This window comes from Haliscomenobacter sp., from assembly GCF_033763495.1.
Taxonomy (GTDB): Bacteria; Bacteroidota; Bacteroidia; order Chitinophagales; family Saprospiraceae; genus Haliscomenobacter.
In genome coordinates this window covers 1-53,181 of the sequence record NZ_JANRKL010000154.1, presented here as the reverse complement: position 1 = coordinate 53,181, position 53,181 = coordinate 1, and the positions used below count along the sequence as shown (strand labels likewise).

Genomic DNA, 53,181 nt, shown 5'->3' with positions numbered 1-53,181 from the left:
GCGCATCATCATGTGAATACGTTTTTTGAGTTGAGATGTAGAAAAATGGTTTACGAGGGCAATCGAAGGTCCGGACAAGGATTGCCTGATCAAAAGGTGGCCGTATTGTTTGCGGTTGGCGTTTTGAAGCACCGCCGCGTCGGCCAAATATTCGTGCACGTCTCTTAATGCCTGGGAATAGCGGTAAGCCAATGGGTTGAACCAACAAATGGCTTTGATGATTTCGCTGAACAACACGTCCAGCGTATGGTATTGCAGGATATGGGTTTCCTCGTGGCGCAGCATGTACTCGCGTTCAAGGTTTTCATCTTCAAGTCCGGCGGGCCAAAACAGGCAGCGCATAAAGGAAAACGGCGCTTTCACCTCCTCGCTGTACACCAGGGTATACTTGCCCATCGCTTGTTTGTTGCCACGGCGGTAAATGTTGTACAGTTGGAAAAGGCCTACTAAAAAGCGCAATAAACAGTAAGCTACTCCCCCCCAATACAACCAGGGCCAGATGTCCCAGGCCGCGCTGCTCGGCACCTGGATGGTGATTTCTGGCAGGGTATAGGGTTGATTGACCAGGTTGTTGGCCCGAACCACCACTTCGGGTAGCCAGTTGCTGCCCTCGCTTGGGTCGGCTGGGGCACCCAGGGAAATGCGTACCATGGGCACCACCAACCCCAACAGCAGGGTGATCAATAAATAGGCTCGATTGAGTTTGAAAAAGGTCGTTTTTTCCAAAATCAAACGGTACAACACATAAAATACCAGCCAACAAATGGCGACTTTGAGTAGGTAGTTCATCGCGATGATCTATGGATGATGAACAAAAAGGTTCCTAAAGGGCATAGTTATCCAGGGCTTGCAATCGCAGCCAAATGAATAGACTTTGTGAACAGAAGGTGCTTGAGGCAGAGCCGAGGGTTTTTTGGTCTGATTGAGGCTCATTTTTGAGAGCGTAGCAGCGCTACGGACGAAAAAATAGCCGAAAAGCAGGCCAAAAAGACCCGGTTCTGGCCGAGCAACCTTTTGTTCATAAAGTCTAAAAGATGCACAAGGCATGTATTTTGGTGTACGCTTATTCTTCGCTATCCAATACCTCCATCAAGTCGGATAAATCTTTGATGCCCAGGTTTTTTTCTTTGACCAAAAACGAAACGAGATCCCGTGTTGAACCAGCGAAATAGTCATTGACCAACTTGTTCAAGCTTTGTTTGCCGTATTGATCTTTGGAAATCAGGGGGAAGTACTCATACGTACGACCATAAGCCTTGTGGCCCACAAATCCTTTTTTTTCCAAAATAATCACTATGGTTGATACGGTGCTGTGGGGAGGTTTTTCCTGGCCTTGTTGCGCAGCGATGTGGTCACGCATAGCGGCTACGGTACATGGGCCTAATTCCCATATGATTTGCATCAATTCTTCTTCGGCTTTGGTCAACTGTTTCATATCGATCGATAAACTTGTTGAACCAAATGTATAACGTATTTTTTAGTTAAACAACTATTAGAGCTATTTTTTTGACGTATTTTTTAGTTATAGCTTAAAACACACTATTTAATCGCCCGGCTGACCAATATACCGACAGCAAATCTTTTGCGAACTCCCCTTGCAATTTATTGAATTTCAGCTGAGTTTCAATCAATTTCTGCTCGCGGCTATTGATCAAAAAAATGGAGGACTCCCCTACTTCAAATTTGCGTTGTTCGGCTTGAAGCAAGGTTTGCAAATTGCTCAACAATACCTGATAGCGGAGAATTTGGTTGCGGCTGTTCTCCAGGTCGTTGTAATACCCACGGACCTTGTTTTCAATTTCGATCCGTTTTTGCTCCAATTTATTGTTGGTTTGTTGCTGTTTGATTTGTACCAATTCCATTTTACCCCGCTCCTTGCGCAGGAAAAGAGGGAAGGAAAAATTGAGTCCCCATTTGAAGTTTGTCCCCAATGCTTCTGTAAGGGTAAGGGAGGGATCTTCTTTGGTAGGGGCAGTAAAGTCAAAACCCCTACCGAGGAAATTGTAACTCACATCCAGGCGCGGCTTGAATTGCTCGGCGGCCAGGCGGCGGTCGACCTCCAGTTGGCGCCAATCCACCTGGAGAACCCGCAAGTCCGGGTGTTGAAGGGCCAGTTGTTGGGTAAATGAATCAAGTGGCAGACTGGGCAATTGCACCACATTCTGCAAGGGAACGGGCTGCCAATTCCAGTTTTCTCCAATCGCAGGCGCTCGCCCCTGGTTCCACTGCAAAGCCTGCATGCTCAAGGTCGCATTGCGGTAGGCCACCAGTGCATCGTTGAGTTCCAGCTGCCAGTTTTGCACTTGGGTAAAGGTTTCGATGGTATCCACTCCGGGTTTGTCCCCCATAAAATAACTCGCACGAATTCCTCTGAAGCGAGTGAGTGACAATTGGTAAGCCTGCTCGGTGACGCGCCACTGGTTGTAGGCAATGGCCCAATTGATGTAGGTAATGCCCGCTTGCAGAAGCAAGTCGTTGAACAAACCCTGCCGCTCGGCGGCCAAACCCTCCCGATCCAACTGCGCATTTTGCAGGCCAGCCCGATTGCCATCAAACAAGAGGCCATTGAGCAGGGGGACGGTGAGCCCCAACACCGCCTGACCAGGGTCAGGGAGTCGATTTTCAGCATTCAAATAAGTGCCCCCGGCGCTGTTAAAAGCCCCTTTGAATTCCATGCCCCATTGGGTGGTAACTTTGGCTCCCACCTCACCAATGCGGTAGTATCGGGTTCCATCAAAGGATTTTTGCTGCCAGTCAGAAAACAGCTTGGGGTCAAAAGCTCCGCGCGCCTGCCGCACTTGTGCCTCGGCTTGGCGAAGCAATAAGTCTGCATTCCGGGCGATGGGGTGCTCTTGTTTGATATTGCCCAGAAATTGACTAAAGGGCAATACAGGAACCGTATCATTTTGAGCTCCGTACAATGGTCCCATAACCACCAGCAAAACACACAAAGTCAAATAAGGTCTCATTTTATTTCAAACTCTTAACGGGTGCTTTCAATTTGGGTTCTTCCGATTTTCCTTCTTCCTTTTGGTAATAATTGGGAGGGAAACCATTGAGCTGACGCCACAATTCGTACCACAATGGCACATTTTGCAAAAGCGCAATCCCTTGAGCACCCGAACCTGGGCGCAAGGCTGTGGGCCATTTTTTTCCATCCTTTTCGTCGGGAGCGATTAAAATGCGGTACTTGCCATTGTCGCTGATGATGTTGTCGATGGCAACGACCTTACCTTTAAAGGTCCCGAAAGAAAAGCCCGGCCAGCCGGAAAACACAATGGCGGGCCAACCATCAAACAGAAAGCGTACTTCCTGGTTCAAATTGACCAAGGGGTAATCCAAGGGTTTGACATACATTTCCACCGCCAAGGTATACTGTTTGGGTAAAATACTGAGGATGGCCTCTCCTTCCTTGATGTTTTCGCCAATCCCGGCCTGCATTGCTTTGGCCACCACCCCATCCTGAGGTGCCAGCACATAGTAAAAGGCATTGCGCTGACGGTAGTTTTCTACCTGGATGGACAGTTTGCTGACATCTGCTTCGGTTGAGAATTGTTCGGATAATGCGCTGGCGATATCTGATTCCGCTTTGGCGATTTTTTGGGCCGTTTCTGCCATCACCTGGCGCAGTTCAGTACGCACGATTTGTAGTTCCTGGCGGGCAATGTTCACCTTGTTGCGGGCATCAACCACTTTGGCCTCGGTTTCCTGTACTTTGAAGCGTTTGTCTTCTACCTCGGTGCGGGGCTTGATGCCCTCTTTGTACAGGGATTCGGTACGGGCGAGTTGCACCCTTGCGATGGAATCATCGAGCACAGCCCGCTTGAAGGCGATGCTGTCCGTAATGATTTTGAGCCGGGATTGCTGCACCTTGTTTTGCAGCTGATTGCGCTTTTGGGCCAACTCTTCTTGATAAGCGCTGATTTGTTCGCTCAGGGCGTTGGCTTTGCGTTGGTAGGCACCAATAGAGCCCGTTTTGGCATTGACCTGCTTTTGGGTGCGTTCCACAATTTGTGGGTCGAAATAGTCGGATTTGATTTCCGTTAAGTGCAAGATAGTATCCCCTTTGCTGATGGTATCTCCCTCTCGCACATACCAGCGTTCAATTTGCCCAGCTATGGTAGATTGAACGGTTTGAGGACGGTGCTCTGGCCGCAGGGTTGTGACCTTTCCCTTGGATTGGATGTTCTGCGTCCAGGGCAAGAACATAAAAATAAGCGCCAGCAAAAACAATCCCCCCATCCAGCGCGCAAACATGACGTTGGCACTGGAGAGGGAAGTCTTCTCAAATGACTTGTATTTCTCCTGCTGAATTTGTGCCGTGATCGAGTCTGTTGATATGTTGAGCATGGTTGTTAAGTTGAGAGGGTTGAGGAGGTTGAGGCAGCGGCAGGAATCCTTGCACTTCGACTTCGCTCAGTGACCGGATTCTTGCCGCCGCCTCAACCTCCTCAACCCAATAATTCAATTTCTTTACTGCGAAACACTGCATTAAAAACCGGATGATCCTGTAAAGTTTGCCAGGTCCCCTCCGCAATGATTTGCCCATTTTCCATGAGCAACAAGCGGTCACATTGGGCTGCCAAAACCGGGTCGCTCGAAACAGCGACCAAAGTCCAGGGGGCATCGCGACGGGTAATAAAATTGGCAATGAAATCCCGGTCTTTTGACTCCAGGCTTTTGAAAAAATCTTCCGCAAGGAGCAGTTTCGGTTTGGTAACAATGGCACGCAACAGAATCAATTTGGTGCGAATGGTCCTTGGAATATTCCGGCCTTCGGGCAGCAAAATGGTATTGTAGCCATTCGGCAAATTGCGGATATAACTGGCGATACCCAATTCTTCGGCTAGATCCACAATGGCCTCCAAGGGCGTATCGGGATTGCCCAGGGTAATGTTTTCGAGAATGGTCCCCGTAAAAATATTCGCTTCGTGGATGTAATCGCCGATGTTGCCGCGCAGGCTACACAAATCGAGGCTTTTTAAAGGAAACCCATTGTAAGCAATACTGCCCTCAAAATCAGCGTAAATCCCGGCGATGAGTTGCAAGAGCGTGCTTTTACCAGAGCTTTGGCTGCCCGCAATACATACTCGTTCGCCGGGTTTGATTTCCAGCGAAACATCATTTAAGGTGGTGCGGTCTGAATCTTCAAACCGGAAATTCAAGTTTTCGACCTGCAAATGCATTGGTTTATCCCGGTCAATTTGATCAAACCGCAAGCCATCACTTTTTTCAATTGGGAGGTCTGTCAAAAAACCCAGTTTGTCCAAAGCCGTCAATACATCATAAATAACCTCCATGGTCAGGATCAACTTCTCCACGTTGCCAATCACGAGGATCACGACAATTTCTGCTGCTACAAACTGCCCGATGGTCATTTGGTTGTTGATGACCAAATAACTACCCAAAGCCAATAAGGCAAAGGTGATCAGTACTTTGAAGCCCACAATCACCCCATATTGAAACTTGAGGACTTTGAAATGTTCGGCCCGATTGTCGAGGTATTTGGACACCAGGCCATCGGTACGGCGCAAGGGGTAGGGTGTGTAACCCGCCATTTTGAAGGTACTCAGGGATCTGGCCATTTCTTCCAGCCAATAGACGACCTCGTACTTGTATTTGGACTCGCTCAAGCTGGTTGATAAACCACGTGGGCCCGTAAAACGATACACCAAAAAAAGCAAAAGGGCCAAAAACACCCCAAAGAAGGCGAAAAAAGAATGGTAAAAGGCCATCAGAATGACCCCAAACGCAATGTTAAGTATAGCCTCCGAAAAGTCAATCAGGATTTTTGGCAACCCCTTTTGCAAATTAAGGGTGTCGAAAAAACGGTTGACCAATTCTGGCGGATAAAACCGCGTCAGGGAATCCAGTTTCAAGCGGGGCAAACGGTACGAAAAATCAAAAGAACTGCGCACAAAAACCCGCCGCTGGAGGGTCTCCGTGATGGTGATCTGCATGATTTTGATGATGCCTGTTAAGGCAGTACCGATGGTTACAACACCTATCAATAACCAAAGTGAGGCAGAAAAATCTCCGCCACTGATCAAGCCAATGATGGCTTGTACCCCCAAAGGTAAAATCAATCCAATCAGACCAGCAAAGATGGAATTGAGGTAGATATAGGTGATGTCTTTGCGATCTAGCCTCAACAATTGGAAAAAACGCCTTAGAGGATGAATATTGGAGTTACCAGCCATTCACATTTAAGTTTTTAGATTAAAAGCCTGTCTAAGCTAAGCTTATGGGTGATTCAAATGAAAAAGCTTAATAGATATCCTCTTAACCCAAAATATCCTCAATTTGTTTAGCGGTATACAATTTCCGCATTTGTGCCTGTAATTTTTGGCGGGCAAAGAAAATTCTACTTTTGATGGTACCCAGCGGCACATCCAGTTCGTCGGCAATTTCTTCGTACTTGAAACCTTGAAAATGCATCAGGAAAGGAATGCGTACCCAGTCCTCCAGGGTGTTTACCACCTTGATGATTTCCTCCTGCATGACGGTAGATTCCCCCTGATTGCTCACGGATTGATGACCAGAATCCAGGAGATAATCGTTGGAAGTATTGTCGTTGAGTGTTTGGCGGCGCTTGCGCTTGCGGTACTCGTTGATGAAAGAATTGCGCATAATCGTCATTAGCCAGGCGCGCAAATTGGTCTGGGGTTCGTAACGATCCCGGTATTTAAAAGCTTTAAATGCAGTTTCTTGCACCAAATCACGGGCGGATTCTTCGTCTTTGGTCAGGTTAAGAGCAAAGGAGAACAACGTTCTGCGCAAACGGTCAAACTGAGTTGAAAATTCGATCGTGGACATGGCTTGAGTTTTTACTACTTGAGATAATAGTATTACTATCAACAAAGGTAGTGCACCCTTGTTTTCCATGCAAGCCTTTGTTGAACTTTTTTTTAGAAAAAATTCAACAAAAAATCAAATAAAATTCCAAGTAATTGATTTTGAGTTAAATAAAAATAAATACCCAGGCGTTTATTTTTAACTGCTCGGCTTATCTTTATCCCAATGGAAAATAAATTATGGTCTCCCTGGATTCGTGGCTTTGAAGCTTTTTTGCTGTTGGAACGAAGTTTATCCCCCAACACCATTGAGGCCTATAAACGCGACCTGGGAAAATTGGCGGAATATTTGCTTTTGCAGGATCGGAAGCTGCCTCCCAGCGAAATACAAACAGAGGACTTGTTCCAGTTCCTGATGTCGCTGAACGAACTGGGCCTCAGTGCCCCCTCACAGGCGCGCCTGATTTCGGCGCTCAAAACTTTTTACAAATACCTGCTGCTGGAAGGGGGCGTTCAAAATGACCCTACCGCCTTATTGGAAGGCCCTCGACTGCAACGCGCGATTCCATCAGTGTTGAGTTATGAAGAAATTCAGGCCATGTTGGCCACCATTGATTTGAGTACCCCCTTGGGCTTGCGCAATCGTGCCATCCTGGAACTGCTGTACGCCTGCGGACTGCGGGTGAGCGAGTTGTGTGATTTGCGCCTGTCCAACCTGTTTCTGGATATTGAGTTCATTCGCATCATCGGCAAAGGCAACAAGGAACGGATCATTCCCATAGGCGCCGATGCCATCAAACACCTGCGCTTTTACCTGGATAGTGTGCGCCTGCAAATGCCCAGCATTAAAAAAGGGCACGAAAACTACGTTTTCCTCAATCGGCGCGGAGCCAGACTAAGTCGGGTGATGGTTTTTTTGATTGTCAAAGAAGCGGCAGCTATGGCAGAAATTGCTCAGGAAGTAAGTCCACATACTTTTCGGCATTCTTTTGCGACGCATTTATTGGAAGGCGGGGCGGATTTAAAGGCGATTCAAGACATGCTGGGGCATGAGTCGATTTTGACGACGGAGATTTATACGCATTTGGATACGGATTATTTGAGGGAGACGGTGTTGAGGTTTCATCCGAGGAACAAACAACATTAAAACTCTCCATCATTGGTAATTTAGAGAATTCTATTATCTTGAAGCACAATTCTGTTCCTGGATTTCATTCACCAAAAAACCAATTCCTTATGACCCTCATTTACCTTCTCATCATCGGTGCCATCTCCGGCTGGCTGGCTGGCCAAATCATGAAAGGCGGCGGCTATGGCCTACTTGGCAATATTATTCTGGGCATCGTCGGCTCCTTTGTGGGCGGCTGGCTGCTCGGTGTTTTGAACATTTCGCTCAACATTGGTAGTGCCACCGTGAGTACCATCATCCAGGCGGTGATTGGCGCAATTGTGGTGATTTTTGTGGCGGGTTTGTTCAAAGGCCGATAATGTATGGGCGGCCCTATGTGGCCGCCCCCGATGGAAATGGGCGATCACTTAGGATCGCCCCTACAGTTTTTTCGCGTGTATCTCCTCAAAAAAGATATCCTCATTCGGCACATCAAATTCAATGCCGATCACCTTTCGGTTGTTGTCCGTCACAAATTGCAGCGTGCCAAAGTCATACCAGGCGTGGTTTTCCTTCCACTGAATTTCATACGTATCATAATGCCAGTGTTTGAGCGTGGCATCCAATTGGGGGCCATGCGGGAAGTGTAGTTCCAGCTGATTGTTAGCCCCAATTTTCACCTCCAGTGTCCCGTATAGGGGGTCATGGTATTTGCCTACCAAAGCACTGGGAGCCAAGCTTGGGCTGGTGTTTTTCACTTGTGCTATTTTGCGTGTTTCCACAATTTTACGGCGTTCGGCCTGATGCTCCAGTTCGCCGCTGAGGCCCTCCTTGCTCCAGTCTTTGAGGGGGAGTTTCAGGTAACGGTCTACGGTGTATTGGCACAGGTTGGGGCTGATGCCTGTCATACTGTTGGTCAGTACCACGATGCCCAGCTTTTCTTCCGGTACCAGCATGACCTGGGAGTACATCCCATCGTACCCACCGCTGTGCGAAATGACGACGCGACCAGCATAGTCCGCAATGCCCCAGCCCAGAGCGTACCCCGAAAAATGCCGCTGGATATAGCGTTGTTTTTGCGCAGCCGAAACCCGATTGCTGTTGTGCATGGTCCAGAAGATTTCCTGCGTTTGGGCGCTGAAGATGGTTTTACCTTCGAATTTCCCTTGATTGAGTTGCAGGTTCATCCATTTGGCCATATCACTCACGCTAGAGATGATGCCTCCTGCGGCGCCCATGTTGTCCCATCCCGCATAGGGAATGGGTTCGGAAGGGCCGTAAATGCTCTTGTGTGGGATGGCCACGTTACTCAGATTGCCCAGGGCGCTAGTACTGGTTTGGCTGCGCTCCATGCCCAATGGTTTGAAGATCCGTTCTTTCACAAACACATCCCAAGGCTGGCCACTCGCTGCTCGAATCACCTCACCCGCAGCAATAAACATCAGGTTGGTATACCCGTATCCTGCCCGAAACTCATAAGCTTGGGGCAGGTATTTGACCCGTTTGGCTACCTCCTCGGCGCTGTAATTCGTTTTGTACCACAGCGCATCCCCACTGAAAGTGCCCAAACCAACCCGGTGGCAAAGCAGATCTCGTACTGTAGTGTGTTTGCTCACATAAGGGTCATAGAGTTCAAAATAGGGCAGGTATTTTTGCACGGGGTCATCCCAATGGAGTTTCCCCTCTTCCACCAGGATGCCAATGGAGGCTGAAACAAAAGCTTTGGTATTGGAAGCAATGGCATACAGGCTGTTTTCGTCGGCTTTGGTGGTTTTGCCTTTTTCCAAAACGCCATATCCTTTGGCTAGTACGACCTTGCCATCTTTTACCACGGCGATTGACAAACCAGGTACGTTCCAGTCTTTTTGCGCTTGTTGAAAATATTGATCCAGGGCAACTACATCCACCTGGGCACAAGCCAATAAGCTGTGGAAAAGCACCAAGAGCAGTATGGTAATTTTTTGCATGGTTTCTATAGTTTAAAGGATGGCAATTAATTGGTGGCAAAAATACTCTCAGGCTTCCAAGTCGGGCGCTCCGCTGCATTGGCCACCAGGTAACTGATCAAAAAGTTGAGCTTGACGTAGGTCCGACCTGCTTCAAAATTGAACGACCCATTGAGTTCATCCGAAGGTTTGTGGTAGTTGTTTTTGGTAAAATCCTTAATCAAACCATCCAGATCAAAATTGGGGTCGCTGGTTTTGAGGCCGTACTTGATGTGCAATGCGGGGATGCCTTGCAAGACAAAACTGTACTGATCACTGCGTACAAAACGCACTTCGGTTGGCATGTGGTCCTGCATTACTTCCAGGCCAAGGTAGCCGGCAGCTTTTTGCACCGTCGCCATCAGGGTGGAATGTTCGGCACCAAGTGGCACTACCCCCAATAGTGGGGCCAGAATAGTGGGCATATCCGTATTGACATCCGCCACGATTTTTTCCTTTGGTACCGTTGGATTATTGGCAAAATAGGTGGAGCCCAGCAAACCCATTTCTTCCCCCGTCACCATCACAATCAGCACTGAACGTTTGGGGCGTTCTTTTTTCAGGCTCTGGTAGGTTTTCGCAATTTCCAGCAAACTCGCTACTCCCGAAGCATTATCGTGGGCGCCGTTGTAGATGGAGTCGCCATTGACCGGACGGCCAATCCCAACGTGATCGAGGTGGGCGGTATGCACCACGTACTCATCTTTGAGCACCGGATCGGAACCTGGGATTTTTCCCACTACATTAAAACTCTCCAGGTGTTCGTATACCGTACCCGTTTGGATGCGAGCAGTGCCTGGAATAACTACTGGCGCGCTGGGATTGTACAACAAAGCGGCCAACTCGCGGCTGCTCAACTCGGGTTTACCCATTATTTTTCCCAAACCCGCCCAGGTCAAGGTTCCTACCACTTTGATGGAGGGATAGGGGTTGACGCCCCTACCTTCGGCTTTCCCATTGGGCAATACGACCCCACGCACCGATCCTGGCCCACCTTGGGGACCACCTACCGTAGGCGGAGGCATGACAAAAACCCCCACTGCACCTTGCTTGTAGGCCATGTCAACCTTGGCGCGGTTAGTAGCGAGGTGAGCTGTTTCGGTGCTGCCAAACTTGTTTTCGGGCACCCGGCTGAGCAGGATCACTATTTTCCCTTTTACATCCAGGCCTGCATAGTCATCGTGCTTGAGTTTGGGCGCTGAAATGCCATAACCTGCAAAGACCAGAGGGGCTTCGATCTGGTTGCGAGCTACATTGAAGTCAGCCTGCACAGTGTAGTCCTTGCCGTATTCCAAATCCAGGTGCTGGGTAGCAGAGTGGAAATGGATGCTGTTTTGTTCCGGGATGGTTTTGGCCGTGCGAATGACGACTTTTTGGCGGTAAGTACCGTTTTCGCCAGCAGGTTCCAGGCCCAGTTTTTTGAATTCAGCTTCCACGTATTGGCCAGCCAGGTCAAATTCAGGGGTGCCGGGCAAGCGGCCTTTCATACGGTTGTCGGCCAGGTAGGCGATGTGGCTTTTGAGGGCTTCGGCGGATACTTTGTCTAGCGGTTTTTTCAAGTGTTTGGGCAAACTGCTTTGGCCCCAACAAGCGGTAACCAGCAGGCCACTCAGTAAAATACTCAGGCTACGGTGAATCATATTTGATATGGTTTTGAGCGAGGAGGGAAGGTAAGGAGAAATGACGAATGATTCGAATGACGAATTTGGGGCTGCGCAAAAAATCTAGGGCAGCCCCAAATTCGTCATTCGTCATTCGAACTATTCGTCATTCAAAACTATCTTTCATTCAACACTTTTCTTCCCCACAACAAAATCTGAAAACCATATACCCCCAACCAGAAAAGAATGGCGGCAAAAGAAAGGATGCCCAGTGCCGCAAAAGCCTTCACCGAACGCAAATTGAGGTCCCAAAACTGGTAACTGATGAAATCGCTGAGCACAAAAAAGGTATGGATACAAAATAGGTAAAACAACACCTGCAACAGTTTACGGGCGTAAAGCACCTTGCGCAGTTCGGATTTATCGCGCAGGTTTTTCCGCTTTTGCACCACGTAGCGCCGAGCAAAAAAGAGGTAGGCAAAAAAGAGGCTTAAAAATAAACCTTGCTCCAGCGCCCCATAAAACGGGTTAAAAAACTGCCGCCCGTAATCAGCTTTAAAATCCATTGAGGACAAAAACATGAACACAAAAAAAACAAACTGCCCGATGGGGAGTATAAAATGCTTCAAGTCGCTACGGCGCAACTGATACTGTGGATACAAGCGCAATTTGACGTGGTAAAAAAGCAAGGTGGGCAAGCTAAGGGTGGCATAAATGGGGATAAAATACAAACTTGGATACCGCTCGTAAATGCCCGCCAACACCAGCCAATAGTGCAGCAGGGTAAGGGCAAAAGTGATGAGCAACATACCGTAACAGGCATTGGACCGTTTTTCACCCGAACTTTTCCCAAAAAACAACACCCCAATCCCCAGTGAATAAATAACCTGCGCCCCTAATACTGCCAACAAGAGGTAGTAAAAGATGGAATGTTCCCCACGGAGGGGCAAAGGCAAATAATTGGAAAATTCCATGAAGTATGTTTGAACAATACAAAGGTATTTCCTTTTTACACCCTTTGCAAAAGTCATTTAACTTTGGAGAGAAAACTCATTCCTGGGGCCAAGAATGGCCACTTATTTTGAACCCTAAACAAAGCAGTCAAATCCATGCGCTCTAAATCTTATTCACCCGTCACTCCTCAGGAAGCTGTTTCAGTCATTCGCTCTGGGGATAGAATTTTCATCCATACAGCTGCTGCTGCACCCCAGGTATTGGTGAAAGCCCTCGCTGAACGTGGCGACGAGCTGCGCAATGTTCAGATTTATCAATTGCACACCGAAGGCCCTGCACCCTACGCAGCAGAACAATACCGGGATAGTTTTCACGTACATAGCCTATTTACTGGTGCCAATATGCGGGAGGCCGTGCAGGATGGCCGGGCCGATTTTGTGCCCGTTTTTTTGAGCGATATCCCCCGCTTGTTTCGGAGAGGAGTAATTCCGCTGGATGTGGCCATTTTACAAGTCTCTCCACCGGATACTCACGGGTACGTTACTTTGGGTGTTTCCGTAGACACATCATTGGCAGCAGCACAATCTGCCAAAGTCCTCATCGCCGAAATCAACCCTCAAATGCCCCGTACCCAGGGCGATGGCAACATCCACATCAGCCGTTTTGACAAAGTCATTGATGTAAATTATCCATTGCCCAGCCATATCATTCCTGAACCAAGCGATATTGAACGACGCATTGGTGAAAACATCGCAGGACTGGTCGAAAACGGGGCAACCCTACAAATGGGTATCGGGGCCATTCCTAATGCCGCATTACTGGCCATGTCCAATCACCGCGAACTGGGCATCCACACCGAAATGTTTTCCGATGGCATCATTCCCCTGGTTGAAAAGGGGGTCATCACCAATGAGCATAAGTCCAAACACCCTGGGCACATCGTCACAGGATTTTTGGTGGGTTCCCAAAAACTGTACGACTTCGTCAATGACAACCCCCTGGTGCGGGTACTGGACATCGAATACGTCAACGATACCTCTATCATCCGCAAAAACCCCAAAGCCACGGCCATCAATAGTGCCATTGAAGTGGACATCACCGGGCAGGTATGCGCAGACTCGATCGGCACCAAGATTTTCTCAGGCGTAGGTGGACAAATGGACTTCATCCGGGGTGCTGCACTTTCCAAAGGTGGCAAACCCATCATCGCACTGCCTTCGGCTACCAATAAAGGCATCAGTCGCATTACATCTATGCTTAAACCCGGCGCTGGTGTAGTTACTACTCGCGCCCATGTACACTACATCGTAACGGAATACGGCGTGGCCGAAATGTGGGGCAGAAGCATTCAGGAAAGGGCCAAAGCCATGATAAACATTGCGCATCCGGAGCATCGGGAGCAATTGATGAAGGAGGCCTGGGAGATCTGGAAGATCAGGTTTTAGGAGTGAAGAGTTAAGAATACATGACTTACGAGTTTGAAGTGAGCTACCGCAGTGATCTCTGCACTTCGGCTAAACATACGGCGTTTGAAGGGTGTTTGTTACAAGAAAATCAAGAAATTGATATTGTTAAAGATATAAAGTCAAAACAATTCTAAATATTGGTCAAAAACAAAAACTCGATTTCGATGCTGCCCGGTTTTTTCGTTGAGGATTTCAGCAGAAATAAAATCTGCGACTAGACTATTCGCAGCTTTGAAACTAAGTTCGGTTACATCTTGTACATCTTTTACATGGACTATTGGTTTTTGAAATAAATGGGTAAGTAGCTTTATCGCACTGTGGCTTTTTCTTCCAAAGGTAGTATTTAGCTGTTGTTCTAATGCAGCTTTTAAATCAATGACTTTAGAGAGTGTATCCGATGCTTTTTCAGCCGTTTCAGCAAGGCCAACTAAAAAGTATTTTAGCCACTGGGTCATATCGTTTTTGGTTCGAACAAATGTGAGATTATCGTAATAGAGTCCTTTGTTTTTTTCAAAGTAAGCCGATAAATACAGCAATGGTTTTGCCAATATCCTTTGTTCGATTAAAAACAAAGTTATAAGTAATCTGCCAATCCTACCATTTCCGTCTAAGAAAGGGTGTATTGTTTCAAATTGATAATGTGCTATGGCAATTTTAATCAGTGCAGGAATATTAATTTCTTCGTTATGGATAAAATTTTCTAGGTCTCCCATTAATTCGTTCACATAATTGTGGTGCGGGGGCACAAATACGGCATCTGCCAAACTACTTCCACCAATCCAGTTTTGACTAGTACGATATTCTCCTGGCTGTTTGTATTCTCCACGCACATTTTCTAGGAGCATAGCGTGGGTTTTTCTAATGAGCCTAGATGATATGGGTAATTTATCCAAATCTGCGACTGCATTATTTAGTGCTTTTATGTAATTGTTGACTTCTTTCCAGTCATTTCGTCTTTCAGGAGATATTTCTTCTTCACTCAATAAGGCTTCATCCATTTTTGTTTGGGTGCCTTCTATTCTACTTGATATTACAGCCTCTTTAATAACGTGCAATTGAATGAACAGCTCAATATTGGGAACTAATTTTGAAAAGGAGTTGAGCTCCCCCAATTTAATCGCAGCTTTTTCCAGAAGACTATTAATTTGAGCGTTATCCCATCTCCAAGAGTCATTAATCTTGCTAGGTAAGAAGTATTTATAACCAGTGGGGCTTTGCTCAATTTCTCCGGAGTGGTATTTTTCAAGCTCAATCATAGAACTGTATTTAAATTCAAAAGTAAAATAAAATTTTCTTTATGTTACTTTTGGCGCTTAAAATAACATAAAGAAAATTTTATTTTACCTAGTCCCTACCCTCTCACCCACTTCACCTCATGCCCTTCTCCTACCAACGGCATGTCCAATTGTTGAATCATCCTTGTCAAAACACTACTTTTAATATCCTCCTTCCTTCGGCTAAAAATATTCTCCTGACTTGTTTCCAGGTAAACGATTTTGAAGCGGGGATTGTATACCCGCAAGGCGTTGTGCAGGCGGGCACGGAGTTCGGAAGTCAGATTGGTGCTGTTCCAGACAAAAGATTGTTTACGGCGGCAAAATTCCTTGGCGCGTTCATAGGCTAGCTGCGCCACTTTGCCCTGCCCGTCGCGGTCATCGGGGCGAATTTTCAGCTCGCGGCGAATCTCGTCGAGGCTAACCAGGGGTAAATGGGCATAGTTTTGGGTATAAAAAGTATCCTTGCCACTGCCCGCTATGCCCGACAGCACAATCACTTCAAAAGCGGTGTCGTCAAAAATCTCTACTGGATAAGTTTCTTCCGACCAAAAATAGCGGTAGCGGCTATGGGGGTTAAACCAGGTGGCTTCTTGTTCAAAACATTGGTTATCGAGGCAAAGCTCTTTAAACAAGTCGGCGCGGTACATCAGCTCATTACAAGTCGCACTAATGCGGCCCAACACATCTGCTTTAGCGAGAAGGTAGGTCAATTCATTGCGTACCCGCCAACTGGCCAGGATGGCGGCCCGGATGGGTTCGGATTTGTCCATGATCCAGAGGGGTAAACCATGTTGGCGTACCAAGGCACATACTTCTTCCCGAAACCCGGTTTCACAATCCCAGAGGATTTCCCGGGCCACTTTTTCTCCAATCTTTGCGTGTCGAGGTGAACTGATTTTGCCGTTTTCGATGATGGTACATTGCGGTTTAGCCACATCGTGCAACAAGGCAGCGTGAAACAACAAACTCTGTTCCCGCTCGGCCAATTCCTGAAAAGCAGGCAGGGCCAGCAGGGCTTCTATCACCATGCGGGTATGGGTCCACACGTCGCCTTCGGCGTGGTGCTCCGGTTCTTGTGGGCAAGTACGCAAGGGGGCGATCCAGTCGAAAGACTCAATCAGCGCCCAATTCACCTGCTGTTGCTGAAAAACCTGGCCGTTCAAACCAAAGTTGGGCTCTTTGCCAGTTGCGCGTCCAGTGCTCATCGGTTTGTACATGGTTTTTGCGAACGTACTTCAGCACGTTGGTGGAAAAATCGGATTCCGGAAAAGCTGCGGCATTCCGGCAAACGACACCTTCACTTTCTCCACCCAAAAAACTACCTCGCGCTTGGTGTTCTGCAATGATGTTTGACAATTGTGTATTGGAAAAGTAGCCGCGTTCCAAAACGGGAACGGTTGGCAAATCCAGGAGCTGTGCATACCAATCCACTTCGTCCCAGGACAACCATTGACCATTGTCACGCACGGCAAAGAGGTAGAAATAACTGTCCAGTCGTTCGTAAGTAATGCTGTGGATGGCGTACAGGTTTTCGCCAAAAAGGTGGAGGTCGCCCAGGGATTTTCCCACTCGCTCCCAAATTTCCCAAATGGGCTTGGCCCAGGGGTTTTGGTTGACCGCACCATGAGAACGGGCATAGATGCCATTGGCTTTGAGGCAGGTATTTTCGCCGTCCAGTTTTTCGGTGATGACGATCTCCTTGGTCAACAGCTCCGCCCATTCCTCCTGAATGCGATCGTCGTTGACCGCACCTTCCGAGAAGGGAAAATGGTAAGTGCGCGGATATTTTTCGGATGGTGTTTCCATGGGTGCCGTTTAATGAAGCGGGTAACGGCAAATGGGGAAAAATGGTTCCAAAACAACAAACCTTGGCTGGTTCTTTACAGCCTAAAATTGGAACATTGCCTGAAACCTCCCGAAAGGATAGGCCTTTCGGGAGGTAAGGTTTGGCGTTAGAGAGAATCTTGGACGGTGAAAGGCCAACACACCCACACCATCACACATTCACACCCACACCCTCTAATTAAAATCCTTGTTTTCTTTGAGTTTGGCAATCGCCCCTTCCATTTGAGTCTTCTGTTGTGCATTCGACGCCTTAGGTAGCGCCAGATTGGCATACTTCAATGCGTTTTTGTAATCGCCCATTGCTGAATAACCACGAGCTAGTCCAAAAAGAGTCATGTACTCCTCTGGAAAACGCTGGTTATTGAGTTTGAAAATTTCCAGGGCCTCCTGGTTCTTTTTACTGGCCTGCAAGCTGCGGGCGTACATATGGATGTCCTGCATGCCTGCTGTTGGTTCCTTGATGGCATCCTTCATGATTGCGGCAGCTTCATCATTGCGCCCCATTAAAGTCAAAATTTGGGCTTTGTTGGACAAAGTCTGGAAATTGCGCTGGCCAATGTATTTTCTGCTGATCGCATCCTCCGCCCAAGCCAGGCCCTCTTCCATGGCTATCTTGTTTTGGGCACAAAACTGCGATGCAGCGAGGAAGCCCCGGTAATCAAAACCAGCTTCATTTTGCAGTTCCTGCCGAATTTTGGCCAGGTAATACTCGTTGACATTGGGAACGCTCACTTTAAAAGGCACGGCCAGTTTTTCCCAACGCATCCGCACCGTACAACCATTGGGCATCCGATCATCGAATTCGTAAGTCAGCCATTCCGTGTAGGCATGGGCTTGAGGTTTTACAGTTACTCGTAGGGCATCTTCACTCTGGCGGTAAAAATAGCTGCCCCAGGCGCTGTGGTTTTTGGAAAAAATGATCACCCACTCTTCTTTACCGGGGATCATGTGCAGGCCATACTTACCAGCGGGCAATGGTTTGCCTTCGATCATAACATCGTGGGATACGGCAAAAACCGTGTTTTCATTGGCTCCAGCTCGCCAAGGCATCAGGTTTTTTTCGTCGCTCAAACCAAAATCGAGGTTGCTAAGGCCGTAAGGCACCAACTCGCCCCAAATTTTGCCAGTACGATCTTCACCATTGGCACCATGTACATCCGGGCTGCCCCACATCACTGCGGCTCTGACCAGACCAATGTGTTGTACAACTTCACATTTTTGGTTGTCGCCACTGGGTGGCAGCGTAATTTGGGCATTCAAAAAAAGAACGCTTGTAACAGTCAAAAAAAGCAGGGTGATTAAATGTTTGAACATAATCAATGTATTTTAGGTAAATAAATAACAATATACTGGGGCTCAAGTACCCACCAATTCGATAGCAAGTTTTGTGGAGACGATTGTAGAACAACCCTACTTGGGCGTTATCAGAGCAGTATTTTTTGGAACTTCCAGACGATTTTTAAGGTCTCTTTGTTGATTATTCATCCTATTCTCCGGTAAAAATAAACATTTTTTGCATTCCTCAAATAGGTGACAATTTTCACCCCCTGCACTGACGATGATCATTTACCGTAAAATGAGTCGATTCTACATTTGTTGGCAAATTATGCATTACCCGCGAATCCGCTTTATTGATGAGCTGGTTCTCAAAATTTCCCGATCGCCATGTCAAATTCCCTTTTGTTGCAAAAATACAACACTCCCGTACCTCGCTATACCAGTTACCCTACCGTTCCTTACTGGGACGAACAGCCCATTCTTGAAAAACAATGGATTCAACATATCCGCACGGCATTTTCACAAGACCGGGGCATCAGTTTGTACATCCATTTGCCTTATTGTGAAAAATTGTGCACCTATTGCGGTTGCAACAAACGCATCACCAAAAATCATGCAGTAGAGGAGCCTTATGTGGCCTCTATCCTGAAAGAGTGGGCCTTGTACCTCAAAAATTTACCTGGCAAACCCCTCATCAAAGAATTACACTTAGGCGGCGGAACGCCCACTTTTTTTCATCCTGATCAGTTAGACGCGCTCATTAGAGGAATTTTTGAACACGCGGACATTGCTTCAGAGGTCGACTTTGGGTTTGAAGCTCATCCTTTCAGCACTACCCGCGAGCACTTGGTAACCTTATACAACCTGGGCTTCCGCCGCATCAGTGTTGGGGTGCAGGATTTTGCCCCCGAAATCCTGGAAATCATCAATCGACAACAAACCGAACTGGAGGTGCAACAGGTTACCGAATGGGCCCGTGAGATCGGCTACACCAGCGTCAATTACGACCTGATTTTTGGCCTGCCGTTGCAAACGCCCGAGCACATTCGGACCACTATGCACAAACTGGAAACCTTGCGCCCCGACCGCATTGCTTTTTACAGTTACGCTCACGTGCCCTGGATCAAACCCAGTCAACGCGCCTATTCAGAAGCAGACCTGCCCCTGGGTGAAGCCAAAAGAGCCTTGTATGAGTTGGGCCGAGACCTGTTGGAAGAAATGGGCTACCTGGAAATTGGGATGGATCACTTTGCGCTGCCTGGCGATGAATTGTCCAAATCCATGCGACGAGGCACTTTGCACCGCAATTTTATGGGCTACACGCCCCATTACACCCGCCTGAGCATCGCCCTCGGCGCATCTTCCATCAGCGATAGCTGGGATGGCTTTATGCAAAATGAGAAGCTCATCGAAGATTATCAAAAAGCCATTGACGCTGGGCGATTCCCGATTAGTAAAGGGCATCTGTTGTCAGAAGAAGACCAGATCATCCGCACCCATATCCTCAACATCATGTGCCGTTATGAAACGGATTGGAGCAATCCTGCATTACAATCAGAGAGTTTTGAGGACATTCCAGCCCGTTTGGAAGAACTGAAAATAGATGGTTTGATTGAGGTTAATGGCCAACATTTAAGGGTCACTGATCTTGGAAAGCCCTTCCTGCGCAACATATGTTTGGCTTTCGATGCCCGTTATTGGCAAAAACAACCAGGCGGAAAATTATTTAGTCAGGCAATATAGAACTAATTTTTTCATTTCATTGTAAATGCTGTTGGCACGCTAGTGTGCAAATCAACTGAATTCGTAACTTTGGAGTTCAAAACTAGTTTAAGTTTTTGCGTGGACGTAAACCTCCCAAAACTTAAACTAGCGCTCAGCGTTGTTTCTAACTGCTTTTTAATGATATGAAAAAATACCCTGTCCTTTTTGCCATTGCCTTACTGTGTTTGTCCCTGGCCGGATGCTGGAATTCCGGCCCAGATCCCACCAGAGAATACACTGAAGACCCTAACGAGATTGACTCCGATGGTCAACCCGGAATGAGTGATGACTATAGCAATACCAATCGAATGATTTGGCAAAAGCCCGAATTGGTGCTCGACCGTATGGGCGACATTAAAAACAAAGTGGTGGCTGACATTGGGGCAGGTACTGGCTTTTTCGCCTTCCGCCTGACGCCTATGGCCAAAAAAGTCATTGCCATTGACATCAATCAAAATCTGATCAACGTAATTGACAGTATCCGCACCGTAGAATTGTCTGATGCCGATCAAAACAAGTTGGAAACCCGCCTGGCGGACCCTGATGATCCACATTTGGGCGCTAACGAAGCTGATGTGGTGCTTTTGGTGAACACCTACCTATACCTTGGCGATCGGGTAGAATACCTCAAAAACCTGAAAAATGGAATTGCTCCCGGAGGGAAAATCATCATAGTGGACGTAAAACGTCAACGTTTGCCGCAAGGCGAATTTTTACCCCCCCAATCTATCCGTGTACCACAACATCTGGTGGAAGAAGAATTGGAACAAGCCGGTTTTCAATTGCTCAGCAGCGACGATACTTCTCTGATTCACCAATATATGGTTGTTGCCCAAAAGAAATCGTAATGCTCTCACAGAAAGCCAAATATGCCATCAAAGCCTTGATTTATCTGGCCCAACAGGAAAAAGGGAATTTGATCAAAACCGCCGAAATCGCCTCCAAGTCCAGCATCCCCAAGAAATTTCTGGAATTGATTTTAATCGATCTCAAACGGGCTTCTTTAGTTAGCAGCAAACAAGGCATCGGTGGTGGGTACTACTTATTAAAAGACGCGGAGGAGATCAACCTAGCCGACATTTATCGGCTTTTCGATGGGGCCATTGCGCTTTTGCCTTGTGCGTCCCTGCGTTTTTATGAACCTTGCCTGGATTGCCCCGATGAAGCTACTTGTATGATTCGCAGCAGCTTAATTCAGGTGCGCGATCAAACCCTGAGCGCCCTGGAAAAGACCACCATCAAAATGTTGACAAAGGAAAATTGAAATTGCTGGGCAATAAAAAATGAATATTTCATTTTGCCAAAGGCCTAAATAAGTAAACAATTCATTTTAAGTATTTTATCTGATTCTTTGACGCAGAAAAAATGAATATTTATTTTTGCTCCCATTACTACCGCGTTTATTTGCAAGCTTTACCCTAAATTCGGGATATATATTCAAATAAACACCAAATGATCATCCGTAGCGTCCTCCTCCCTATTTTTTTGTGTTTTGCCTTCTGGGGTTTGACGCAGCCTGTGACTGCACCCAAATACGAATTTCGCGGAGCCTGGGTTTCTACCGTGATCAATCTAGATTGGCCTACCCGGGGTGCTTCTCCACAACAACAACAAAGCGAATTGCTGCGCATTTTCGACGACCTGAAAAAGGCTGGGGTCAATGCTGTTTTTTTTCAATTGCGCTCCGAGAGTGATGCTTTTTACCAGTCCGCCCTTGAACCCTGGTCCTATTACCTCACCGGCAAACAGGGGCAAAGCCCCAATCCATTTTGGGACCCACTACAATTTGCGATCCAGGAAGCCCACAAACGCGGCATGGAGTTGCACGCCTGGTTTAACCCCTTCCGGGTCATCCGCAGTACCAATTCGACTTACCCCAAGGACTCCCTACACGTATCCATCCGCCACCCCGAGTGGATGATCAACATCCGCAACATCCTGCTGCTAGACCCGGGCATCCCCGCTGCCCGCCAATACATCATCGATGTGGCCACCGACATTGTCAAGCGGTACGACGTAGATGGGTTGCATTACGATGATTATTTTTACCCTTACGAAGGCATTGGCAGTCAGGATACCGCCAGTTTTGCCAAATACGGCAACGGCATGACCCTCAATGCCTGGCGTGAAGACAACATCAATCGTTTTGTACAAGAACTGGGTGCAGCTACCTATGCACTCAAGCCCTTGGTTAAATATGGAATCAGTCCCTTTGGAATCTGGCGCAGTGGAGTCCCTCCGGGCATTTCCGGCCTTTCTGGTGCAGATGTCACTTATGGCAATGCAGTAGTGTGGTTGGATAAACAGTGGATCGACTACCTGGCCCCTCAATTGTACTGGAAGTTTGGCGGCAATCAGGATTTCGAAAAACTGGCCAATTGGTGGAAGACCCAAATGAATGGTCGCCACCTGTATCCTGGCATCGCCATTTACCGTGCCGATCCGAGCACGGCGGGGACGGCCCCATTGTACAGTCCCTCCGAAATTCCCAATCAGATTTATTTTACCCGGCAAAAAGAAATCCCCGGGGTGATCATGTTCCGGGCAGCCAACCTTTCCCGACTTAATTCTCAAGGGCTGGCAGATTCCTTGTGCAACCGCATTTACAGCAATCCCGCCCTGCCACCGATTATGCCCTGGAAGCCCCTGGAGGCCCCCGGTGTCGCCAAAAATCTGCACCTGGTACCCGCCACCAATTCGATCAACCTGAGCTGGAGCGCTCCCGAAGCCAATGGGCGGCAGGCCAAGGCACGGATGTACGCCATCTATCGGGTACAGGCAGAGAGGGAGCCTTTTTGGTTGCTGGCCATGCAAGAGCCCAAAAATTTATTGGCGGTCACCGGTAGCACTCAATACCAGGATCGCAGCATCATCGATGGGCAACAATATTGGTACGCTGTTTCGGCAGTAAGTGGCAATTCAATTGAAAGTTTGCCAAGCTCTTTTGCACCAATGAGTACCAAAACCCGGTCGGTACGCAGCGATTTCGGCATCCGGGAGGTTTTTCCTAACCCATTCAATACACAATTGCACATTCGGTATTCGATTGGTGCTCCAGGTACCTTATCGTTGCGGATTTACAACGCATTGGGGCAAGAAATGGTCACCCTCGTCCATGAAGAGCGCAAGACTGCGGGAGACTATGAAGCGGTATGGACACCAGAGGCGAGTGCCAATACGGGACTATACATTTGTGTACTGGAAGTAGATCGGCAAAAAATGGTACATAAGGTGGTAAAGGCCCCCTGATGTGAACAATTCCTAGGTTATCCATTCCGTTTTTAAGTGCTTAAACGATCACAACAAACTATCTGGCTTCTAACTTGGTTTCAACAAGTAGATATGCCACTTAAAATCAAGTCTCTTATGAAAACAACTGCTTTATTCTTTGTGGCCTTGAGCAGCCTCGTTTTTACTTCATGTGGGCAGGCTCCTGCCGCAAAAGTAAATGATCCAGCACCTACTTCTACCGCTACTCCGGTTGAGACCAATGCCCCGAATTCGGATTACAAACCCGCCTTCGCTGGTCAGACAAGAGTGGGTGGAGTAAAAACCAAAACGCCTTATGAATTTAAAGTGCTCAGTGAAGGATTGTCCTCCCCTTGGGGCATCACCAGCCTCCCGGATGGCAGGCTAATCATTACTGAAAAAGCGAATGGCACCTTGCGCATTGCCAAAACCACTGGCGAACTGAGCCCGGCGATTACGGGTTTACCCGCCGTGAATTCAAACGGACAAGGTGGCTTGCTGGGCATTACCACAGACCCTGATTTTGCTCAAAATCGGATGTTGTACTGGGTGTTTTCGGAAAGTGTAGAGGGTGGCACCCATACTTCGGTAGCCAAGGGCAAACTTTCGGCGGATGAGAGCAAAGTAGAAAATGCTACAGTGATTTACCGTGCAACTCCTGCCCACCGGGGAAGTTTGCACTACGGTGGACGGATTCTTTTTGACAAAAGTGGCAACCTTTTTGTCAGCACCGGCGAGCGCTCCGATCTGGTGACCCGCCCGCAGGCGCAACAATTGAATTCAGGTTTGGGAAAAATTGTACGCATCACCAAGGATGGCAAGCCGGTAAAAGGCAACCCTTTTGAAGGCCAAGCAGACGCAAGACCGGAGTTGTATTCCTACGGTCACCGCAATGTACAAGGTCTGGCCTTAAATCCTGCCACTGGAGATCTGTTCTCCAATGAGTTTGGCCCCAGAGGTGGCGACGAAATCAACCATGTTCGCGCCGGAAAAAACTACGGTTGGCCCACCATTACCTACGGTATAGAGTACAGTGGTAAAAAAGTTGGCGATGCGATCCAGCAAAAAGAAGGCCTGGAACAACCCGTGTATTATTGGGATCCATCGGTATCACCCAGTGGCATGACGTTTTACAGCGGCAATCAGATTCAGGAATGGAAAAACAACCTTTTTGTAGGTTGTTTGAGCGGCATGCACATCGCCCGTTTGGTGATCGAAAACAACAAGGTGGTGGGTGAAGAACGCCTGCTCTCGGGAGAATACCAACGTTTTCGGGATGTGACCCAAGGGAAAGATGGCGCGCTGTATGCGGTGACGGACCAGGGGAGATTGTATTGGATTGGGGTGAAGTAAGTTTTAGGGGGTATGATAAACGGCATTAATTCGGGATAATTCCCGGATTAATACCGTTTGTCATTCAGCCCGATTTTCAGGTGAGTTTATTGTCTTGATGGTGTTTTTTTCATTAATTTACTCAGGGTTTGTTGATTGATTTAAATCGAAATCCGTCGAAGTTGTGCGAATTCCTTTTGCATATAATTTACTCTGTTCTTGAGAGTTAATTTGATTTGATTCGTAAAAATATCCATTTGAAGTTTCTTGCTCACGTTCTACTTTCCAGACTCGAGTATTGGTTAAATAGTTTGGTTTTTCTTTAAAAGGGGTAACAAAGGCAGGACAAAACCATTGAAGTCGATTATTGGGTTGAGCACAGAAATTACCATTGTCCATTGCAATTATATGAGCACATTTATGACCACCTTCTCCTGCTTCTTCTGAATCTTCATTTCCAAACCAGTCAAGGGTGAACATGTATTGACCACCTTCCCATTTTCCATCCTTCAAATGAATTTTTACTCTACTTTCAGAAAGTCTTTCGAATTTTGTGCAAGTAACATCGTAACTAAAACAATCCCAAAACTGCAAATAATCAACAGGCATAAAAACAGCACCTTCTATGTGGCAAAAGGCATTAATTGGTAGCCTCCAAATTACAGCTCCATTTTCAGTTAAAACATGGAAACCGAGCGCTCTTCCGGAAATTGACGCGACTCCGAACACACAAACATTTATGTACTCTCCAACATGAGCAGTTCCGTCATAGAGAAACTCTTTTCTCAAAAGACAATAAAATCGAGGTATGTTAATGTTTAATGTAGGCATATTTTTTTCTTTTATTCAAACCCCAAATCGGAAAGTTAGTTTTTCTGCGTTACTAAGCTGGGTTTATGCTTTAAATAGCTTTCCTCTTTCTTGCCCAAAGCTATATCAAAAACAATCACATTGCTGAATAAACAGTTTTTAATGCGCTTAAACAACACCTTGTTTATCAATCTTCGCCTGCACATAAGCTGAGAAATATCCCTTGTATTTTATTTGTAAGGTTTCCGCTTGCCAATCCGAGTTCGTAATCAGCCCACGGCAGGCTGAAGACGGGCAATTGCAGCGCATCGGTTCTTTATCAGCCCCAAACATGGCGTAATCTATGGTCAATTCTTCGCCCCGATCAATATCCCGCATGGCAACAAAAATGACTTGCCCAAGTATACCCACATTGGGCTCGCAGGAGTGATTTAAAAACATCATTACACTTTCAACTTCCGCGGTGGTAAAGGGCGCCAGCACAAATTCATCTGAAATTGGATAACCCCAATAGCCAGCAGGTTTCTCCATTTGGGCCTCCATTTGGCGCGTAATGATATGCCCTCCTCGCACGGAAACGATTTCACCTTTGCGGAAAGGTTCCTTGGCAAACAAACCCCGGCCTTCCGTATTGCTCGTTTTTATTTCCGCCTTGTCAGAGCGGAAGGAGGAGGCAATTCCCGTATGGGCGTCAATATTGTTCATTTTATTTTATTGGAACGTGCTCAAAAAAGAATGCCAAAATTAAGATCTTAGTCTTAACCTTGGCACACTTTTTTGAGTTCCCGAGAACGCTATTTACGAAAAAATTACTCACTCCTCAAACTCTCTACCGGATTCGCCAATGCCGCCTTTATACTTTGGAAACTGATGGTCAAAAAGGCGATCACCACGGCCAACAGGCCCGCCAGCACAAACATCCACCACTGCAACTGAATCCGGTAAGCAAAATCCTCCAGCCAACGATCCATCAGATACCAGGATACCGGAGTAGCCAGCACGATGGCAATCAACACCAGCTTTAAAAAGTCCTTGGCCAGCAAATTGGTAATGCTAATCACAGTTGCGCCCAGTACCTTGCGAACCCCAATTTCTTTGGTGCGCTGATAGGTCATGTAAGTCGACAAACCCAAAAGACCAATGCAGGCGATAAACACGGCCAGGAAGGCAAAAATGCCGAAGATGAGTTGGGTGCGTTTTTCGTTGGCGTACAAATTATCCAGATTGGCATCGAGCGAACTGTAGTGAAAGGGTTGATCTGGTGCGAAAATGCTCCAGTATTTTTGAGCCTCCTGGATGAAGGATTGGTTGTGGGCCATTTGAACCCTTGCCGCAAGCAGGGTATTGTTTCCCTGAAATACCCGGTTGTGCTGGAGAAAGAGGGGCGCGATGGGTTCATGCAGGCTTTGGTAATGAAAATCACTCACCACCCCAATCACTATAAAGGCTACATCCCCTTGATTGGGGTCAAAAAAGCTGCCGGGCTGGATCAAACGTTTGCCCACCGGATTCGGGCCAAGACCTAGTTCTTGCGCAGCGCGCTCATTGATGATGACAGAAAGGGAATCGTTGAATTCTTTGGAAAAAGACCGACCCTCCAGGAGTTCCAAGCGCATGGTCTGGACATAATCATCGTCGACAATGGCGGCGCGGCCGGTGACCGATTCATTGTCCTCCGGTTTTTTGAAGGTGGTGCCAAACCAGTCTTCGCCGCCGGGCATTTCACTGCTGCTACCTACGGCTTCCACCCCCGGAATTTTGAGCAACTGCTGTTTGAATGCCTCCGTTTTCCCTTGCAGCGCAAAAGCATTGTGCAACACAAATATTTGTTCTTTTTGGAAGCCTAATTTTTTATTGGCAATAAAACCCATCTGGGAAAAAACCACCAAAGTACTGATGATCATGGCAATGGAAGCAGCAAACTGAAACACCACCAATCCATTGCGCAACCAGGCTCCGCTTTTTTTGGCCGTAAATTTCCCTTTCAGTACCTCAATCGGGCGGAAACCAGACAACACACTGGCCGGATACAGACCCGCCAATAAACCCAGCACCACCGCGAAGCCCAGCAATCCTGGCACAGTCGACCAATCCAAATAAGCCCACAGTGAGAACGTTTTGCCCGCCAATTGATTGAAGGAAGGCAAGGCCAAAAAGACCAACAGCACCGCAATCGCTACCGAAGCAGCACTAACCAATAATGCTTCGATCAAAAATTGGGCAGTCAACAAACTTCGCTCGCTCCCCAGGGCTTTACGAATGCCTACCTCGCGGGCCCGTTCTGCGCTGCGCGCCGTTGCCAGATTCATAAAATTGACGCCGGCAATAAGCAGGATGAACAGGGCAATCCAGGTAAAAATGCGCACCGTGGCAGCATCACCATTGGGTTGGAGTTCACCCTCCAGGTGGCTGTGCAAATGGATATCGGGCAAGGCGGTAAGGTAATAGTGGTAGCCATTTCCCGCTGCTTTGTACTGCGCCCAGGTCACCCCAAAATTGCGCTGGATTTCCCCTACGGCATATTTTTCAACTACAGCTGGAAATTTGGCATCCAGGGCTTTGACATCCGATCCTTCCCGCAGCAAAAAATAGGTATTTGCCGCAAAGCCAATGTGGTTTTGCTGCGCTAAAAATTGATTGCCTTTGGTGGAAACCAGGATATCAAACTTGAAATGGACATTTTCGGGCAAATCGGCACAGACTGCGCTCACGCTCAGTTGTTGAGGTTCTTGCCCGCCCAACAATTGCAAATTTTCACCCACTACCCTGGTTTTGCCAAAGTACCTCCGGGCCGTGGATTCGGTCAAAACGATGCTGTTCGCGTCGCGCAAACACTGATCGGCATCCCCTTGCAGCAGTTCAATTTGAAAAACCTTGAAAAAAGTAGAGTCTACAGAAAGGGCATTTTCTTTTTCAAAAACCCTGTCTCCCCGCTTGAGTAAAGCGGTGCCCCCATTGGCGGTTATGCGTACGGCCTCCTCTACCTCCGGCCACTCGTGTTTCACCGATTGGGCATAACTGGGCGGCACCATGGCATAACCGGTGCTCCGATCCGGGTAAATGCGCTCCAGCGACATGCGGTAGATCCGCTCGGCATTGGGCCATTGCCGATCGTAATTGCTTTCGCCAGCAACATAAATCAAAATCAACAAACAACAGGCTACTCCAAGTGCCAGTCCCATGATGTTGATCAGGCTGTAACCCTTGTGCTTCAGCAAGCTGCGGATGGCAACGGTCAGGTAGTTTTTGAACATGATGCTAGATTTTATGGCTCATTCACTTTTTAGGGACTTCACTGGATTGGCTAAAGCTGCTTTAATACTTTGAAAACTGATGGTCAAAAACGCAATCCCTACGGCCAGGACACCAGCCAACACAAACATCCACCACTGGATTTCAATTCGATAAGCAAAATCCTCCAGCCATTGTTTCATCAAATACCAGGCTACGGGTGAAGCAACTACTATGGCGATCAAAACCAATTTAATAAAATCCTTGGCTAACAAGGCCGTGATCCCCGACACCGAAGCCCCCAGTACCTTGCGAATGCCAATTTCCTTGACCCTTTGCTGCGTGGTAAAGGCGGCCAAACCGAACAAGCCCAAACAAGCCACTAAAATGGCCAAGAGAGCAAACACCGTAAACAAACGCCCCTGACTCAGCTCCGCAGCATACAGGCGATTGTAATTCGCATCGAGGAAATTGTAACTAAAGGGCAGATCTGGTGCTACTTTTTTCCAGGCGCTTTCCAGTCCTGCCAGGCTTTGTGGCAAATTATCTCCGTCCAATTTGACCGAAATAGACGAGTACCCTCCTCCAAAATCCGGGAAAAAGATCAGGGGTAGGATGTTTTCGTGCAGGCTTTCAAAATGGAAGTCCTTCATCACCCCGATGACTTCGCCGGGGCGATTGTTATAAGTGATCTGTTGACCTACTGCCTCCTTGGGGTTTTTCCAGCCCAGGTTGATCGCAGCCGTTTCGTTCAACAGGTATGCTTGGGTACTATCACTTGGATGTTCGCGGGTAAACGTGCGCCCTGCCAATAGGGGTATACCCAAGGTGGAAACAAAATCAAAATCCATAGTGACAAATTGTAAGCCCTTACCCACGGGTTCCTTGGAACTACCTACCCGCGCCTGTCCATAGCTATTGAGCAAACGTTCAGTTGGAATTTGTGAACTACGTCCAGCGTTGATTACTCCCGGCTGCCGCAAAAACTCCTCGCGCATGGCCGGGAATTTTTCTTCCAGGCGCGTAAACATGGGCAGGGTCACTACATAATCGCGGTCGTAACCCAGTTCTTTATTTTGAATAAAACGCAATTGTTTGAACACCACAAGTGTGGCAATGATCAAACCCGCCGACATGGCAAATTGCCCCACTACCAAACTTTTTCGCAGCAAATTGGCCACCTTGGCACCTCCTGTATTGGCCAATTTCGCCATTCGGTTGCCTTTGAGCACTTCCACTGGGCGGAAGGCTGAAAGGAAAAAGGCTGGGTACAATCCTGCCAGCACCCCTATTAAGACTGGAAAACCCAGCAATAGCAGCAAATCCTGCCAATGCCAGATTCCGTTCAAGGTGTAATTTTTGCCCGACATGAGGCTCAATAACTTCAGCCCACCCAAGTTGGTCAACACCAGCCCAATAAAGGTAGCAATGGCCGCCAAGAACACTGATTCGCCCAAAAACTGCCGAATGATCAGCCCACGATTGGCTCCCGATACTTTACGTACGCCAATTTCTCGTGCCCGCGTGGCAGCCTTGGCCGTAGAAAGGTTCATGTAATTCGCCCCCGCAATGCCCAAAATAAAGAGCGCAATCAAGGCAAACATCCACACCCGACTGCGGCTGCCATTTTCTTCCAGTTCGCTGGCAGTATGGCTGTCGAGGTGGATGTCGTTGAGGGCTTGCAGGTGTAATTGAGTTTCTTCGTGGGGTTTGAATTTGGGCTTGGGGCTATCTGCAAAAGCGGCTAGGTGTTTATCCAAAAATGCATCGAAGCGACTACTTATCGTTTCAGGTTCAACATTGGGGTTCAGGAGGAGATAGGTATAAAAGGCATTGTTAAACCAGTTGGTCTGTAAACGTTCCTTCCCGTACATGCGCTCGTCGTTCAGCGAACTAAAAGAAAACAAAAAACGAGGATGCATATGCGAATTAGCGGGCAAAGATTCATAAACTCCAGTTATCCGAAAAGGTATTTTGTTAGAAAAAAGTAAAATTTCCTGATTTTGGTAATTGCCCTGCGGAAAGTATTTTTTGGCCATTTCCTCCGAGAGCATCACACTGAAAGGCTCACGTAGTGCTGTTTTGGGGTTACCTTCTTTGACTTTTATATCAAAAATGTTAAACAAGTTCTCTTCTGTGAAAAAGAGATCACTTTCCAAAAATACCAGATCTTCCCTTTGCATGGCCACGTTGTCGTATTCCAAAAAGCGGATAGTCTGCTCAATGCCTGATATTTCTGCTTTCAACAAAGGTGCAAATGGTGGAGCCACTGCTCCAAGTTCTACCGTTTCACTAAGCCCTTCTGGATCAATAAAGGAACGGCTCACCCGATAAATGCGCTCGGATTTGCTGTGGAAACGATCGTAATTAGCTTCCTGACGCACGTACACAAAGATGGTCAAGCAGGCAGCGAGGCCAATGCTCAAGCCAAACAGGTTGATGGCACTGAATAGTTTGTCTTTGGCGAGATTGCGCAAGGCAATTTTGAGATAGTTCCTCCACATGGTTGGTTCCTTTTAGAGCTTCAACCTTTATTTCCTCAATTTTCATACCAGGCACACAATGTTTTATCAATCAATTTTTTATAAGCAAAGGCAATCCACATGGCCGTTCGAAACTGAACAATATTGTCCGAATCCGAAAATAAACCAACAGCATATAATTTTGATTGTCTTCCAATACCTATTCAAAAAACAAACCACCTTTAATGATCTTAAAACCAATCCTCCTATAAACAATGAACAACACCTACACCAACCTCGTATTCGAAGGCGGCGTCGTAAAAGGTATCGCCTACGCCGGGGCCCTGCAAGTACTTGAAAAAAGAGGCATATTAGCCCAAATCGAAAAAGTAGCTGGCACCTCTGCTGGCGCCATTACCGCTTGTCTGCTCAGTTTGAGGTACGACGCGACCTACATTACCAAAACCATCAAAAACCTGAATTTTAAGCAGTTTCAAGACAAAGAATGGTTTTGGAAAAAATTCTGGTATTATGGATTCCACCCCGGCGATGCTTTCCTCAAATGGCTGGAAAATCAAATTGCCACCTCTCAACATGGTTTGAGCTCCAATGCCACTTTTGCTGACTTTAATGCCAAAGGTTGCCGGGATTTACACGTTTTTGCCTCCGACATTTATACCCATCAGGTGCGAGAATTTTCGGTAAAAAAAAAGCCCGATGTAGTGGTAGCTGAAGCGGTTCGCGCCTATATGTCCATTCCCCTCTTTTTCAACGCCTGGCAGTTCCGAAACAACAATCCCGACGACCACTTGTATGTGGATGGCGGCATGGTGCTGAACTACCCCATCAATGTGTTTGATGAAGGAGATGAGCCGAATCCTGCCACCATCGGCTTCCGCCTGGAAGACCTGCATCAACGCAAAAAGTTGGACAAATTCGGGTATGGTGAATGGTATAAATACGTCAAAAACACCTTTGAAACCTTGCTCGAATCCCAAAACATCGACTACGCCAACGACCCTGAACAACGCCGCCGCAGCATAGCCCTCGATGATTTTGGCATCCTGGCTACCGATTTTAACCTGAGCGAAAAAATGAAGGAAGAGTTGATCAATTCAGGGATTGAATACACCGAAAAATTTCTTGGGCCTGTAAGCAATGCCTGAGCGAGCATTCGGATGTGGAAGGATTTGTATGTTTGTGCAGATTTTAAACACGCAACAACCATGCAGCCCAATATCACCATCCGTACTGCAACTCCTGCTGACCTCCCTTTTATCCAAGGGCTCCTCCCCAGTTACGCCGAATTTGGCTTGCCACCCTGGCGCGATGCCGAGGTGATGGTCAAGACGGATTCCGAAGTATTCGTAACCGCTCTACAAAATGGGGCAACCATTTTTATTGCCGAAGATCAGGCGCAAACCCCACTTGGTTTCATCCATTTGCACCCCGGCAGCGATCATTATTTTAAAGGGAAACAATGCCACATTTCTGACCTCATCGTAGCTCCTGCCGGGAGAGGCCAGGGTGTCGGCAAAGTGCTAATGGCCAAAGCAGAGGACTGGGCCATCAGCGAGGGATATGAAAGGTTGACTTTGAATGTTTTTGCCGGGAATGAACGGGCGCGGAAGTTGTATGAGGAACTAGGGTTTGGGGCGGATGTGGTGAAGTATGTGAAGGAGATTTGAAGGAGGGCTCAGGGTGGAAAATTTATGCTGAGCTTGTCGAAGTAATCCCTTATTTTTGGTCTCAAGCGCTCCCGTTACAACAAGTCTAATGTTTAAAATCACTGTATATGAAAAAGATAGCACTGTCATTGTGGGCAATTTTTATGTCCTACCTGGTTTTTGGGCAAGACATTACTGGGCAATGGAACGGTGTGTTAAAAGTTCAGGGCATCCAATTAAGGATAGTTTTCAATGTCAGTAAAACGGATGCTGGATTCAGTTCAACCATGGACAGCCCAGACCAGGGCGCAAAAGACATCCCGGTAACGACTACCAGCTTTGAAAATTCAACGTTAAAACTCGCAATTTCAAGCGCAAAAATTGAATACGAGGGTGTTTTAGGGAATGACAATGTTGTCGTTGGCAATTTTAAACAAGCTGGACAATCTTTTCCCTTGAACTTATCTAAAAAAGCGATTGAAAAAGAAAAACCAGCCAGGCCGCAAGAGCCAAGCAAACCTTATCCCTACTATTCAGAAGACGTAAGCTTTGAAAATACCAAAGCAGGCATCACCTTAGCCGGGACATTGACCTTGCCGCAAAAGCAGGGCGTATTTCCTGCGGTAGTTTTGATAAGTGGAAGTGGTGCTCAAAATAGAGATGAGGAATTATTGGGGCATAAACCATTTCTGGTATTGTCCGATTATTTAACCAAAAACGGAATAGCCGTTCTGCGCTTTGACGACCGAGGAACGGCAGCCTCAAAAGGTGATTTTAAAACGGCTACCTCATTGGATTTTTCAAGCGATGTTGAAGCAGGAGTAAACTATTTGCTGTCCAGAAAAGAAATAAACAAAAAGAAAATAGGCCTAATTGGGCATAGTGAAGGGGGCATCATTGCCCCGATGGTTGCCACGCATTCCAAAGCCATTGCTTTTATCGTTTTGTTGGCAGGAACGGGAATTCCAGGTGACCAATTGCTGCTGTTGCAGCAAGAGTTAATCGGCAAAGCAGCTGGCACTGTGGATTCCGTTTTACAAAAGAACCTTAAAATCAACCAAGGCGCTTTTGATATTGTTGCACAATCCACAAATACTGAACAGTTAAACACTGCTTTAACGACCTATTTCAAACAAACCATAAAAGATATTCTAAGCGCCGAAAGGCCAGCAGGAATGAGTGAAGATGATCTGTTAAAAATGATAGTGGGTCAACTTACCAGCCCCTGGATGCAATATTTCATCAAATACGATCCAGCTATTGCATTGGAAAAAGTGAAATGCCCGGTTTTGGCTATTAATGGAGAAAAGGATTTACAAGTTCCTCCCAAAATAAATTTAGCAGCAATAAAAAAAGCATTGACAAAAGCCAGGAACAAAAAAGTAACCACAAAAGAGCTGCCAAACCTGAACCACTTGTTTCAAGAATGTAAAACCGGCTCACCAACTGAATACGCCAGCATTGAACAAACATTTTCGCCAATCGCATTGAACGAAGTATTGCAATGGCTAAAAATTCATACAAAATAAACCTTTGTGCTCAGTTGGACTTCAACCCTTAGAGTGGGGCAAAGTCCAACTGAGCATCGGTAAATTTGAACAAAATGGGCGTTTTATTCACTCCGTAGCGACTTCACCGGATTCGTCAACGCCGCCTTCACACTTTGCAAACTCACCGTCAAAAACGCGATCCCTACTGCACCTGCGCCCGCCAGGGCAAACATCCACCATTGCAACTCGACCCGGTTGGCAAAATCAGCCAGCCATTGGTTCATGAAGTACCAGGCCAGGGGCGAAGCAATCAAGATGGCAATCACCACCAGTTGCAGAAAGTCCTTGGCGATCAAGGAAGTGAGCCCGGCAATGGAGGCGCCCAGCACTTTGCGGATACCAATTTCTTTGGTGCGGTTCAAGACCGACAAGGTAGCCAGTCCAAACAAACCCAAACAAGCCAGAAAGATGGAGATGCCTCCAGCCCAGGAAATGATGCGTCCCAGGCGGGCTTCGGATTGGTAAAAATCGTTGAGGTTTTGATCCAGAAAGCTGTATTTAAAGGGAAGGGTTGGTTCCAGTTTTTTCCACTCCTGCTGTAAAGCCGCCAAAGCCGGAGCCGGGTCGCCAGGGTGAATGCGCACAAAATATTTAAAGGGCACATAACTCGGAAATTGGTGAAACATCTGCGGTTCTACCGCCACCTTCATCGTCAAAAAATGGAAGTCTTTAACCACTCCCACTACGGTGGGCAGAGGGTTGGCAGGATCTTCGTAGTATCCCAGTAGTCGTTGCCCAATGGCTGTTTCGGGTGTCCAGCCAAAGTAGCGCATCATACTTTCATTGATGACCACCGAGTTGATGGTGTCCAGGGCAAATTTGGGGTCAAAATTGCGACCAGCCACGATTTGCATGTTCAAGATTTTAATGAAGTCGGCATCGACAAAATACTCGTACACTTCACGGTGAACGTTGTCGTGTACCCAACCCGAACGACTCCAACCTTGAGCTGCCCCAAGGCCAAGCTCTGAACCCGCCACTCCAATGACTTCCGGACGGGCATTCGCGGCCTGTTTGAACAAGGGGAAAATCCGCTCTGAATCGGTATCACTTGCATCAACCACAACTATATTTTCCCGATTGAAGCCCGGGTTTTTTGAACGCATGAAGTCCAATTGGCGCAAAATCACCAAAGTTGAAACGATCAAACCAATCGACAATACAAACTGGCCAGTAACCAAAGACTTGGTAAACAAATTGGCACCACCCAGGCGAATTTTACTTTTCAGAATTTCTACTGGCCGGAATCCCGACAAAACCAGCGCCGGATAACTACCTGCCAAAAGCCCGGTCAGGAGTACCAGCCCACCAAGCATCCACGTCAATTCAGGAAATTGTTGGAAGGAAAAAACCAGTTGTCTGTTGGCCAATTGGTTGAACATGGGCAACATCACGCGCATCAGCAACAGCCCCAACAAGGCGGAAATACTAGCCAGCATTACTGATTCAACCAAAAATTGCCCGATCAGTGCCGTTCTTCCACTGCCCATCACCTTGCGCACGCCTACCTCCCGCGCCCGTGCCGCCGAACGGCCAATGGACAAGGTGGTAAAATTGATGCCAGCAATGGCCAAAATCCCGGCTGCGATACCCAGCAAAATCCAAATGCTACGGGGTTGGATCGGGGGCACCTGACCACCCCCCACCAAAGTTTGGGTATGCATGGCGCGCAGGGGTTGCAGGCCATAGGTCACTGGAGCGCCTTTGCCTTTCCAAAAACCATTGGCGCGCAATTCCTTCTCCTCCCCAGGGTAATATTTTTGGCGAAACTGCAAGAGGCGTTTTTTATCCGTAGCCAGGCCACTCCCCTCACGCAGTTTGACAAAAGTAAAGTAGGCGGAATGGTTCCAATTCACTTTGCGTTCGATCATGCTAGGCGAAGCCAATAATTTATCAAAATTGCCGATGGCTTCAAATTGAATACTGGTATTGGAGGGCATGTCCTGGGCAACAGCGGTTACGACAAAGGGCTCAAAATCCGTTTCCATTTTGACTTCCAGCACCCGCCCAATGGGATTGGGCTCGCCGAAGAGTTGCAGCGCAATTTTTTTGGTCAACACGATACTATTGAGTTCGGACAAGGCTTTGGCCTTATAGCCGTACTCCAGAGGGAAAGTAAACACGTCGAGAAACTGTGGGTCGGCAAAACAGATGTTCAGGCGAGAAACGGTGCCATCGACCCGCACAAAGCTTTCCCCCCAGGGCTCCCGAAAGCGGGTGTAATTTTCCACATCCGGGAAATCTGCCTTCAGCGCTGGCCCCAGTGGAACGGGCAAATAAGGATCCCCCTCGGTTCCTTCATTGTTCATGTCTTCTGTCCAGCGATACATTCTGAAAATACGCTCGTTGTCGGCATGAAAGCGGTCGTAGTTGAACTCATTGACCGCAAAGAGCAACAACAAAGTAAAACAAGCCAAACCAATGCTCAGGCTCAGGACATTGATAAAGGAAAGTCCTTTTTGTTTCAAAAGATCGCGCAAGGCGATTTTAAGGTAGCTTTTTAGCATGGTGTTCTTTTTTCAGGGTGATGGAGCGAATACACAATAAGCTGCGAATCAGAAGATTCTGCCCCAAATTCCATACCAATCGCCTAATTTCCTGTTAATCAAAAAAATAGCACTAACCAAATGCTAAAAAAGCGTTCGTTTGTGAACAAAAGTGTTCGTTTATGAAAGGAAGTTAGACTAGATGCCCTCACCCAGTTCAGTGGCCGCAAAGTACTGAGGTTCCCTAAGTGGTAGTACCTTTTCAGTTGCTCTTTTGGACATGTCGATGGGGTAGTTGCCACGCAATTTTTTCAAACAATAAAAGCTGTTCATAAAAAACGTCATTAAAAAGGCGCCTCTCCGCAAGCGTAGCCCTCTGATGATTCTCAATAGTGAATTTTTAAAGCTAAAACTGCGTTTCCACAAGTCCCGATGCGCCTGCAACAAGGTCGTTGGAGTGAGGTTTTTGGGTTGAAAAGCGACATTGTAGCCATTGTAAAAATTCCAGCTTCGCTCGTCCAACATTCGCTCTTCTTGCTTCAGTTGTTCATACAAGCTGGTGCCTTTAAACGGAGTCATGATGCTCAAAAAAGGTACGTCGATGCCTATTTTCATGAGTTCGTCCGCCATGTTCACAATGCTGGTATAATCATCATGGTCAAAACCAGCGATAAAGCCGGACATGACCGCAATGCCTCTTTTCCTGATCTCGCTTACTGCCGTTTTGTAGTGTTCAATTTTGTTTTGCCGCTTGTTGGCATCCTTCAAAGACTCTTGCCCAAAGGATTCAATGCCCAAAAACACCCCGATACAGCCCGAGGCTTTCATCAAATCCAGCAACTCCGCATCTTTGGCAATATCCATACTGGCCTGGGTCAGCCACCATTTTTTCAAGGGGATCATCTCCTTGAGCAAGGCTTTGATGTAGGGCCTGCGGATGGTTAGATTGTCGTCCCAAAACCAGACCACCTTTCTTTGCCACCAATAAGGGAAATCATCATACGCAGCATCCCGGATCACATCTTCAATCGGGCGCAATCGGAATCCTGGATTCAAAGAAGGTACGGTACAAAAGGAACAGGTAAATGGACAACCACGAGTCGCTTGGAGTACTTTTTTGATGAAAAATTTGTTGGGCAACAAATCGTAACGGGGAGTGGGCAGGTTTTTCATGTCGCAGGGCGTGCCTCGGTAGATGTCCTTTAGGGCGCCTTTTTCGGCGTCCTGCAAGATCAGCTCCCAGACATTTTCCACTTCACCGGTGGCGATTGCATCGAAGTATTGCAGGGATTCTTCCTCGTTGTACGTCACGTGCGGCCCGCCACCAATGACCATCTTATTGCGCTGCTTGAAGGCATTGGCCAACTGAAAGGCGGCATTGGCGAAACCACTGAAAAAAGAAATGGCGATCAAATCGGCATCAGTATTGTAATCGATGGCTTCTACTTGTTGGTGAATGACTCGGACCAGGTGCTTTTTAGGGGTAAGGGCGGCTAGGTGAATGCCCGTGATGGGGGGCACAAAATCTTTCTCGTGGCCGAACTCGTAGCGCTGGATGTAGGCGATGATGATGTCGATTTTCATGGTGGCGGATTTAAATAAAAGTACTTTGTATTTCAAAGTTACTGATAAAAACTGAATTCGCAAATTTTGCGGAGGTATAGTCCAAAATAAAATGGGTTGAATCCAGTCGACGGTTTGCTAGGCAGGTGCGGTTACACAGGCGATATGGGTGTTATAATCCATTGTTAGTGACTATACACTTTTCTTATCCAGGTATGTCAGTATAATTTATAATTAAGTTTTGGCGATTTTCAAGGTGACAATTATTTTTATCATCATGTAACTGCCCATACCTCATCCTTTAACTACCGCTTCAGCTCCAAATTATCAATCAACCTCACTTCCCCCACCCAACTCGCCACACAGGCCACGATCCATTCGTGGGTTGCGGGCTCAACTACGGGCAGCAATGTACGCCCATCCACAATTTGAAAATACTCCGGCCTAAATTCGGGTAAACTCAGCTTGCGTATTGCTTCCACTTCGATTTCGGCAGTGGGCAGGATACCCAACTGCGCCTTGGCCCAGCTCAAAGTCTGGTAAATCGCAGGTGCAGCAGCTCGTTGTTCGGGGCTCAGGCGTACATTCCGTGAACTCATGGCCAGGCCATCGGTTTCCCGCACAGTGGGCACCATCACCAGTTCCACGGGCAAGGTCAATTGCCTGATCATATGCCCCACGATGCTGAATTGTTGAAAATCTTTTTGCCCCATGTACAAACGATCGGGCTGCACAATATCGAGCAGGCGTTTGACCACCTGGGCCATGCCCTGAAAATGCCCGGGTCGGAAGGCCCCTTCCATCACTTTGTCCAGTTGTCCCAAGTCCAGTTGGAAGGTCGTTTCCAGGCCTGGCGGATAAATTTCCTCTACTGGGGGCATAAAAACAACTTCTGTACCAACCGATTCCAGCATAGCGAGGTCTTTCTCTGGTGTACGCGGATATTTTTCCAAGTCTTTGGGATCATTGAATTGCGTAGGATTCACAAAAATGCTGCACACTGTACAAGCATTGTGCACTTTGCTGTGGCGAATCAAATCGAGGTGCCCTGAATGAAGAGCACCCATGGTTGGTGCAAATCCAATCTGCTCGCCCAATCGGCGGCGAGAATTGAGGTAATGCTGAAGTTCACTAAGGGTGCGGTACAAAAACATCGTTGGCAATGAATTGTTATTATGTTGAGGATAAGAAAATTGGCGCAATTTAGGAATGACTTGGAAACAAGTTGCTCATTAATAAGGAAAAGTGCTCAATATTTCTTACTTTTGCAACTCGTTCGTAGTTGCCTTGTCAAAAATCTGTTTTGCAGAGGTAAAAACAGGGCAAAATAATGTCCCGGCTATATGAGTAAGAAGAAAGTGCTGATTGTGACGCAAGAAATGGAGCCTTATACTGTCGCTTCCGAGATTGCAGCTATGGCTCGAAAACTGCCACAACACATCCAGGAAAACGGGCTGGAAATCAGGGTGTTAATGCCAAGATTTGGTTCTATCAACGAGCGAAGGCATCGACTCCACGAAGTGGTTAGGCTTTCCGGGATGAACATTATTGTTGACGATGACGATTACCCACTCATCATCAAGGTCGCCTCGTTGCAAGAAGCACGGATGCAAGTCTACTTTTTGGACAACGATGACTTTTTCCGACGCAAATCGGTTTTTGTAGATGATAGTGGGGTTCCTTTTGATGACAACGCCGATCGAGCGGTGTTTTTCTGCAAAGGAGTTATCGAAACCGTGAAAAAATTTGGTTGGCCACCCGATGTTGTACATTGCCTGGGGCCAATGACCAGTTTGATTCCATTCTACCTCAAGTCTGCTTACAAAAGTGATCCTTTGTTTCAGAACACCAAAGTAGTTTATTCGGTGTACAATGAAGCCTTGGAAGATTCTTTCAATCTGGAAACCTTTTTGGCTAAAGCAGGCATCAACAACATCTCCGCCGAAGAACTGGCTGCTTACGAAACGGATGGAGCAGTAACCCTGCACAAAGGGGCAATTGCATTCGCCGATGGAGTGGTCAAAGGCAGTCACAGTTACAGTGAGGACATCCAGGCGATTTTGGCACAAACCGACAAACCGGTGATCAATGGCCAAAGTCCGGAGGACCTGCCTGAAATTATGGAATTCTACCAAACTTTAATGGGCCAGATTGTGGCAGAATAGTTGAGTAGTTGAGGGGTTACAATTGAGTAATCGGTCGCTGAGCGTAGTCGAAGCGCCGACTACTCAATTGCTCAACCCCTCAACTACTCAACCCCTACATTATCTCAACCATTACGATTAATTTTTACACTTCACCATGAAGCATTTTAGTAGTTACCTGACTGTTTTAGGCTTGAGCCTGGCTACTGTTTTTTCCTGTACCAACCCCATCGATACAGGTTCGGACTTATTGGATGAAGACCTGGTCAATATCCAAGCTGTGGATACTTTCAAAATTATAACCACAGCAGTCCCCGGAGATTCCTTGTTGGTTTATTCCATTCCCACGAATTCTTCCAGTGGTTTTATTTCCCGGTATTTTTTGGGCAAAATGAATGACCCAATCATGGGGTTGACGGATGTAGCCATTCAAACCCAACTGGTTCCTGCTGTGCAGATACACCCGGGCTTGGGCATCACGGTCGACTCCATGGTATTGGTGCTCCCCTACAGCACTGCCAACATTTATGGTGATAAGGCTCAGCGGTATGATCTGGAAATCCGGGAACTTGCGGATTCATTTGCCCTTGACAAAAATTATTACAGCAATCAAAAATTACCGGTTTCAGCCGAGGTTTTGCAAGCCCAATCTTTTGCAGTAAACTTTGATTCAATTAAAATCAAGGAATATTCGAGCAGCACGGGTACTGAAACCAAAGTCCCCCCTCAGTTGCGCATCCGTTTGAACAACACTAAGTTTCAGACCAAACTATTAGGCATCGATACAGCTGTTTACAAAAACCGGGTTAAGTTCATTAAAGAATTTTACGGTCTGCAATTGAATGCTACCAATCTGGGTAAGGCCCTGGCTGCTTTTGACCTCAGTTCCACTCGTGCTGGTTTGTACCTTTATTACAAAACGGCTGCTGGTACTGCTACAGAATACCGCTACGTATTTGGTTTTGTAGCTGCCAATTCCATTTCCCGCGACCGAGGCACCAGTTTATTGGGCAAATACCTCGCAGGCGAACCCAATCAGGAATACATTTTATTACAAGGGCAAGAAGGAGCCAACAGCAAGTTTTCCATCCCCAGCCTCAAAAACCTGAAAAACGTCATCATCAACAAGGCTGAATTGGTCCTCAATGTGGCCAACGTCCCCGGCGATGAATCCGTATTTTTTACACCCAGCCCTCGCATTCTGGCCATGTATCGCAACGATAAAGGTCAACTTACTGTAGTTGAAGATTTTAATAATGCCTCCCAGGCAGGTAATCTTGATCCTTTTTATGGAGGGGCCTACGTCAGTGGAACAAATAATGAACCAGGCTCATATACTATAAACCTGAGTGCACACGTTCAAAATATGATCAAAGGGAAAGTGCCAAACGAAATTTACCTCAAAGCTTTCCCTCTAGCCGAATCAGCCGCAAGAACCACCCTGTACCGAGCAGATCACCCTCTATACGGTGCAAAATTAAAGTTATATTATACCCAACTTGGGCAGTAATAAGAAGAGCGAAAAATGAAAAGTGAAAAGTTGGCTACCGCAGCGACTTGTTAAGCATGACATGTCAAAGTCGCTGCGGTAGCTTATTTTTCATTTTTCACTTTTCATTTTTCACTTAATAGCTAGTAGAACATGTGTGGAATCGTCGCTTATTTAGGCGCTGCGGACGCCTACCCAAAACTCATCAAAGGATTAAAAAGGCTGGAGTACCGAGGATACGACAGCTCGGGAGTTGCCCTTCACAACGGCGACCTGTTGGTGTACAAAAAGAAAGGTAAGGTCAGCGATCTAGAGGCTCATGCCGCAGGAAAACCGCTGCAAGCTTCGATTGGCATCGGACATACCCGCTGGGCCACCCACGGCGAGCCCAATGACGTAAATGCCCACCCGCACCTTTCTTCCAATGGCCGCCTGGCCCTGGTTCACAATGGCATCATTGAAAATTACGATTTGTTAAAAACGGCGCTCCTGAAAGAAGGACACGTTTTTCACAGCGATACCGATACCGAAGTTTTGGTCAATCTGATCCAGGCTGTACAAGATCGGGACCAACTCCCTCTGGAGGAAGCGGTCCGTTTGGCGCTTACCCGGGTGGTAGGTGCTTATGCAATTGTGGTAATGGACCAGCAAGAGCCCACTAAACTGGTGGCCGCCCGTAAAGCAAGCCCATTGGTATTGGGCTTGGGCGATCAAGAGTTTTTAGTGGCCTCCGATGCCACCCCAATTGTAGAGCATACCAATCGGGTGATTTACCTCAACGATGAAGAAATTGCTGTGCTGCACCGCGATGGGCATTACGACATTCGGAGCATCAACAACGAAAAACAAACGCCCTTCATCCACGAATTGGACATGAAGATCGAGTTGTTGGAAAAAGGAGGCTACGATTATTTCATGCTTAAGGAAATCCACGAGCAACCCAACACCCTCCGCGATTGTATGCGGGGGCGCATCAATGCGGATGAGGGCTGGATTCATCTGGGTGGCCTGGCCGAATATGCAGCCAAAATATCCAGGGCCAAACGTTTTGTGATGATTGGTTGCGGTACTTCCTGGCACGCGGGCTTGATTGGAGAATACCTGTTTGAAGATCTGGCGCGTATCCCCGTGGAAGTAGAATACGCTTCCGAGTTTCGTTACCGCAACCCGGTCATTTCTGAAAAAGACGTGGTCATTGCCATTTCTCAATCGGGGGAAACGGCGGATACTTTAGCTGCTTTGGAAATTGCCAAGGAAAAAGGCGCTTTCCTGTATGGTATTGTCAACTCAGTAGGCTCATCCATTGCGCGGACTACCCATGCTGGTTCGTACATCCACGCCGGACCAGAAATTGGCGTAGCGTCCACCAAGGCATTTACCGGGCAAGTTACCCTCCTGACCCTCATGGCTTTGTACCTAGCCCACCATCGGGGTACCATTTCGGAGCAATATTATCATAAATTGATCGCGGAATTGGCCCAAATCCCAGAAAAGATTAAAAAGGTATTGCAACAAGACGATAAGATCAAGTATATTGCAGCGGAAATCAAAGACCACCACAACGCCATTTATTTGGGGCGGGGGTATAATTTTCCGGTTGCGCTGGAAGGAGCACTTAAGCTAAAAGAAATTTCCTACATCCACGCCGAAGGTTATCCGGCTGCGGAAATGAAACATGGCCCAATTGCGCTCATCGATGAAAACATGCCAGTCATTGTCATTGCTACCAATCGCAGCGCCTACGATAAAATCGTCAGCAATATCCAGGAGGTCAAAGCACGCAAAGGCAGAGTCATTGCAGTAGTGCCTGAAGGCGATGATACCATCAGCCGGATTGCCGACTACACCATTGAAATACCTTCAACCGAAGACCCGCTTTCGCCCCTGTTATCGGTTATTCCGCTACAATTGCTTTCGTATTACACTGCAGTAATGAGAGGATGTAATGTAGATCAACCACGCAACCTGGCCAAATCAGTCACGGTAGAATAGAAACCATAAAAATGAGCAACAAAGAAGCCGTAACCACCATGGGGTACAACTCTCAAAAGGATGAATTGATCATCCCCGAGTATGGGAGGAATGTACAAAACATGATACTTTACGCAAAAGAAATAGCGGACGATCGCACCCGCCAGCATGTTGTAGAGGAAATCGTCAACATGATGATGATGATGCACCCTCAAAACCGGAACCTGGAAGATTACCGCGTCAAACTCTGGCGCCACGTTTTTAAAATCGCCAATTACGACCTCCGCGTAACGCCACCCAATGGCATTACGCCTTCTTCAGATGACGACAACAAAAAACCGGACAAGGTCAATTACCCAACCGCTGAGCCCGGTTTTCGCCACTATGGCAACAATGTGCAACGCCTGATTCGCCGCGCCCTGGAAATGGAGCCGGGAGCCAAGCGCAATGGTTTTGTTGCCACCATTGCTTCGTATATGAAGTTGGCTTACCGCACCTGGAACAAAGAGCACTTTGTCAGTGACGATGTCATCAAAACTGACCTGGAGATCATCTCTCAAGGCCAATTGTCGTTGGATGAGTTGGGTTCCATCGAAAACCTGACGCCCGCCCACCAAGGCAACAACATGAACAACAATAACCGCCGCCGCACCAACAACCAGGGTGGCAGCAACAACCGTCAGCAGCGCAGCAACAATGGTGGGGGCGGTGGTCGCTCTTCCTACGGTGGTCGCCAGCAAAACAACAACAGTGGCGGCTTCAAACAACAGAGGAACAATAAACGGAAATAAGGAATTGGTTTGAAAATAAAGACACCCAATATCCAACGGCACTTCGGCTTCGCTCAGTGACCATTGGATATTGGGTGTCTTTATTTTCAATCTAAGTTCCAGGAACAATTTTACAAATGACTCTCGACGCTTTTGAAGTCATCGGCGGCCAGCCCCTGTCCGGTGAAATAATACCCCAAGGCGCTAAAAACGAAGCGCTGCAGGTGTTGTGTGCACCCTTGCTCTCCGCTGAAAAAGTTACCATCGCCAATGTACCCCAAATCCAGGATGTAGTGCTCCTCATTGAGCTCCTGGAAGGCCTTGGCGTAAAGGTGGAAAAAACCAGCCCTGGCACTTATGTTTTTCAGGCCGACGACATCAATTTGGTCTACCTCAATTCGGCTGAATTCCTTAATAAAGCGAGCAAAATTCGCGGTTCAGTGATGCTGATTGGCCCGCTGTTGGCCCGTTTTGGCAAAGCCTTTTTGCCCAAACCCGGTGGTGATAAAATTGGCCGTCGCCGTTTGGATACCCACTTTTTGGGCTTACAATCCCTGGGTGCCGAGTTCAAATTTGATGGTGACCTCAACGTTTATTTTGTAGAAGCCAAAGCACTCCGTGGCACCTACATCCTGATGGACGAAATTTCGGTGACGGGTACGGCGAATGTGGTGATGGCTGCGGTACTAGCCAAAGGCACTACCACCATCTACAACGCCGCTTGTGAGCCTTACGTCCAACAATTGTGCAAACTGCTCAACCGCATGGGCGCCCGCATCAGTGGGGTAGGTTCCAATCTATTGATCATTGAGGGAGTGGAAAGCCTGGGTGGTGCCGAGCACCGCATGCTGCCCGACATGATTGAAGTAGGTAGTTTCATCGGTTTAGCGGCCATGACTCAGTCCGACCTGACCATCAAAGGCGCCGGAGTAGCCGATTTGGGCATCATCCCCCATATGTTTGAACGAATGGGCATTGCAATGGAGATTCAGGGCGACAACATCCGTATTCCGGCCCAGGAACATTACGAAATCCAGAGTTTCATCGATGGCTCGATCATGACTATTTACGATGCGCCCTGGCCGGGTTTCACGCCCGACTTGATGAGTATCATGCTGGTGGTGGCTACGCAGGCCCGCGGCAGTGTGCTGATTCACCAAAAGATGTTTGAAAGCCGCCTGTTCTTTGTAGACAAACTGATTGATATGGGTGCACAAATCATCCTTTGTGATCCCCACCGGGCCACCGTGATTGGCCTCGACCGTCGGCAACCCCTGCGGGGCATTTCGATGACTTCGCCGGACATTCGCGCCGGAGTAGCGCTATTGATCGCAGCACTTTCGGCCAAAGGCAAAAGTGTGATCCACAACGTGAATCAGATTGACAGGGGGTATCAGTTTATCGAGCAGCGCTTGAGGAATATTGGGGCGCAGATTGCGAGGATTTAAGTATTTTAGGGCAAAATTTTTTGTTCTTAAGCAGTGGGGCAATAAAAACAAGTGCTCATTTTCCTGAGCACTTGTTTTTATTGCCCCTAATTCAGTCCTGCCATGCAACTCAAAGAAAAAACCATCCTGCTCGTTTTTGCCATCGCGTCCATTGGCAATTTAGCCTCTACCGTTCTTGATTCCAGTATGCTCAATTATGCAACCAAGCCTCTTTTGTTGCTGCCACTGTTGATGGCCTGGCAATCCATCACCCTGTTAAAAACCCGCTTTGATCGGCTCATTGCCGGAGCCTTCCTTTTTTCGTGGTTTGGAGATTTGCTCTTGATGATGGTATCGAGTACCTGGGGGCAAAATGTGCCTTTTTTCATCCTAGGTCTGGGGAGTTTTTTGGTGGCGCACCTGTTTTTTATAAGCGCATTTTGGCACTGGAAAGGCCAACGTACAGGGCTGATTCAACAAAAGCCCTGGCTCTTGTTGCTCTTTTTACTGTTTTGGGGCATATTGATGTACATCCTCTGGCCGGGTTTGGGCGATTTGCGGATTCCGGTCACGGCATATAGTTTGGTAATCATTGTGATGACGGCTAGCGCGCACAATTTGTGGAACCTCCTGGCGGCACCAGCCAAGAGTTATTTGAGCATCGGTACCATTCTGTTTGTGCTCTCGGATAGTTTGATCGCCGTGAATAAGTTCGCCAATCCTTTTGTCGGGGCATCTTTTGCCATCATGCTCACTTACATTGTGGCGCAGTATTTGATTTATTTGGGAGCGAAGGGGATGAGAGGATAGGATGTATAGCTCAACTACTTGACATTTTGTTCGGAGGACATCAATTGCCACGTGCTTTAGCGCGTGGATGGGAATTGCCTTTTGATGGGCTTTAGCCCAATATTAATCTTTATGCGAGGGCTAAAGCCCATTTTCAAAAAAATCCTGCTATCCACGCGCTAAAGCACGTGGCAATTGATGTCCTATGCGTCTCAAAAGCAAAAATATCCTATAGATCTACGGCTGCCCCGTATTCCGGTACCGCCAAACCGAACGAATCATCCGAAAAGGCAAAATCGCCAGAGCAATGACACTCCCCACTCCGAATAAAATGAACTCATTGCGTATGTATTGCACCATGGCCCGGGAGGTTTTTACAGGCAAAAGCCCCACTAAATCTTCTGGCTCGTTGTAATCCAGAAATACCTGGAAACGGTTCATTTCCTGAATGAGCAAAAAAGCGGCCGGGATGGTCACACAAATCAAGGCCACTTTTAACCACTGGATTTTGGCCAAAAAAGTGGTGCGCAATAAAAAAATGTAACGCGCCACGGTAATAAAGGTGACGATGTAAATGATGTTGACTCGCCAAAATGGGTAGCCCTCCGTGTAGAAATAGATGGGTGCCAATACCAGGGCCACAAATAAACCCGTAAGCAGCCACCATAACAACTCCAGGCGGAGTTTTTGTGCGTTGGATATTTCTTGCATGACATTTTTGATAAAAACTGCGCAAAGGTAGGCAAACCACTCTATTTTTTTGCTGCTCATAAAAAAGACTACAAAACGCCGAATGGTTATTTGGGTGAATCAAATTTATTTGCTAACCTTGAAAATTATTGAAACTATAAACATGACAAGCACATCAACCGCAAAAAACGTGGACTTGACCACGGAAGAAAAAAAGACCATTCGGGCCGTTATTCTCGCCTCTTCGGTAGGCACCTTGATCGAATGGTACGACTTTTACATCTTTGGCGCACTGGCGTCGATCATTTCCACCAAATTTTTTCCGGCTAGCAACCCTACGGCAGCCTATCTTTCGGTACTGGCTACTTTTGCAGCAGGTTTTATCGTGCGTCCCTTTGGTGCGTTGGTATTTGGCCGTTTGGGCGACCTGGTTGGTAGGAAATATACCTTTTTGCTGACCTTGATCATCATGGGTGGCTCCACTTTTGCCATTGGTTTGGTACCCAGTTATGCGGCCATAGGCGCGGCGGCACCGCTCTTGGTATTGCTGCTGCGTTTGTTGCAAGGTTTGGCCTTGGGTGGAGAATACGGCGGAGCGGCTACATATGTGGCCGAACACTCGCCCGCCCATCAACGCGGGTATTACACCAGTTGGATTCAAACCACAGCTACCCTGGGCTTGTTCCTGGCCCTCGGGGTGATCCTGCTGACACGCAACACCATGGGTGTGGCCAGTTTTGGCGAATGGGGCTGGCGGATTCCCTTTATTGTATCGGCATTTTTGATTGGCATTTCGATTTACATCCGCTTGCGCATGAACGAGTCGCCCTTGTTCCGCAAAATCAAGGCGGAAGGCAAGGTATCTGCTAATCCACTTAAGGACTCCTTTACCAAACGTGCCAATATGAAGATGGTGTTGCTGGCCTTGTTTGGGGCTACCATGGGGCAAGGTGTGGTGTGGTACACGGGGCAGTTTTATGCACTTTCCTTTATTGAAAAAACCTGTAGCATTGAATTTGTCCAGGCGCGCAACATCATCTTGATTGCCCTGGCCATTGCCACACCGGCATTTGTGCTATTTGGCTGGTTGAGCGACAAAATTGGCCGCAAGTTCATCATGCTGGCGGGGATGTTACTGGCCATTGTGACTTACCGCCCGATTTACCATGCCATGTTCACAACCTCCGATCTGGCTCAAAAGCAGGAAATTACCGCTCAAACGAGCAGCACGAATAGTACCGAAAATGTAGCCGGGGGCACTTTGACCACCACGGTGATCACCAAAGCTTACACCGACGGAACGAGCTACAAAGAAACGACCAAAACCACCCAATTGACCGACGCTGCGGCCACTGCGCCCAAGCCGGTAATCACCAAGGAAGTAACGCTTAGTTCCAATGGTTTTTGGCTGATGATTTTCCTGATTGTCATTCAGGTGATTTATGTAACGATGGTTTATGGGCCAATTGCCGCCTTTCTGGTGGAAATTTTCCCCACTCGCATTCGCTACAGCTCCATGTCGCTGCCCTATCACATTGGCAACGGGATTTTTGGTGGACTCACACCCTATATCGCAACCCGCTTTACCACCAGCATGGGTGATCCTTACGCGGGACTGTGGTGGCCCATCATCATTGCGGCATTGTGTTTTGTGATCGGGGCCATTTATTTGTCGAACAAGGTTGATCCAAACGTTGGGGATTGATTTGTTGCGCAGTTGCACGCCAAACTGCACAGGCAGACAAGATTTTTAATTTTTCAGGAAAACAAACGAGCAATGAACTCACTCAAAAGAATACTTGGTCTGGTTTGGATGGTTTTGGGCCCCGCCAGCATCATTTTTGGGATAATGCAAGCCATGCGCGAACTGTCGCCCAATGCAGCAGTTCCTCCAACCCAGGAAACCTATACTTTCTGGATCATCATTTTAGCCATTTTTGTGCCGATTGCAGCGGGGATGTCCTTGATGGGCTACTACGCCTGGCAGGGGGATTATGACCATTTGGATGAGGAAAGAGGAGTGGAGTGAGTTAAAAACTTTGAATGCCTATGAATTGGGCATTTACAACTCCACCATCATCTGAATGTTGCTCCGCTCATACGGAGAAGGATAGCCGCTGATTTTTTCAAAACCCAGCTTGTAATAAAGGTTGATTGCTGGTTTGAGCAGGGTATTGCTTTCCAAAAATACATTCCTGGCGCCCAATTCCCTGGCCTTGTCCAGGATGGCTTTGCCGAGTAAAAAACCGATGCTTTTGCCTTGGGCCGCCGGACTAACCGCCATTTTTCCCAACTCGTAGTCAAATACTGGATGGTCTTTTTTGATTAAAGCACATACTCCCACGGGTTGACCCTGGTACAAGGCCACCAAAATGTGCCCGCCTTTATCCAAAATATAACTTTGAGGGTGATCCAGTGCCTGGTAATCAGCAGGCTCCATTTTGAAGTATTTGGAAATCCACTCGACGTTCAAATCCCGAAAAGCTTGTTGGTAAACCGGGGTGTAGTCCACAATTTTTACGGCCTGGCTTTCCCGTGCCTTGCGCTGTTCGATCACTCTTTGCAACAAGGATTTTTGACTGAGCAAAAACTCCCATTCTTCGATGGCTTTCCACAAGTCGTGGTTACTTTGGGCCATGATGGCCTCGATGGCATTGCCAACGTCTTCGAATTGAGGTGCAATTTTTGCGTTGATGGCCAAACCCAGTTCAGAGAGGCTGACCAGGTTTTTGCGGGCATCATTTTCGTCGCTGCCAAAGGTAATCAAACCACTTTTTGCCATTTCGCGGATGATCTTGCTGACCGAAACATGGGAGTGTTCAATTTCTTCGGCGATGCTGGTGATGGTTTTTGCTTCGCCGCCAGAGAGGACGTAATACACCGGGAACCACTTGGGTTGAAGCGTCACGCCGTAAAGGGTGTAAATCTGGGCAGCGTCCTCGGTGATCCATTCACTCAAACGCCGCAGGCGGGTACCAATGGCTTTTTTGCCAGTTTGTTCGAAAAATGACATGAGCAAGGTGTTTTTTATTTAAGTTACGTAACCAGTTACAAAACTAGTTTTTATTTTGATTTGTGCAAATTTTAAGCTTGATTTTTACAAAAAATGAAGGCTGCACACCAAAACAGGAATAGGCTTCATCTACTCCGATATATTTTCAACTTCAAATCAAAAAACAATGCGGATAAACCTTCCTGGGGTGAGTAGCCTGGCGCTACTGCTCGTGCTATCATCGTGTGAGTTGCTGGAGGAACTGGAAGCTCCGGTGTCCCCCGAGTTGAGTGAACAGGGATGTCAGTTGCCTTCATACATTTGTGCCACTGCCGAATATGCTGAGCATATGCCTAAATACCCCGGTGGGCATGAAAAAATGATGCAATTCCTTGCTGAACATATTGAGTGGCCTAAAGAATTTGATACCGGATGTATTCAAGGCACTGTTGTTGTACGGTTTACGGTTGAACAAAGCGGGAAACTTAACTCAGCCAGAATAGCAAAAAGTTTATATCCAGCTTTTGATGCAATTGGCCTTCAAGTTGTACAAAAAATGCCCAATTGGTTACCTGGTACTACCAAAGAGGGCACCCCGATAGCTATGGAAATGAATTTACCCATTAGATTTCGCCTGGAATGAATACAAGAATTAACCGAGTCCTCAGCTTAGCTGTGTTAATCCTGGCGCCCCTTCTCCTTTTTGCTCAGCATGAAGAACTCCTGAATTCGCCGCCGCCGCTCGATACCCTCCATTTCCCAGTCTACCCAGGCTGTTACGATCCTGCGTTGAGTGAGCAGGAGCTGTTCCGCTGTACACGGGAATGCCTGGCTACCCTGATCTACGCCAACCTGGAACGGCCTGCGGAAAAAATGGCGGATAGCGGATACGTCAAAATCAAAATCCATGTCAATGCAGATGGGACTTTGTATGATTTTGAGGTCACCGAAGGTTTAAATCCCTTATTGGACAGTGCCGTGCTGCGCGTTTTTAACAAGGTGATTTCAGAAGACGGCTGGCGGCCTGCTTATATTCATGGTCAGCCCGTGAGTGCTGAGTTCGCGGCCTGGGTGAAATACAATCCTGATATGGCAGGGGATAATGTATTGTTGTTGCGTCAGTTGAGTGAAAGTATTTACAAGGAGCACCTGCCAGGTTGTATTTTTATTACAGAGCATATGCCTTCTTTTCCGGGAGGAAGCACTGCATTGATGAAATTTATTGCTGAAAACCTAGAATTGGCACCAAAATCTAAGGACTGTTATTCTGGTACGATGACAGTTGTTCAATTTATTATAGACGAAAAAGGGAAAATTACTTCTCCCAAAATCGTAAGAAGTATTCATCCAGACATTGACGATGCATGCCTTAACCTGATTGCCAAAATGCCCAATTGGTTACCTGCCGAACAACGAGGCCAGCCCGTACGAATGCAGATGATGTTACCAATCCGCATTCGTATAGAGTAGATATTCAGCTTACAAATCCAGTAATATCTCTACCAATTCAGCCGGTTTGCTAAAAAAAGGCGAGTGGCTCGTCTCCATGGAGTACACCTTTTGACAAGGCATTTCTGTATACATCTTGCGTTGGATGAAGGGGGTGACGGCTTTATCCAGGGTGCATTCGATGTATACCCGGGGTACGGAGCCAAACTTTTCAGGGCTTAGTTGCAGGGGTGTCATGCCAGACTCAATGGGTTCAGCACTGAGTAGCACCCGTGCCAATTGTTCAATGTGTGGATCACAGTCAGCATACAAACCTTCGTGGTAAATGGTGGGATCGAGGGTAGACGTTTTTCCATTTTCGTGCAGTTTTACATAAGGTTTTAGTACCCCTTCGGTATCCTGGATGGAGTATTCGCGCTGGGTTTTCCCATTGGGGATCAGGTAAGCAGCCAGGTACACCAGTTTTTCAATCTTTTCAGGGCGGTATTCGGCCACCTGAGAAATCACGATGCCATTTTTGCTATGACCTACCAAAATTACCTGGCCTTCGATGGCATCGATACAATCACAAACGGCTTGTACACTTTTTTCCAGGGTCACTTCCTGTACGGGAGTTTTGTCTCGACCCATGCCAGGCAAATCGATCGAGATAGCCCGGTACCCCAGCTTTTCCAAAATCGGCACAACACGGTGCCAGTTCCAGGAGCCATGCCATGACCCGTGGATCAAAATGAATGTTTTCATACGGTGGATTCTTGTAAATTTGATGGCTCAAAATTCGGGTATAAACCTGGAGTTAAAAACCCGAATCTTGCGGTTTCTTTTTTCCCAAAGGTGCAGGCTGAATTGGGGAGTCTTTGATAGGAACGCGGAGCATACCAAAGCGACCTTTTTAAAGCACAAAGGACACCAAGGAAAGCACAAAGGGCACAAAGAAAACGTCGTCAACGTCTAACTTTGTGCCCTTTGTGCTTTCCTTGGTGTCCTTTGTGCTCAAAAAAACACTTTGGAAAACCAAAACCTACGCGCGCTGCATCT

Annotated in this window: 44 protein-coding genes; 21 read left to right on the top strand and 23 right to left on the bottom strand. The window is 47.3% G+C overall.

What is annotated here, in order from left to right; genetic code table 11:
* The 6 genes from SFV55_RS16255 to SFV55_RS16230 form a co-directional block, all read right to left on the bottom strand.
* Window positions 1-789, bottom strand: a 789-nt coding sequence (locus SFV55_RS16255; protein WP_320030582.1) for a M56 family metallopeptidase, incomplete at its 3' end; no start/stop codon positions are given.
* Window positions 790-1,063: 274 nt separating this feature from the next.
* A complete protein-coding gene (locus SFV55_RS16250; protein WP_320030581.1) occupies window positions 1,064-1,435 on the bottom strand; it encodes a BlaI/MecI/CopY family transcriptional regulator in 372 nt (123 codons plus the stop codon).
* A gap of 94 nt (window positions 1,436-1,529) precedes the next feature.
* Entirely contained in the window at window positions 1,530-2,969 is a 1,440-nt protein-coding gene (locus SFV55_RS16245; RefSeq protein WP_320030580.1) for a TolC family protein, read from the bottom strand.
* A gap of 1 nt (window position 2,970) precedes the next feature.
* Window positions 2,971-4,350: an HlyD family secretion protein gene (locus SFV55_RS16240; RefSeq protein ID WP_320030579.1), complete on the bottom strand. Its 1,380-nt coding sequence runs from the start codon at window positions 4,348-4,350 to the stop codon at window positions 2,971-2,973.
* A gap of 101 nt (window positions 4,351-4,451) precedes the next feature.
* Window positions 4,452-6,200, bottom strand: a complete 1,749-nt coding sequence (locus SFV55_RS16235; RefSeq protein WP_320030578.1) for a peptidase domain-containing ABC transporter — start codon at window positions 6,198-6,200, stop codon at window positions 4,452-4,454.
* Window positions 6,201-6,282: 82 nt separating this feature from the next.
* The gene (locus SFV55_RS16230; protein ID WP_320030577.1) at window positions 6,283-6,816 is read right to left on the bottom strand and encodes an RNA polymerase sigma factor; all 534 of its coding nucleotides are present in this window, start codon (window positions 6,814-6,816) and stop codon (window positions 6,283-6,285) included.
* Between the two features lie 204 nt (window positions 6,817-7,020).
* Between SFV55_RS16230 and xerD the strand changes: the two genes are divergently transcribed.
* Complete coding sequence (xerD, locus tag SFV55_RS16225; protein ID WP_320030576.1) at window positions 7,021-7,941, top strand: site-specific tyrosine recombinase XerD; 921 nt, start codon at window positions 7,021-7,023, stop codon at window positions 7,939-7,941.
* 89 nt (window positions 7,942-8,030) lie between these two features.
* Window positions 8,031-8,282, top strand: coding sequence for a GlsB/YeaQ/YmgE family stress response membrane protein (locus SFV55_RS16220; protein ID WP_320030575.1), 252 nt, complete (start codon window positions 8,031-8,033; stop codon window positions 8,280-8,282).
* A 60-nt stretch (window positions 8,283-8,342) separates the two neighbouring features.
* Here the strand turns inward: SFV55_RS16220 and SFV55_RS16215 are convergent, their stop codons facing one another.
* The 3 genes from SFV55_RS16215 to SFV55_RS16205 form a co-directional block, all read right to left on the bottom strand.
* Window positions 8,343-9,869: a serine hydrolase gene (locus tag SFV55_RS16215; protein WP_320030574.1), complete on the bottom strand. Its 1,527-nt coding sequence runs from the start codon at window positions 9,867-9,869 to the stop codon at window positions 8,343-8,345.
* A gap of 26 nt (window positions 9,870-9,895) precedes the next feature.
* Entirely contained in the window at window positions 9,896-11,527 is a 1,632-nt protein-coding gene (locus SFV55_RS16210) for a M28 family peptidase (protein ID WP_320030573.1), read from the bottom strand.
* A gap of 137 nt (window positions 11,528-11,664) precedes the next feature.
* Window positions 11,665-12,462, bottom strand: coding sequence for a hypothetical protein (locus SFV55_RS16205; protein WP_320030572.1), 798 nt, complete (start codon window positions 12,460-12,462; stop codon window positions 11,665-11,667).
* Between the two features lie 135 nt (window positions 12,463-12,597).
* On the opposite strand from SFV55_RS16205, the gene SFV55_RS16200 reads away from it, so the two are divergent.
* A complete protein-coding gene (locus SFV55_RS16200) occupies window positions 12,598-13,887 on the top strand; it encodes an acetyl-CoA hydrolase/transferase family protein (RefSeq protein WP_320030571.1) in 1,290 nt (429 codons plus the stop codon).
* Between the two features lie 140 nt (window positions 13,888-14,027).
* On the opposite strand, the gene SFV55_RS16195 is transcribed toward SFV55_RS16200, so the two are convergent.
* From SFV55_RS16195 to SFV55_RS16180, 4 genes are all read right to left on the bottom strand, one after another.
* Complete coding sequence (locus SFV55_RS16195; RefSeq protein WP_413776713.1) at window positions 14,028-15,161, bottom strand: Fic family protein; 1,134 nt, start codon at window positions 15,159-15,161, stop codon at window positions 14,028-14,030.
* 98 nt (window positions 15,162-15,259) lie between these two features.
* Window positions 15,260-16,390, bottom strand: coding sequence for an AAA family ATPase (locus SFV55_RS16190; RefSeq protein WP_320030569.1), 1,131 nt, complete (start codon window positions 16,388-16,390; stop codon window positions 15,260-15,262).
* Complete coding sequence (locus SFV55_RS16185) at window positions 16,299-16,991, bottom strand: RNA ligase family protein (RefSeq protein ID WP_320030568.1); 693 nt, start codon at window positions 16,989-16,991, stop codon at window positions 16,299-16,301. Before SFV55_RS16185 ends, SFV55_RS16190 begins: the two co-directional genes overlap by 92 nt.
* Window positions 16,992-17,204: 213 nt before the next feature.
* A complete protein-coding gene (locus SFV55_RS16180; protein WP_320030567.1) occupies window positions 17,205-18,344 on the bottom strand; it encodes a DUF2911 domain-containing protein in 1,140 nt (379 codons plus the stop codon).
* Between the two features lie 351 nt (window positions 18,345-18,695).
* On the opposite strand from SFV55_RS16180, the gene hemN reads away from it, so the two are divergent.
* The 5 genes from hemN to SFV55_RS16155 all read left to right on the top strand — a co-directional run bounded on the left by hemN (window position 18,696) and on the right by SFV55_RS16155 (window position 24,674).
* The gene (gene hemN / locus SFV55_RS16175) at window positions 18,696-20,051 is read left to right on the top strand and encodes an oxygen-independent coproporphyrinogen III oxidase (protein WP_320030566.1); all 1,356 of its coding nucleotides are present in this window, start codon (window positions 18,696-18,698) and stop codon (window positions 20,049-20,051) included.
* Between the two features lie 164 nt (window positions 20,052-20,215).
* Window positions 20,216-20,920, top strand: coding sequence for a class I SAM-dependent methyltransferase (locus tag SFV55_RS16170; protein ID WP_320030565.1), 705 nt, complete (start codon window positions 20,216-20,218; stop codon window positions 20,918-20,920).
* Window positions 20,920-21,336, top strand: a complete 417-nt coding sequence (locus SFV55_RS16165; protein WP_320030564.1) for an Rrf2 family transcriptional regulator — start codon at window positions 20,920-20,922, stop codon at window positions 21,334-21,336. Before SFV55_RS16170 ends, SFV55_RS16165 begins: the two co-directional genes overlap by 1 nt.
* Window positions 21,337-21,524: 188 nt before the next feature.
* On the top strand, window positions 21,525-23,321 hold the full coding sequence (locus SFV55_RS16160) for a family 10 glycosylhydrolase (RefSeq protein ID WP_320030563.1): 1,797 nt from the start codon (window positions 21,525-21,527) through the stop codon (window positions 23,319-23,321).
* A 117-nt stretch (window positions 23,322-23,438) separates the two neighbouring features.
* Window positions 23,439-24,674 carry a PQQ-dependent sugar dehydrogenase gene (locus tag SFV55_RS16155; RefSeq protein WP_320030562.1) on the top strand — a complete coding sequence of 412 codons (1,236 nt, stop codon included), beginning with the start codon at window positions 23,439-23,441 and terminating at the stop codon, window positions 24,672-24,674.
* Window positions 24,675-24,791: 117 nt separating this feature from the next.
* Here the strand turns inward: SFV55_RS16155 and SFV55_RS16150 are convergent, their stop codons facing one another.
* From SFV55_RS16150 to SFV55_RS16135, 4 genes are all read right to left on the bottom strand, one after another.
* The gene (locus SFV55_RS16150) at window positions 24,792-25,484 is read right to left on the bottom strand and encodes a hypothetical protein (RefSeq protein WP_320030561.1); all 693 of its coding nucleotides are present in this window, start codon (window positions 25,482-25,484) and stop codon (window positions 24,792-24,794) included.
* Window positions 25,485-25,631: 147 nt separating this feature from the next.
* Window positions 25,632-26,168 carry an SET domain-containing protein gene (locus tag SFV55_RS16145; RefSeq protein WP_320030560.1) on the bottom strand — a complete coding sequence of 179 codons (537 nt, stop codon included), beginning with the start codon at window positions 26,166-26,168 and terminating at the stop codon, window positions 25,632-25,634.
* Window positions 26,169-26,272: 104 nt separating this feature from the next.
* On the bottom strand, window positions 26,273-28,717 hold the full coding sequence (locus tag SFV55_RS16140; protein ID WP_320030559.1) for an ABC transporter permease: 2,445 nt from the start codon (window positions 28,715-28,717) through the stop codon (window positions 26,273-26,275).
* Between the two features lie 18 nt (window positions 28,718-28,735).
* Window positions 28,736-31,198, bottom strand: a complete 2,463-nt coding sequence (locus tag SFV55_RS16135) for an ABC transporter permease (RefSeq protein ID WP_320030558.1) — start codon at window positions 31,196-31,198, stop codon at window positions 28,736-28,738.
* Window positions 31,199-31,431: 233 nt separating this feature from the next.
* Between SFV55_RS16135 and SFV55_RS16130 the strand changes: the two genes are divergently transcribed.
* From SFV55_RS16130 to SFV55_RS16120, 3 genes are all read left to right on the top strand, one after another.
* Window positions 31,432-32,322, top strand: a complete 891-nt coding sequence (locus tag SFV55_RS16130) for a patatin-like phospholipase family protein (RefSeq protein WP_320030557.1) — start codon at window positions 31,432-31,434, stop codon at window positions 32,320-32,322.
* 60 nt (window positions 32,323-32,382) lie between these two features.
* Window positions 32,383-32,844, top strand: coding sequence for a GNAT family N-acetyltransferase (locus SFV55_RS16125; RefSeq protein ID WP_320030556.1), 462 nt, complete (start codon window positions 32,383-32,385; stop codon window positions 32,842-32,844).
* Between the two features lie 107 nt (window positions 32,845-32,951).
* Window positions 32,952-34,352, top strand: a complete 1,401-nt coding sequence (locus SFV55_RS16120) for an alpha/beta hydrolase (protein ID WP_320030555.1) — start codon at window positions 32,952-32,954, stop codon at window positions 34,350-34,352.
* 83 nt (window positions 34,353-34,435) lie between these two features.
* Here SFV55_RS16120 and SFV55_RS16115 read toward each other — a convergent pair whose 3' ends face one another.
* From SFV55_RS16115 to panC, 3 genes are all read right to left on the bottom strand, one after another.
* Window positions 34,436-36,880 carry an ABC transporter permease gene (locus tag SFV55_RS16115; protein ID WP_320030554.1) on the bottom strand — a complete coding sequence of 815 codons (2,445 nt, stop codon included), beginning with the start codon at window positions 36,878-36,880 and terminating at the stop codon, window positions 34,436-34,438.
* Between the two features lie 177 nt (window positions 36,881-37,057).
* Window positions 37,058-38,443: a radical SAM protein gene (locus SFV55_RS16110; RefSeq protein WP_320030553.1), complete on the bottom strand. Its 1,386-nt coding sequence runs from the start codon at window positions 38,441-38,443 to the stop codon at window positions 37,058-37,060.
* A 284-nt stretch (window positions 38,444-38,727) separates the two neighbouring features.
* Entirely contained in the window at window positions 38,728-39,576 is an 849-nt protein-coding gene (gene panC / locus SFV55_RS16105; protein ID WP_320030552.1) for a pantoate--beta-alanine ligase, read from the bottom strand.
* 189 nt (window positions 39,577-39,765) lie between these two features.
* On the opposite strand from panC, the gene SFV55_RS16100 reads away from it, so the two are divergent.
* The 6 genes from SFV55_RS16100 to SFV55_RS16075 all read left to right on the top strand — a co-directional run bounded on the left by SFV55_RS16100 (window position 39,766) and on the right by SFV55_RS16075 (window position 47,033).
* Entirely contained in the window at window positions 39,766-40,587 is an 822-nt protein-coding gene (locus tag SFV55_RS16100) for a glycogen/starch synthase (RefSeq protein ID WP_320030551.1), read from the top strand.
* 136 nt (window positions 40,588-40,723) lie between these two features.
* Window positions 40,724-42,076, top strand: a complete 1,353-nt coding sequence (locus tag SFV55_RS16095; RefSeq protein WP_320030550.1) for a DUF4270 family protein — start codon at window positions 40,724-40,726, stop codon at window positions 42,074-42,076.
* A gap of 132 nt (window positions 42,077-42,208) precedes the next feature.
* On the top strand, window positions 42,209-44,047 hold the full coding sequence (glmS, locus tag SFV55_RS16090) for a glutamine--fructose-6-phosphate transaminase (isomerizing) (protein WP_320030549.1): 1,839 nt from the start codon (window positions 42,209-42,211) through the stop codon (window positions 44,045-44,047).
* 11 nt (window positions 44,048-44,058) lie between these two features.
* A complete protein-coding gene (locus SFV55_RS16085) occupies window positions 44,059-44,817 on the top strand; it encodes a DUF4290 domain-containing protein (RefSeq protein WP_320030548.1) in 759 nt (252 codons plus the stop codon).
* Between the two features lie 116 nt (window positions 44,818-44,933).
* Entirely contained in the window at window positions 44,934-46,244 is a 1,311-nt protein-coding gene (murA, locus tag SFV55_RS16080) for a UDP-N-acetylglucosamine 1-carboxyvinyltransferase (RefSeq protein ID WP_320030547.1), read from the top strand.
* A 102-nt stretch (window positions 46,245-46,346) separates the two neighbouring features.
* Window positions 46,347-47,033: a lysoplasmalogenase gene (locus SFV55_RS16075; protein ID WP_320030546.1), complete on the top strand. Its 687-nt coding sequence runs from the start codon at window positions 46,347-46,349 to the stop codon at window positions 47,031-47,033.
* Between the two features lie 216 nt (window positions 47,034-47,249).
* Here SFV55_RS16075 and SFV55_RS16070 read toward each other — a convergent pair whose 3' ends face one another.
* Entirely contained in the window at window positions 47,250-47,723 is a 474-nt protein-coding gene (locus SFV55_RS16070) for a hypothetical protein (RefSeq protein ID WP_320030545.1), read from the bottom strand.
* 142 nt (window positions 47,724-47,865) lie between these two features.
* On the opposite strand from SFV55_RS16070, the gene SFV55_RS16065 reads away from it, so the two are divergent.
* The gene (locus SFV55_RS16065; protein WP_320030544.1) at window positions 47,866-49,407 is read left to right on the top strand and encodes an MFS transporter; all 1,542 of its coding nucleotides are present in this window, start codon (window positions 47,866-47,868) and stop codon (window positions 49,405-49,407) included.
* Between the two features lie 72 nt (window positions 49,408-49,479).
* On the top strand, window positions 49,480-49,731 hold the full coding sequence (locus SFV55_RS16060; RefSeq protein WP_320030543.1) for a DUF6814 family protein: 252 nt from the start codon (window positions 49,480-49,482) through the stop codon (window positions 49,729-49,731).
* Window positions 49,732-49,764: 33 nt separating this feature from the next.
* Here SFV55_RS16060 and SFV55_RS16055 read toward each other — a convergent pair whose 3' ends face one another.
* The gene (locus SFV55_RS16055; protein WP_320030542.1) at window positions 49,765-50,715 is read right to left on the bottom strand and encodes a bifunctional helix-turn-helix transcriptional regulator/GNAT family N-acetyltransferase; all 951 of its coding nucleotides are present in this window, start codon (window positions 50,713-50,715) and stop codon (window positions 49,765-49,767) included.
* Between the two features lie 166 nt (window positions 50,716-50,881).
* Between SFV55_RS16055 and SFV55_RS16050 the strand changes: the two genes are divergently transcribed.
* Both SFV55_RS16050 and SFV55_RS16045 read left to right on the top strand, forming a co-directional pair.
* Entirely contained in the window at window positions 50,882-51,337 is a 456-nt protein-coding gene (locus SFV55_RS16050) for an energy transducer TonB (RefSeq protein WP_320030541.1), read from the top strand.
* Window positions 51,334-52,164: an energy transducer TonB gene (locus SFV55_RS16045; protein ID WP_320030540.1), complete on the top strand. Its 831-nt coding sequence runs from the start codon at window positions 51,334-51,336 to the stop codon at window positions 52,162-52,164. Before SFV55_RS16050 ends, SFV55_RS16045 begins: the two co-directional genes overlap by 4 nt.
* A 9-nt stretch (window positions 52,165-52,173) precedes the next feature.
* Here SFV55_RS16045 and SFV55_RS16040 read toward each other — a convergent pair whose 3' ends face one another.
* A complete protein-coding gene (locus SFV55_RS16040) occupies window positions 52,174-52,887 on the bottom strand; it encodes an alpha/beta fold hydrolase (protein WP_320030539.1) in 714 nt (237 codons plus the stop codon).
* Window positions 52,888-53,181 lie beyond the last annotated feature (294 nt).

Excerpts from the sequence above, each read along its gene's own strand:
- xerD (WP_320030576.1), top strand. The coding sequence starts at position 7,021 with ATGGAAAATAAATTATGGTCTCCCTGGATTCGTGGCTTTGAAGCTTTT.
- panC (WP_320030552.1), bottom strand. The coding sequence starts at position 39,576 with ATGTTTTTGTACCGCACCCTTAGTGAACTTCAGCATTACCTCAATTCT.
- SFV55_RS16050 (WP_320030541.1), top strand. The coding sequence starts at position 50,882 with ATGCGGATAAACCTTCCTGGGGTGAGTAGCCTGGCGCTACTGCTCGTG.
- SFV55_RS16110 (WP_320030553.1), bottom strand. The coding sequence starts at position 38,443 with ATGAAAATCGACATCATCATCGCCTACATCCAGCGCTACGAGTTCGGC.
- SFV55_RS16065 (WP_320030544.1), top strand. The coding sequence starts at position 47,866 with ATGACAAGCACATCAACCGCAAAAAACGTGGACTTGACCACGGAAGAA.
- murA (WP_320030547.1), top strand. The coding sequence starts at position 44,934 with ATGACTCTCGACGCTTTTGAAGTCATCGGCGGCCAGCCCCTGTCCGGT.
- SFV55_RS16190 (WP_320030569.1), bottom strand. The coding sequence starts at position 16,390 with ATGAGCACTGGACGCGCAACTGGCAAAGAGCCCAACTTTGGTTTGAAC.
- SFV55_RS16045 (WP_320030540.1), top strand. The coding sequence starts at position 51,334 with ATGAATACAAGAATTAACCGAGTCCTCAGCTTAGCTGTGTTAATCCTG.
- SFV55_RS16125 (WP_320030556.1), top strand. The coding sequence starts at position 32,383 with ATGCAGCCCAATATCACCATCCGTACTGCAACTCCTGCTGACCTCCCT.
- SFV55_RS16130 (WP_320030557.1), top strand. The coding sequence starts at position 31,432 with ATGAACAACACCTACACCAACCTCGTATTCGAAGGCGGCGTCGTAAAA.
- SFV55_RS16095 (WP_320030550.1), top strand. The coding sequence starts at position 40,724 with ATGAAGCATTTTAGTAGTTACCTGACTGTTTTAGGCTTGAGCCTGGCT.
- SFV55_RS16220 (WP_320030575.1), top strand. The coding sequence starts at position 8,031 with ATGACCCTCATTTACCTTCTCATCATCGGTGCCATCTCCGGCTGGCTG.
- SFV55_RS16150 (WP_320030561.1), bottom strand. The coding sequence starts at position 25,484 with ATGCCTACATTAAACATTAACATACCTCGATTTTATTGTCTTTTGAGA.
- SFV55_RS16230 (WP_320030577.1), bottom strand. The coding sequence starts at position 6,816 with ATGTCCACGATCGAATTTTCAACTCAGTTTGACCGTTTGCGCAGAACG.
- SFV55_RS16160 (WP_320030563.1), top strand. The coding sequence starts at position 21,525 with ATGATCATCCGTAGCGTCCTCCTCCCTATTTTTTTGTGTTTTGCCTTC.
- SFV55_RS16250 (WP_320030581.1), bottom strand. The coding sequence starts at position 1,435 with ATGAAACAGTTGACCAAAGCCGAAGAAGAATTGATGCAAATCATATGG.
- SFV55_RS16185 (WP_320030568.1), bottom strand. The coding sequence starts at position 16,991 with ATGGAAACACCATCCGAAAAATATCCGCGCACTTACCATTTTCCCTTC.
- SFV55_RS16040 (WP_320030539.1), bottom strand. The coding sequence starts at position 52,887 with ATGAAAACATTCATTTTGATCCACGGGTCATGGCATGGCTCCTGGAAC.
- SFV55_RS16140 (WP_320030559.1), bottom strand. The coding sequence starts at position 28,717 with ATGTTCAAAAACTACCTGACCGTTGCCATCCGCAGCTTGCTGAAGCAC.
- SFV55_RS16235 (WP_320030578.1), bottom strand. The coding sequence starts at position 6,200 with ATGGCTGGTAACTCCAATATTCATCCTCTAAGGCGTTTTTTCCAATTG.
- SFV55_RS16155 (WP_320030562.1), top strand. The coding sequence starts at position 23,439 with ATGAAAACAACTGCTTTATTCTTTGTGGCCTTGAGCAGCCTCGTTTTT.
- SFV55_RS16170 (WP_320030565.1), top strand. The coding sequence starts at position 20,216 with ATGAAAAAATACCCTGTCCTTTTTGCCATTGCCTTACTGTGTTTGTCC.
- glmS (WP_320030549.1), top strand. The coding sequence starts at position 42,209 with ATGTGTGGAATCGTCGCTTATTTAGGCGCTGCGGACGCCTACCCAAAA.
- SFV55_RS16060 (WP_320030543.1), top strand. The coding sequence starts at position 49,480 with ATGAACTCACTCAAAAGAATACTTGGTCTGGTTTGGATGGTTTTGGGC.
- SFV55_RS16145 (WP_320030560.1), bottom strand. The coding sequence starts at position 26,168 with ATGAACAATATTGACGCCCATACGGGAATTGCCTCCTCCTTCCGCTCT.
- SFV55_RS16205 (WP_320030572.1), bottom strand. The coding sequence starts at position 12,462 with ATGGAATTTTCCAATTATTTGCCTTTGCCCCTCCGTGGGGAACATTCC.
- hemN (WP_320030566.1), top strand. The coding sequence starts at position 18,696 with ATGTCAAATTCCCTTTTGTTGCAAAAATACAACACTCCCGTACCTCGC.
- SFV55_RS16165 (WP_320030564.1), top strand. The coding sequence starts at position 20,920 with ATGCTCTCACAGAAAGCCAAATATGCCATCAAAGCCTTGATTTATCTG.
- SFV55_RS16240 (WP_320030579.1), bottom strand. The coding sequence starts at position 4,350 with ATGCTCAACATATCAACAGACTCGATCACGGCACAAATTCAGCAGGAG.
- SFV55_RS16100 (WP_320030551.1), top strand. The coding sequence starts at position 39,766 with ATGAGTAAGAAGAAAGTGCTGATTGTGACGCAAGAAATGGAGCCTTAT.
- SFV55_RS16075 (WP_320030546.1), top strand. The coding sequence starts at position 46,347 with ATGCAACTCAAAGAAAAAACCATCCTGCTCGTTTTTGCCATCGCGTCC.
- SFV55_RS16180 (WP_320030567.1), bottom strand. The coding sequence starts at position 18,344 with ATGTTCAAACATTTAATCACCCTGCTTTTTTTGACTGTTACAAGCGTT.
- SFV55_RS16200 (WP_320030571.1), top strand. The coding sequence starts at position 12,598 with ATGCGCTCTAAATCTTATTCACCCGTCACTCCTCAGGAAGCTGTTTCA.
- SFV55_RS16215 (WP_320030574.1), bottom strand. The coding sequence starts at position 9,869 with ATGCAAAAAATTACCATACTGCTCTTGGTGCTTTTCCACAGCTTATTG.
- SFV55_RS16210 (WP_320030573.1), bottom strand. The coding sequence starts at position 11,527 with ATGATTCACCGTAGCCTGAGTATTTTACTGAGTGGCCTGCTGGTTACC.
- SFV55_RS16245 (WP_320030580.1), bottom strand. The coding sequence starts at position 2,969 with ATGAGACCTTATTTGACTTTGTGTGTTTTGCTGGTGGTTATGGGACCA.
- SFV55_RS16070 (WP_320030545.1), bottom strand. The coding sequence starts at position 47,723 with ATGCAAGAAATATCCAACGCACAAAAACTCCGCCTGGAGTTGTTATGG.
- SFV55_RS16120 (WP_320030555.1), top strand. The coding sequence starts at position 32,952 with ATGAAAAAGATAGCACTGTCATTGTGGGCAATTTTTATGTCCTACCTG.
- SFV55_RS16135 (WP_320030558.1), bottom strand. The coding sequence starts at position 31,198 with ATGTGGAGGAACTATCTCAAAATTGCCTTGCGCAATCTCGCCAAAGAC.
- SFV55_RS16085 (WP_320030548.1), top strand. The coding sequence starts at position 44,059 with ATGAGCAACAAAGAAGCCGTAACCACCATGGGGTACAACTCTCAAAAG.
- SFV55_RS16055 (WP_320030542.1), bottom strand. The coding sequence starts at position 50,715 with ATGTCATTTTTCGAACAAACTGGCAAAAAAGCCATTGGTACCCGCCTG.
- SFV55_RS16115 (WP_320030554.1), bottom strand. The coding sequence starts at position 36,880 with ATGCTAAAAAGCTACCTTAAAATCGCCTTGCGCGATCTTTTGAAACAA.